This window comes from Pseudomonas brassicacearum subsp. brassicacearum (genome assembly GCF_008801605.1).
Taxonomy (GTDB): Bacteria; Pseudomonadota; Gammaproteobacteria; order Pseudomonadales; family Pseudomonadaceae; genus Aquipseudomonas; species Aquipseudomonas brassicacearum.
Window position 1 is genome coordinate 288358 of record NZ_VZPJ01000006.1, and the last position, 57671, is coordinate 346028.

A 57671-nucleotide genomic window follows, 5' to 3' on the forward strand; every position below is an offset into this window, starting at 1 on the left:
TGCCAGTTCGGTGCAAGTGGCCGTGGACCTCGCCAGTCGCGAAATGCTGCTGGCCTCGCCCCGGGTCTTTGTCGAAGCCGTGGAAAGGAAACTGCCATGAAGCGCCTGTCAGCCTGGCTGTTGCTGTGCTGCCTGGCACCCGTGGCCCAGGCGTTCGACTTGCAACAGTTGAGCGACCAACTGGCCCGCCCGGAAGTGATCCACGGGCAGTTCATCCAGGAAAAACACCTGCGCGCCCTGCCCCAGCCCCTCACCAGCAAGGGACGCTTCGTGCTGGCGAAAAACCACGGGCTGCTGTGGCTGCTGCAAACCCCGCTGCAACAGGACTACCGCATCACCGCCCAGGGCATCGCCCGGCGAGACGGTAACGCCTGGCAGATGCTGCCGAACAAGAGCGCCGGCGCCGAGCAGAACCGCTTGTTCCTGGCGGTATTGCAAGGAGACAGCACAGGCCTGCAACGGGATTTCGAACTGAGCCTGTCGGGCGAGCCGCAACAATGGAAGCTCACCCTGACCCCGCGGTCGGTGCTGCTCAAACAGGTTTTCAACCAGATCAACATCGACGGCGGCGAACTGGTGCAGCGCATCGAACTGCTGGAAACCCAAGGCGACAGTACCGTGCTGCGCATGCAGGACAGCAACAGCGCACAACCCTTGAGCGAAGCGGAGCAACATGATTTTGCCGAGTGAACGGATGCTGCCCCGGCTGTTTCTGATCCTGCTGCTGGCAGTGCTCGCGCTCGCCGGTTGGCAATGGCGTAACGGCGCGCCGCTGTCGGCCAATCTCATGGAGCTGGTGCCGGGCACGTCGCCCGATGCCCTGGAGCTCATCGCCGAACAACGCATGCAGGAGCCGCTCAACCGCGAAGTGCTGGTGCTGGTCGGTCACACCGATCGCCAGCAAGCCATCGCCCTGGCGCAAACCCTCGGCGAGCAATGGCAGGCCAGCGGTCTGTTCGACAAGGTGCAATGGACGTTGCAGGCCGACTTGCCGGCGCTGCGCGCGCAATTGCTCAACGGGAGGCTGGCGATGCTCTCGGCGGCGGACCGGGAGCAATTGATCGAGCAGCCCCAGGCATTCATCCAACAACGGGTGCAGGCTCTGTTCGATCCGTTCAGCGGCTTCAGCCTGGTGCCGAACCAGGACGACTGGCTGGGCCTGACCGGGCGCATCCAGAACAGCCAGCCACAGCGCGGCGCGATAAAGTTCGACATCGGCAGCGGTGCGTTGGTCGCCGATGCCGACGGTAAAAGCTGGGTGATGCTGCGGGCCCGCGCCCAGGGCAACGCCTTCGACATGAACCTGCCGCTGCAAGTGGCCGAGCTGCTGCAACGCAGCCGCGACCAGGCGAACCAGGCCCAAGGTCAACTGCTGGCGGCCAGTGGCCTGCTGTACGCCGCCAGCGGCCAGCAACAGGCGTCCCGGGAAATCACCTGGGTCGGCGGTGGCGCGACCGTCGGCATCTTGCTGCTGCTGTTGCTGGCCTTCCGGCGCCTGCGCGTATGGCTGGCGTTCGTGCCGGTGCTGGTGGGCGTGCTGTTTGGCGCGGTGGCCTGCGTGGCCTTGTTTGGCCGCATGCATGTCATGACCCTGGTCCTGGGTTCCAGCCTGATTGGCGTAGCCGTGGACTACCCGCTGCACTACCTGTCCAAGAGCTGGAGCCTGAAGCCCTGGCGCAGCTGGCCGGCCTTGCGCCTGACCCTGCCGGGGCTGAGCCTGAGCCTTGTGACCACCTGCATCGGCTACCTGGCCCTGGCCTGGACGCCGTTCCCGGCCCTGACCCAGATCGCGATTTTTTCCGCCGCCGGGCTGGTGGGTGCCTACCTGAGCGCCGTCTGCCTGCTGCCGGCGCTGCTCAAGGGCGCAGAGTTGCGCCCCGCCCAATGGCCGCTCCAGGTCTGCCAATACCTGCTCAAGGCCCGCGAAGCCCTGCTGAAACGGGTACGCACGCCGGTCCTGCTGATGTTGTTGCTGACGTTCTGCGCGGGTGGGCTCTGGCACCTGACCACGAAAAACGACATCCGCCAGTGGATCGGCACGCCCCAGCACCTTACCGACGAAGCCCGCGACATCGCGCGCATCACCGGTTTCCAGCCCACCAGTCAGTTCTTCCTGATCCGCGCCGACGATCAATCCCAACTGCTGGAGCGCCAGACCGCCCTCAACGAGCGGCTGGATCAGTTGATCGGCCTGGAAAAGCTCCAGGGCTACCTGTCGCTGAACCAACTGGTCAGTCCGCCCGCCGAACAGCAGAAAGTGCGTGAGGCCCTGGCCCGCTTGCCAGCCTTCTGGCAACCGCTGCTGGACCTGGGCGTCCCGGTCGCTGCGCTGCAAGCAGAGCTGGAGCAATTACAGGCCCTGCCAGTGACCGACATTGACGCCGCGCTGGTCGGTCCGTTGGCCGAGCCGTATCGCACACTCTGGCTCGGACCAACAGCGCAAGGCGTTGCGGCGGTGGTCAGCTTGCAAGGTTTGAACGATGCGACGCTGCTGCGGGTACAGGCGGTGGATCTGCCAGGCGTACAACTGGTGGATCGCCTGGGCGACCTGAACCGAGTCTTCGCCGCCACGCAGGTCAGCGCCGCCGAGTTGAAACTGGCCTCCTGCGTGCTGATTGTGCTGGTGCTGATCTGGCCGTTTGGTGTCGGCGGCGCCTTGCGCATCGTGGCATTGCCGTTGCTGGCCGCACTGTGCAGCCTGGCGAGCCTCGGCTGGCTGGGACAGCCACTGACCTTGTTCAGCCTGTTCGGCCTGTTGCTGGTGACGGCCATCGGCGTCGACTACGCGATCCTGATGCGCGAGCAGATCGGCGGTGCCGCCGTGAGCCTGCTGGGCACGTTCCTGGCGGCGGTCACCACCTGGCTGTCGTTCGGCCTGCTGGCGCTGTCCAGCACACCGGCGGTGAGCAACTTCGGCCTGGCGGTGAGCCTGGGGCTGGCCTTCAGCTTCATGTTGGCGCCGTGGGCGGGACATCAAGCCCACGCGGCGACGGTCCCGGAGCCCGCCCAATGATGACCCTGCTGTTCTGGCTCATGGCCCTGGGGCTGTTCGCAGTCGCCACACGCCTGGGCGCTCGCTTCGGGTTGATCCCGATTGTCAGCCAGTTGTTGCTGGCGACCTTCGGCCTGCCGCTGCTGATGTATTTCTGGATCGAACCGGGCTGGCAACTCAGCGGCGTACAACTGGTATCGCCGGTGTGGCTAAAGAACCTCTACAGCCTCGCGTTCGCGCTGTTGCTGGGGCACATCCTCAGCGACGTGATCGACCTGCGCCTGGACCGCCAGAGCATGAAAATCGCCCTGCCAAGCTTCGTCGTTCCATTCGCCTGCGGTCTGGCGACAGCGTTCTGGCTGCTGCCGCCCCAGCCCTGGATCAGCTCCCTGGCGGTGGGACTGCTGTTTGCGATCACGGCGATCCCGGTGCTGTACCTGTACCTGCGTCACATCGACTACCCACCCGCCGCCACCCGGCGACTGGTGCAAACGGCGATCCTGATCGACCTGGCCTGCTGGAGCCTGTTCGGCCTGGCGCAGGGCAGCCTCCACCTGGGCAGCCTGCTGTTGCCGTTGGCCGGCGCCTGTGTGCCGTTGCTGTTGCGCCTGGTTGGCCTGCGCCAGCCATTGTTGTACAGCGGTGTGTTCTTTGCCCTGCTGGTGGTGGCCGAGCACTACCGGCTCAATGCACTGATCGTCGGCATTGGTTATCTGCTGTGCATGGCCGCGCTCAAAGTGCCCTTGAGGCTGCCGCTCAATATCGCCTGGATGCAGGGCTTGCAGACATACCTGGCGATCCCGCTGATCCTCACGTTCGGCATTGTGCAGATCGACGTGCACAGCGCCATGAGCAGCCTCGACTGGGTGCAATTGACGGCGTTGCTGCTGTTGCCCATTGCCAGCAAACTGCTGGGCAACTGGCTGGGCCTGGGTTGGGCCGCCGCGTCATTCGCCGGCGCCAGTCGCTGGCGCGAAAGTGTCCTGCTGAACATTCGCGGCTTGAGTGAAATCGTCTTCCTCAATCTGCTCTTGCAACAACAGCTCATCAGCCCCGCGTTGTACTTCACGCTGATGCTGATGGGACTGATCGCCACATTGCTGCCGGCCGTGACCGGTTTCCACCGTATTCCCTCGATTGCCGTCCCGGCCAGGAGCTCCAGTGCCAACAGTTGAAATGGAACGTCGACAGGTCGTCATCATCGGCGCAGGCCCTTCCGGCGCCATCGCAGCCGCGCTGCTCAAGCGCAAGGGCCACGATGTGCTGGTCATCGAGCGCCAGCATTTCCCCCGGTTCTCCATCGGTGAGAGCCTGTTGTCCCATTGCCTGGATTTCGTCGAAGAAGCCGGCATGCTCGACGCGGTGAATGCCGCCGGGTTCCAGCGCAAGAACGGCGCCGCATTTGCCTGGGGCGAGCGCTACAGCGCCTTCGATTTCGGCGATACCTTCAGCAATGGCAAACCCACGACCTTCCAGGTACAACGCGCCGACTTCGACAAGTTGCTGGCCGACCAGGCCGCCCTGCAAGGCGTGGAGATCCGCTACGGCCAAGCGATCACCAGCGCCGACTTCAGCCTCGCCAAGCCACGACTGGGCGTGCAGCGCGAAGATGGCAGCGAGTACTGCGTCGAGGCCGACTTCGTGCTCGATGCCAGCGGCTATGGCCGTGTTCTGCCGCGCCTGCTGGACCTTGAAGCACCGTCGAATTTCCCGGTGCGCCAGGCGGTGTTCACGCACATCGAGGATCGCATCGACGCCCCGGCGTTCGATCGAGAAAAGATCCTGATCACCACCCACCCGAGCAAACGCGACGTGTGGTTCTGGACCATTCCGTTCAGCGGCGGGCGCTGCTCGGTGGGCGTGGTCGCGGCGGCGGAACATTTCGCCGGCCGCACCGACGACCTCGATGCCTGCCTGCGCAGTTTCATCGATGAAACCCCAAGCCTGGCCGGCGTGCTGCAGAACGCCGTGTGGGATACCCCGGCGCGGACCATCGGCGGCTACTCGGCCAACGTCAAGACCCTGCACGGCCAAGGCTTCGCCCTGCTGGGCAACGCTGCGGAATTCCTCGACCCGGTGTTTTCCTCCGGCGTGACCATTGCCATGCGCTCGGCGAGCATGGCCGCCGCTGTGCTCCACCGGCAGTTGCAAGGTGAAAGCGTGGATTGGCAAAGCGAGTTCGCCGAGCCGCTCAAGCGCGGCGTCGACACCTTCCGCTGCTATGTCGAGGGCTGGTACGCCGGCACCTTCCAGGACGTGATTTTCTACACCGAAGGTTCGGACGACATCCGCCGCATGATCAGCTCGATCCTGGCAGGCTACGCCTGGGATCAGCGCAATCCGTTTGTCAGCGAGCCCAAGCGGCGCCTGCGCATGCTCTCGGAAATCTGCGCGAGCCCGGCGCCATGAGTCAGCAACCATGAGCTACCTGAGCGACAACTACGTCGAAGAGACCCGTTTCGGCTTCTGGTTCCTGCGCAGCCACACCTGGCAGCACCATGTGTTGCGCGTGGCGATCAACGACCTGCGCAGCCTGTTCAGCACCCCGCTGCCGAGCAACCCGGTGCTGCTCGACGCTGGCTGCGGTCAGGGCAAATCATTCCAGTACCTGCGCCAGGTGTTCGCGCCACAGCGCCTGATCGGCGTGGATGCCGACCCTCACAGCCTGGACCTGAGCCGGGAGGAAGCCGCACGCCAAGGCATGGCCGTGGAACTGATCGGCAGCGACTGCGCGACCTTGGCGGTGCCCGATGCCAGCGTCGACCTGTTGTTCTGCCACCAGACCTTCCATCACCTGGTGGAGCAGGAGAAAGCCCTCGCCGAGTTCTATCGCGTACTCAAGCCCGGCGGCTATTTGATGTTCGCCGAATCCACCGAAGCCTACATCGACACCTGGGTGATTCGCTGGCTGTTCCGCCATCCCATGCACGTACAGAAAAGTGCCGCGCAGTACCTGGAGATGATCCGCGAGCAAGGCTTCCAGTTCGAAGCCCGCAACGTCTCCTACCCGTACCTGTGGTGGAGCCGCGCCAAGGACTTCGGCTTGCTGGAGCGTTTTGGCCTGCGCCGCGCCAAACCGTTCGGCGAGCGCGAGGAAACCCTGGTCAATGTGGTGGCTCGCAAGCCCGTCGAAGGGGCCATCGGATGATTCGTGCCCTGCTTGTCGGCTGCCTGTTGCTGCTCAGTGCCTGCGCCAGCCATGCGCCGCTGCCCGAGCGCACGCCAACCCTGGCCTTGCCGATGCAACTGCACATCGAGCGGACATTGGCCGGCCAACGCCAGGACTGGCTGCTGGTGATCCAGCGCGAAGACGCCGGCATCCGTTGGTCGATGATGGACCCGCTGGGCATTCCCGTGGCCCGCCAGCGCCTGGTCGCTGGCCAGTGGCAGGCCGACGGTCTGCTGCCGCCCAATGCCGAAGCCCGGGAGTTGTTCGCCGCGCTGTTGTTCGCCCTGACCCCCGAAGCCGAACTGCCGGGCAACTACCCGACCGCCCGGCAACAAGCGTCGCAACGGACCCTCGATTCCCGCTGGCAGGTGCGCTACACGCAGCCGCTGGATTTTGAAATGAGCCTGCCCCAAGGCCCCCGCTACCGCATCACACCGTTGACCGAGAACGCCCCATGACCGCCTATTTGAATGCCCTCGGGGTGATCTGTGCCCTGGGCCGCGACAAGCACACCGTCGCGCACAACCTGTTTGCCGGCGACTGTTCGGGCGTGCGTATCAAGGACGGCTGGGTCGCCGAACGTGCATTACCGGTTGCCGCGGTGCCGGGTGAACTCGCCCCCATCCCCCCAACCCTGTTGGCGCACCGCAGCCGCAACAATCAGCTGCTGCTGGAAGCCGGGCTGCAGATTCGCGCCGAGATCGACCAGGCCATCCAGGCCTACGGTCGCGCCCGCATCGGCATCGTGTTGGGCACCAGCACTTCGGGGATCGATGAGGCCAGCCAGGGCATTGCCCATTACCTGCGCGAGCAACACTTCCCCGACGGCTACGACTACCAGCAACAGGAACTCAGCGCGCCGGCCAACTTTCTTTCCGACTGGCTCGGCCTGAGCGGTCCGTCCTACGTGATTTCCACGGCCTGCACCTCCAGCGCCCGCGCCTTGATGAGCGCCCGGCGCCTGCTGGACCTGGGCCTGTGCGATGCCGTGCTATGTGGTGGCGTGGACAGCCTGTGCAAACTGACCCTCAACGGTTTTTCCGCACTGGAAGCGGTGTCGAACGAACGCTGCAATCCGTTTTCAGTGAACCGCAGCGGCATCAACATTGGCGAAGCAGCCGTGCTGTTCCTCATGAGCAAGACGCCAGGTGACGGGACACCGATTGCCTTGCTCGGTGACGGTGCCAGTTCCGATGCCCACCATATTTCCGCACCTGAACCCAGTGGTCGCGGCGCCCGCCAGGCCATGGAAAAAGCCCTGCGTTGCGCTGGCCTCGAGGCCAGCCAGATCGACTACCTGAACCTGCATGGCACCGCCACGCAACACAATGACGCCATGGAAAGCCAGGCGGTGGCCGGGCTGTTTCCAGCGGGCGTGCCCTGCTCGTCCACCAAGCCCATGACCGGCCATACTCTCGGCGCGGCCGGGGCACTGGAAGCGGCATTCTGCTGGTTGGCCCTGAGCGCAGAAAACACCGCCCTGGCCCTGCCGCCGCATGTCTGGGACGGCCAGGCCGATCCGGCCCTGCCGGCGCTGGACTGGGTCACCGCCGGCACCCACCTGAACCCGGTCACCCCGCGCCGCCTGATGAGCAATTCATTTGCATTCGGCGGCAACAACGTCAGCCTGATTATCGGAGACGCCCCATGATTGACTGGCCGCTCGCCGAACTGCTGCCCCATGCCGGCGACATGATCCTCATCGACCGGATCCTGTCGTTCGATGACGAACAGATCCATGCCCACGCCACCGTCAAGCCCGGCGGTTTGTTCAACCGCGACGACGGCGCGCTGCCGGCCTGGGTCGGCATCGAGCTGATGGCTCAAAGCGTCGCGGCGTTTGCCGGTTGCCATGCACGCCAACGGGGTGATGCCGTGGCCCTGGGCTTTTTGCTCGGCACCCGCAAGTTCGAATGCAACGTCGAGTGTTTTCCCGCCGGCGTCGAGCTGACCATCCACGGCGTGCGCTCCCTGGAAGACGACAACGGCATGGGCGTGTTCGAATGTCACATCCACGCCCCCGGCATCCATGCCTCGGCCCGGCTCAACGTATTCCGTCCGCCCCAGGCCGCCCATTACCTTCATGAACCGTCCGCAACAGGAAACCCGTCATGACTGAATCCGTACTGGTCACCGGCTCCAGCCGTGGCATCGGCCGCGCCATCGCCCTGCGCCTGGCCCAGGCCGGGCACGACATCGTGCTGCACTGCCGCAGCGGCCGCGCCGAGGCCGAGACGGTCCAGGCGCAAATCCAGGCCCTGGGCCGCAACGCCCGGGTGCTGCAATTCGACGTGGCCGACCGGGCCGCGTGCAAGGCCATTCTCGAAGCCGATGTCGAAACCCACGGCGCCTATTACGGCGTGGTGCTCAACGCCGGCCTGACCCGCGATGGTGCCTTCCCGGCCCTGAGCGAAGACGACTGGGATGTGGTGATGCGCACCAACCTCGACGGTTTCTATAACGTGCTGCATCCGGTGATGATGCCGATGATCCGTCGTCGCGCCGCCGGGAGGATCGTCTGCATCACCTCGGTTTCCGGGCTGATCGGCAATCGCGGCCAGGTCAACTACAGCGCCTCGAAGGCCGGGTTGATCGGCGCGGCCAAGGCGTTGGCAATCGAGCTGGGCAAGCGCAAGATCACCGTCAATTGCGTCGCGCCAGGCCTGATCGACACCGCCATGCTCGATGAAAACGTACCCGTGGAAGAACTGATGAAAATGATCCCCGCCCAGCGCATGGGCACCCCGGAAGAAGTGGCGGGTGCGGTGAATTTCCTGATGTCCGCCGAAGCCGGCTACATCACCCGGCAGGTCCTGGCCGTCAACGGAGGCTTGTGCTGATGAAGCGCGTCGTCGTCACCGGCATGGCCGGTATCACCTCCATAGGCAGCGACTGGGAAACCATCGCCGCCAACTTCGCCGCCAACCGCAGCGGCATCCGGCGCATGGATGAGTGGGACCGTTTCACCGAACTTAACACCCGCCTGGCCGGGCCCATCGATGACTTCCAGGTCCCCGCCCACTGGACCCGCAAGCAACTGCGCAGCATGGGCCGGGTTTCGCGCCTGGCGGTTGCGTCGGCGGAACAGGCCCTGGCCGACGCCGGCCTGCTGGGCGACGAGTCGATCAAGGACGGGCGCATGGGCGTGTCCTGCGGTTCGTCCACCGGCAGCACCGACGAGATCAAGGCCTTTGGCAACATGCTGCTCAACAGCGTGGCCGAAGGGTTGAACGCCAACTCCTACGTGCGAATGATGCCCCACACCACGGCGGCCAACATCAGCATCTTCTTCGGCTTGACCGGGCGCCTGATCCCCACCTCCAGCGCCTGCACCAGCGGCAGCCATGGCATCGGCTATGCCTACGAGGCCATCAAATTCGGGCGCCTGCCGTTGATGCTTGCCGGTGGCGCCGAAGAGCTGTGCCCGACCGAAGCGATGGTGTTCGATGCGCTCTACGCCACCAGCCTGAAAAACGAAGCACCGCAAACCAGCCCGCGCCCCTACGACAAGGACCGCGACGGCCTGGTGATCGGTGAAGGCGCCGGCATGCTCGTGCTTGAAGAACTGGAACATGCGTTGGCACGCGGCGCGCGGATCCATGCCGAGATCGTCGGCTTTGGCAGCAACGCCGACGGCCAGCACGCCACCCGCCCCGAACTGCTCACCATGCGCCGGGCCATGGAACTGGCCCTGGAAGATGCCGGCCTCGAACCCTCGGCCATCGGCTACGTCAACGGCCACGGCACCGCCACCGAACAAGGTGACATCGCCGAAACCCTGGCCACCAGCAGCCTGTTTGGCGAACACATGCCCATCAGCTCGCAGAAGAGTTTCCTCGGTCACACCCTGGGCGCCTGCGGCGCGCTGGAGTCCTGGTTCAGCATCGAAATGATGAACCGCGACCTCTACGTGCACACCTTCAACCTCGATGAGGTTGATCCCCAATGCGGCAAGCTCGATTACCTGCGTAACGAGTTCAGGTCGATGAGCAACGAATACGTGATGAACAACAACTTCGCCTTTGGTGGGGTCAACACCTCGCTGATTTTCCGCCGCTGGCACTGAATCGGATTCAAAACCCTGTTACCCCTCGTCAAGGAGACCATGATGTCGTTGAAGAAAATCGCCGTGACCGCCGCCCTGTTGCTCAGCACCCTGCCAAGCCTCAGCCAGGCCCGTGATACCGCGCTGTTCCTGCCGTTCGACAAAGTCGTCGCCGAAGCCATCCGCACCGGCAAGATCGACGGCAGCGTGAAGTTCTACCTGGCCGGCAACAAACCGGCCGGCAACGTCACCGTGGTCAGCCCAGGGGCGGTGACCAACAAGAAAACCAACGCCTTCAACAAATCCGATGAAGTAGCCTGCGAATGGGTCCTGCAATCGGCCCTGATCAGCCTGCACCAAGCCGCCAAGAACGCCGGCGCCAATGCCGTCACCAACATCGTCAGCTTCTACAAGAGCAACGAACGCAAGGACCCCACCACCTACGAATGCCACGCCGGCGCGATCATGGCGGGTGTTGCGTTGAAAGGGGATTTGGCGAAGGTGCAATAAAAAAGCACCTTTTGAAGTCCCCGCTGGGGTATAGGAACTGTGTAGGAGCTGTCGAGTGCAACGAGGCTGCGATCTTTCCCCAGACACTTGAGTCCCAAGCGAAAGATCAAAAGATCGTCCGAACGCGGCCCGAGCCTTCGGCAGCTCCTGCAGGGTTCGATAGCGGTGGGTCAGTACCGGTGATGTTGGCTGTGCCGCCGTCATCGCGAGCAGGCTCGCTCCCACAGGTCATTAAGCCAGTTGAGCGACTCGGCTGGCTTGCGGTGCGGGGTCTGCATTTTTGTAGGTGACCCAGAATACCGAGGGGATCAGTCGTGCTTTGCAGGGGCAGGTACTGTGGCTATCCAGGGTGCCGGCCATATGCCTGCCATGGCTGACCATGTGCCCGATACCGCCCCTGATCTGATAGGTGTTCCCGTCCTTTCCACAAGAGACGCGGTCACCTTCGCGGGCATGCTGCAGGCCAAACATGTTCACCTTGCCATCGCCATCCAGCATTTTCCCACCGCAAGTGGTCTTGTCACCCTGGCCGATGAAGTAACCCCTGTTCATTGGATGTTCTCCTTCATCGCATTCGAGTGCAGGTGATGAACATCCGCCAGCCTGAGAGCAGGCAAAAAATCCTCTGCCATCGGCACACCTTCACGCACGATGATCAGGAAACGTCTCTGAAGTGTATTGATGATCTCGTCGCCATTGCTCAGGCGGCTGCCGACCAGTGCGATGTTGCTGTTGGCTTCCCCGGCGGCGGTTATGATCCGTGCCGTGGTGCCATCGGCATACACAACCTGATCGCCTTTCTGCGCGGCTCGTACTTTCCAGCCATTATCCAGGGTGAACGTCAACGACGATGACACTTGCTGGATCGTTCCGCCGTTACGCGTCTGGCTGCCCTCGGTGGCCACTCGGTAAATAGCGATGGGAGGATGAGCCTGGACGTGCGCCTTTTGTCGATTAATCCATGCCACGACTTCTTTGCTGTAACCGTCGAGTTGCCGTTGCTCCAAGTACAAGTCGTCCAAATGGCGGAGGTATTCAGCAGAGACTTCGTTGGTGTATGGGGACAGCAAGAGTTCATTCATTACTAAGGCTCCTGTTCAAGGGACGTTATCCGTTGGCCTTTGGAACGCTAAGCCGGACGAATTTCGGAGCAATGAATAAGACGTTGCAGCGCTAGCAAGTCGCAATCCCGGCAGCACGGCATTAGGAGCAAACAGGAAATTTCGGAAAAGAAAATGCGCACTTTCCTACAGCCAAGAGGAATCTGACAGTCCAATCCTGTTTTTGCCGTTTGTCGGAACTGTCATCTTCGACAGTATCGGTGGGGTTCCGGATCCCATCAGGCTTTAACCACTTGAAAAATTGCTTTTCTATTTTCAGATGTTTAAACCCGGTTTCAAAAATGGATAAAAAATTGATGAATACGATCGCCTGGTCAGGCGTCACAGCCGTGTCTTCTCAACGCCACGCCACATCGCCCTCCTTGGAACAAGGCGGCATTGTTGTGGACGGTGTGCTATTTACCCGCGCCTATGCGCAGGTGAATGGCATTCGCCTTCACTATCTTATGAGCGGTAATGGCGAACACCCGGTTTTGCTGGTGCATGGGTTTCCGGGAAGTTGGCGCAGCTGGGAGACGTTGATGGGGCCATTGGTGCGTGCTGGTTTTACCCCGATCGTTCCTGATTATCGCGGTGCTGGCGAAACTGATATTTCAACAGGTGGCTATGACAAAAAAAGCATGGCGCATGACCTACACCAACTGGTATCCCTCCTGAACATCAAGCAGGTCGATATTATTGGTCACGACATGGGTTTAATCATTGCCTATGCCTACGGCGCGCTTTACCCCGATGAAACCAAACATATCATCTTGATGGATGGATTCATTCCTGGCATCCCTGGATGGGAAACCGCTTACAACGGAAATATTGAAGCGGGCGTGGCAAGTAAATGGCACTTTCGCTTTTTTGGTAAAACGGCCCTGTCCATGATCCAGAGGCAGGAGAAAACCTACCTGGACATGTTTTTTGATAATTTTGTCTTCGCGGGCAACGGTACGGTACGTGAAGAGGTGCGCCAGGCGCTGGTGGAGGACTACTCCCGACCTGGGCGCATGGAGGCGGCATTCAAGCTTTATTCGGCCTGGGTAGAGCATGATGTGAATGACAACCTGGCTTTTGCCCAGAATAAGTTGACGGTTCCGCTGCTCACCATCGGCGGCGACAATTCGAGAGGTAAAACCTTGGCCGAGCAGGCCTTGCACATTGCTACGCAACCGCACTCATTAATACTGGTCAATACCGGACATTGGGTATTGGAAGAACAACCGCAGGCTACCCGCGACGCTATCCTGACCTTTCTTGCACAATAAACAATCAGTCAAATTCGCTTTGTCACAGGCGCTCGTACAGCACCTTCCTTTGTATGTGCGGTATCTATCTACCACCCTATCGTCGCCTGCCTTCAATAGGTTGCCCTTCCGAAAAACTCTCAGGAAGAGCACATGCAGGAAGATACCGCCCCCATACCGTCTTTCAACCTTCCGCAGGCCGATAGCGTCACTGACGCCAGCGCCCTACTGACAAGCCGGCTCACGACCTCGCAGCAGCACATGATCCGCTTGAACTGTGCCGTTCCCTGGCCCTCGACGGCCACGAGACAGCATCTGGACTACTGGTTCAAAAGAACCTTCCCCGCCTTGGCGGGCACCATGGCCGTCGAAACGTTGTCGGTGTGCACGCTGCAAGAGGAGCCTATCCCGCCATCGAAACGAGTCCCCGACGGACCGATGTCCCGGCGGACAGTGAAAGATATCGTTTTCCTCGAGACCCTTTTCTGGCGCGCCGTTGCCGGGCAGATGAATACCCGTGAGTTTTTCCTCGAAATCGACAACCTCGAGGTTGTCGTGACGAAAGACAACCTCACCCAAGTGCCCAGCGCCCTGAACAGTCGTGAAGCAAAGGAGGAAATCAAACGCCTGCTGAACACCACGCCAGCGTCTTATGAACGGCTGCTGGCGCGGGTCCTGGACGACTTCTGGAGTAAACCGGCCGATTTCACCCGAGGCCGCAACGTCGGTGACTGGCTGGCGGAAGAACTGGGCACGCAACTGCAGGTACAAGCGGATCTTCATTTGCTGGATACAACGCTGAGCCAGGCAATGCACAAGGCAGTGACAGACCATCTGGCGGCGCAGGCCACCAGACCCGGGGTTTTCAACCTGAGCCTCACTCTCCAAGGTTGGGGATTCAGCCTGCCGGTGCCGGGTGCCGTCGTGCTGACACGGCCCGACCATACCGATCATTCGGCGGACGCCGTGCTGTACCGTCCGGGTCATCCGCTGGAGGTGCATGGCAGCCTGACGGAACTGAAGGCCAGCCTGATGGAGGACGATAACGTTGAGGACCGGTTGGACACCGCACCAATAGCAGGGAATTTCCTTGTTCATTTGGTCAGCGATTTGCGGGCGGTGCAGAAAGCAGCCGTGAGCAATACCTTGTTGAACGGCCCGACCGAGGAAGAGGAAATCGCCGCCTGGGTGAGCAGGCTGGATGCCGCGGCGGACATCGGCGATAAGCTGGACCTGGCGGGCGCCATGGACGAGCGCGAGCTGCGGCTGAACCTGAAAAACTTGAATGACTGGCTGCACGACCTCCCCCACATCACCGGTGACGACCGCCTGGCATGGTGGCGGGCGGCGCAGGCCCTGCACAGCAGCCTGGTCGATACACCGCCCCCAGCGGACCCGGTGACGCTGGCCACCGCGCAGGCGCTTCGGGAGCGGACCCGTCGCCTGCTCGCCGGCTTCATCGGGGAGAAATACCCGCCAGCCGACCCTGAGGATGTGTCGCTGAGTATCAGAAAACAACTGACTGACCCGCATGCACCAACGGGCGCCTCACCGTTCGGGTCCGGGGTTTCGCAAGGTGGCGTGAGGGGGGTCATGGATGACCGCCGTTCCATGACCGAGTGGGCGATGTCCAACCTGACCCAGGACGAACGCAACGCCGCTCAGCCTAGCGTCGTCGGGCCGCTGAGCTTTGCGCAGATTATAGAGACCATCGAGCGGGCAGACATCGGCACCCGGCTGGCGACCGATGTGCAACTCGCCGCCCGCCAATCACAAGCGCAATGGATGACCCTGAAAGCGCAACAGATCCGGGCGCAGGCGTGGACCGCCCATATCTCGGGCGACCTGAGGCACGACAAGGACAGTATCGGACTGAACCTGGTGCTGGCAGCGTTGGACAGTCCGACACCGGATCGGCGCGCCAAGGTCAACGGGCACGACGTGGTGGTCCGTCAACTGCAGTGGGGCAACAGCGTGCTCAGGTCGATACTGGCGTTTGGGGTGAAAACCGTGTCGAGCCGCCCGTCGCTGACGCTGTACACGCCGGGAGCACCGGACGGCAAGGTGTTCAGGGACGTGGATGCGGCCAGCGGTCGAACGTTGGAAAGCACCTTGGCGCAGACGCTCACTGCCACGCCACAAATGACCCGCTGGCTCATTTCGCAACTGCCGCTGCTGGAGCAGGCCGTACAGCTTGCCAGCATGGTGCCGGCCTCGGAAAAGCTGACGTTCGAGGAGAAGATAAGAAAAGTCACACAGTCGGCTTTCGTCTGGGCGAGGACCAGGGCACAGAACGACTTTGCGACGAAAATCTCCTCGCCCGTGGTTGGAGGGAACTTGCTCCAAGCACTGTATGAAACGCAAATAACCCACGCGATGAAAACCGCGGACATGTTGACGGTGACCAACGCCGAACGCGACAGCGCAGCCGCGCGGGAGGGGCGCAGAAACGGCGTCATGTTGTTGACCGGGGCGATGTCGATGGCACCTGCGGGCCGGCTGGGCGGAATACTGGGACGTGCGATCCTGCCAACGATGGCCGGAGGGACGGCGGTGGCGGCAATCGATGTCGAAGACGGTCACTTCAGCCAGTGGACACGTGATTTTATCAGCGGACTGGGCGAGGTCATCGCCGAAGCCGGGCAGGATCTGATCATGGCGCGTGCAAGGCGTCATCAGGCACGCCCGGCGCTGTCCTCCCTGCCCCGCATGCCAGATCCGGAGTTGGAGCCTTTTCACCTCAGGGGCTTTGACAGCAAGGGGTTGATCCCCGAAGGCCGCAATCGGTACAGGGACACCAGCGGGCAGGGTTACCTGACCATAGGAAAGTACTTCTACAAATCGGCGATTCAGGGAGGCGAACGGATTATCTACGCGCCTAACAACCGTACAAACCAGCGGACGGTGACCTGGAGAAATGGCGGATGGCAGGTTGAAGCGCAAAACCGGTTGTTGGGTGGCGGGGCATTACAGAGCCTGATCGGCCGGTCTCCAGAGACCCTGCAACAGAAGCGATGCAACATATTGCTGGAAGGTGCTTTGGCGGACCAACGCAGGCCCTCCGTTGAATTGGTCAACACCGTAAAGAATCTTGTTGATTCAATGCCTGATGAGCTGGCTGTACGCATACTCCATGAGAGCATGGAGGATGTTGGCATGCGAGACTTGGATTCTTATCGCGCACAAATAACCTCTCTCTATCAAACGCAGGTAATTCCCCACGCAAACTTGAAGCATAAAATCAACATATGGATGCACGTCGATACTGCGACCAAAGTCATCGAATCAAGAGGTGATGGCTTCAACCTTACAGCCGCCCAACAAATACTGATATTTGACAAGATAGAAATACTTGGTCCAAAGCTGTTCAATCACCGAGGTGAGTTCAATACGGCCATCACCATATTGCCAGATAACGTCACCGGGGCTGTATTTCTAGCGATCACCCCCGAACGAGGAAAAAAGCGAGACGCCGTCCGTAATATTGCAGATACCCATACCGAAATATTGGAAGTCGCACAAGCCAAACTCCTCGCCGAGCTGGAACCGCTATTCCCAGGGAGCGGCCCGGATGTAGAGGCCGCCAGGAGAAGATACGTTAACGCCGCCGAACGCCAAGACGAATACAAAAGAAAATTCATCAATGCCTTCAGTACGGAAATGCGCCGCAGAAACAGACTCGGGCTACTGACAGAAATCAGGCAACATGAAATCCCTTACATCATCGCCAACAAAGGCAAGTCGCAACGCAGGATGATGGTTGTTACCGAAGAGGAGATTACAAAATTCACCCGAAACTTATCCCGCTATGATGCGTTCGACATCGAGGTCGTGACACAGGCCCGGACAAACAGGGTGACCGGCACCCGACCTCCAACCACGCCACCTACTTCAGCGGTTCCGTCGCCTGCGGCCGACAAGTTCATGGTCGATACCAGCCCACTGGCGGACACGCAAATGTCCTACGATAACTTCCCTGAAACAGCCAGGGCGAAAGTAGTAGAAATCATGGATGACATTCGTGCTGGCAGGGTGACGACGAAGAAAATCAATCAGTATTACTGGTACGACATGGCTCGACTGGTTCCAGGAGGTGGCCGGGGCTTGTGGCGCGCCGCGTTCGAACGCCAGGGCGATACGTGGACACTCCAGGGTTTCTATAATTATCACGTAAACAAACCGGCGACCGTCTGGGGGGATTGAGATAGAGAGCCCAGAAGGCGTAGGCACGTCCAACATCTTTGGTGGCTGATGCACCGCTATCGCGAGCAAGCTCGCTCCCACAGGAGATTTGCGGTGATTGAAGGTTCTGCGACCACCGACGATCAAGGGTGGGAGCGAGCTTGCTCGCGATGGCGTCGGCACATCCAATATCTGCATCGCGATCAAGCTCGCTCCCACAGGCGTTTTTCCGCTTGACCCGCTACTCGGTATTACCTGTCAACAACGCCACAAACGCCTTCGCCATCGGCGAACGCTGGTCCTTGCGCTGGACCAGCCACACCGCCGACACCGCTGCCGGATCGAGTAGCGGTCGATACACCACCCCATCGATACGCATGCGTTGGTAAGACGCCGGCAATACCGAGACACCCAGCCCCGCCGCCACCAAGCCGATGATGGTCATGGCTTCGCCGGCTTCCTGGGCGAAGTGCGGGCTGAAGCCGGCGTCGCGGGCCAGGTTCAGGAGCTGGGCATAGAGGCCGCTGCCGTAGCTGCGGGGGAAGAACACGAACGGCTCCTGGGCCAAGGCCGAGAGGAACAGGCCGTCTTCATTGCCCTGGGCCAGGGGATGCTTGGCACTGAGCACGGCTACCAGCGGTTCGCGGCTGAGTTCGATTTCCACCAAGGAGTCGGGCAACGGCAAGGGTCGCATGATGCCCACCTCGATCTCTTCATCCACCAGTGCGTCGGCCACTTGGGTACTGCTCATTTCCCGCAGGTTCAGGTGCACCGCCGGGAAGCGTTGCCGGAATGAAAAAATCGCCTGGGGGATGGTGGAGTTGAAAGGCGCCGAGGAGGTGAAGCCGATTTTCAGCTCGCCCAACTCCCCCAGTTGGGCGCGGCGGGCGACGTCAGCGGCTTTATCGACCTGGACCAATACCCGTCGCGCTTCTTCAAGGAACAACCGCCCGGCCTCGCTCAATTCGACCCGACGATTGGTACGCTCGAACAACCGTGCGCCAATCTCCTGCTCCAGCGCCTGGATCTGCTGGCTCAAGGGCGGCTGGGAGATGCCCAGGGCCAGCGCGGCACGGCCGAAATGCAGTTCTTCGGCAACGGCGATGAAGTAACGCAGGTGTCGCAATTCCATGGGCAATCCAATAGGTCGTATAACGTCTTAAACAGGTCGAACAATATATTGGATAGAATCATTAGCCGGCTATATGCTTTTTTCATTGCCTGCCAGAACGTGCCCTTGCGAGGTCCACCGTGAAAACTGCTGTCGCTCCACTGACCCATGAAATCCCGCCGCGTGTGCAGGATGATGTCGTCGCCGAACTCAAGGACATCTATATCGAGAAGGGCACGCCGATGTTCATGCGCACGGTGCTGGCGCTGTTCAGCGGTGGCTTTGCGACCTTTGCCCTGCTGTATTGCGTGCAACCGATGATGCCGCTGTTGTCCAAGGAATTTTCCATCAACGCGGCGCAGAGCAGCCTGATCCTGTCGGTGGCGACCGGCCTGCTCGCCATCGGCCTGTTGATCACCGGCCCGATTTCCGACCGCATCGGGCGCAAGCCGGTGATGGTCGCGGCGCTGTTCGCCGCCTCGGCGTGTACGATTGCCAGCGCCATGATGCCGACCTGGCAGGGTGTATTGCTGCTACGTGCCTTGGTGGGGCTGTCGTTGAGCGGGTTGGCAGCGGTCGCGATGACGTATTTGAGCGAAGAAATCCATCCCAAGCACATCGGCCTGGCGATGGGGTTGTACATCGCCGGCAACGCCATCGGCGGCATGTGCGGACGCCTGATCACCGGGGTCTTGATCGACTTTGTCAGCTGGCACACCGCGATGCTGGTGATTGGCGGCCTGGCGCTGATCGCGGCAGCGGTGTTCTGGAGAATCCTGCCTGAGTCACGCAACTTCCGTCCTCGTTCGCTGCACCCGCGCAGCCTGCTGGACGGCTTCACCATGCACTTTCGCGACGCCGGCTTGCCGCTGCTGTTTCTTGAAGCTTTCGTATTGATGGGCGCGTTCGTGACGCTGTTCAACTACATCGGCTACCGCCTGCTGGCCGAGCCTTATCACTTGGACCAGGCCTTTGTCGGGTTGCTGTCGGTGGTGTACCTGTCGGGCATCTACAGCTCGGCAAAAGTCGGTGCACTGGCGGACAGGCTCGGCCGACGCAAAATGCTCTGGGCGACCATTGCACTGATGCTGGCCGGCCTCACGCTGACCATGGCCACCCCGCTGTGGCTGGTAGTGCTGGGCATGCTGGTGTTCACCTTCGGTTTCTTCGGCGCCCACTCGGTCGCCAGCAGTTGGATCGGCCGCCGCGCCCTCAAGGCCAAGGGCCAGGCTTCGTCACTTTATCTGTTCAGCTATTACGCCGGATCCAGCGTTGCGGGTACGGCGGGCGGCGTGGCCTGGCACCTGGGTGGGTGGAACGGTGTCGGCTTGTTCATCGGTGGCTTGCTGGTGGTCGCATTGTGGGTGGCGGTGAAGCTGGCGAAATTACCGTTGCTGCCGGGGAATGTGCAGGTTTAAGCCATCACGACTTCACGACCCAACCAGGGACAGCGTGGACCCTTTGTGGCGAGGGAGCTTGCTCCCGCTGGGTGGCGCAGGCGCCCGAAACATCAACGACCGGGCAATAAAAAGCCTGTCCGACACGAGGCCGGACAGGCTGGGTGACAGGGTTGCAATCAGACGTGATATTGCGCCGACAACTCATGCACCGCCCGCAGGAAGGCACCGGCGTGTTCGGGGTCGACTTCCGGGGTAATGCCATGGCCTAGGTTGAACACGTGGCCGCTGCCGCTGCCGTAGCTGGCCAGGATACGCCCGACTTCAGCACGAATGGCGTCAGGCTTGGCGTAGAGCACGGTCGGGTCCATGTTGCCTTGCAGAGCGACCTTGTGACCGACGCGCTCGCGAGCGTTGCCAATGTCGCAGGTCCAATCCAGGCCCAGAGCGTCGGCGCCGGCATCGGCGATGCTTTCCAGCCACAGGCCGCCGTTCTTGGTGAACAGGATCACCGGGACTTTGCGCCCCTCGTGCTCGCGGATCAGGCCGCTGACAATCTTGCGCATGTAGGCCAGGGAGAACTCCTGGTACGCCGCCGCCGACAGGTTGCCGCCCCAGGTATCGAAGATCTGTACCGCTTGCGCACCGGCCAGGATCTGGCCGTTGAGGTAGGACGTGACCGACTGGGCCAGTTTGTCCAGCAACAGGTGCATGGCCTGCGGGTTGTCGTAGAGCATCGCCTTGGTCTTGCGGAAGTCCTTCGACGAGCCGCCTTCGACCATGTAGGTGGCCAGGGTCCATGGGCTGCCGGAGAAGCCGATCAGTGGCACGCGACCGTTGAGTTCACGGCGAATGGTGCTGACTGCGTCCATGACGTAGCCCAGGTCTTTCTGCGGATCTGGGATCGGCAGGGCCTCGATGTCGGCCAGGGTGCTGATGACTTTCTTGAAGCGCGGACCTTCGCCGGTCTCGAAGTACAGGCCTTGGCCCATGGCATCGGGAATAGTCAGGATGTCGGAGAACAGGATGGCCGCGTCCAGCTGCGGATACCGATCCAGCGGCTGCATCGTCACTTCGCAGGCGAACTGGGGGTTCATGCACAGGCTCATGAAGTCACCGGCCTTGGCGCGGCTGGCGCGGTACTCCGGCAGGTAGCGACCAGCCTGGCGCATCATCCACACCGGGGTGACGTCTACGGGTTGCTTGAGCAGGGCGCGAAGGAAACGGTCGTTCTTCAGGGCAGTCATGTCGGCATCCGGAAAAAAAGTGCGGGCATTTTCTCAGAGCGCGAGGCAAAAGGCACGGCAAGAGCCGTGCCTTTTATCTATCGGGGCAATTTGTCGCGGTGCAATGAAGTTCAGCAGCACCACAAAACAACTGTGGGAGCTTTTTTTGTGGGAGCAAGGCTTGCCCGCGATGAAGACACCGCGGTCTCTTGAGTACCGAGGCGCCTGGATCGCGAGCAAGCTTTGCTCCCACAAAGCTCGCCCACAGGGTTTGGTGTCGCTTGATCAGACTTGCAGGTAATCCAGGATCCCTTCCGCCGCATTGCGGCCTTCGAAGATCGCCGTCACCACCAGGTCGGAACCCCGGACCATGTCGCCACCGGCGAAGATCTTCGGGTTGCTGGTCTGGTGCTTGTACTGGCCCTGCTCTGGGGCCACGACGCGGCCCTGGCTATCGGTCTGGATGCTGAACTGCTCGAACCACGGCGCCGGGCTTGGGCGGAAGCCGAAGGCGATGACCACGGCGTCGGCCGGGATGATCTCTTCGGAACCGGGAATCGGCTCGGGGCTGCGGCGGCCACGGGCGTCCGGTTCGCCGAGACGGGTCTCGACCACCTTCACCCCTTCGACCTTGTCTTCACCGACAATGGCGATCGGTTGGCGGTTGTAGAGGAACTTCACGCCTTCTTCCTTGGCGTTCTTCACCTCTTTACGCGAACCGGGCATGTTGGCTTCGTCACGACGGTAGGCACAGGTCACCGACTTGGCGCCCTGGCGAATCGAGGTGCGGTTGCAGTCCATCGCCGTGTCGCCACCGCCGAGTACCACGACCTTCTTGCCTTTCATGTCGACGAAATCTTCCGGCGACTTTTCAAAGCCCAGGTTGCGGTTGACGTTGGCGATCAGGAAGTCGAGTGCGTCGTAGACGCCTGGCAGGTCCTCACCGGCAAAGCCGCCCTTCATGTAGGTGTAGGTGCCCATGCCCATGAATACCGCATCGTATTCTTCGAGCAGTTGCTCCATGGTCACGTCCTTGCCCACCTCGGTGTTCAGGCGGAACTCGATGCCCATGCCGGTGAAGACTTCGCGACGATTGCTCAGCACAGTCTTTTCCAGCTTGAACTCGGGAATGCCAAAGGTCAGCAGACCGCCGATTTCCGGGTTCTTGTCGAACACCACCGGGGTCACGCCACCACGCACCAGCACATCGGCACAGCCCAGGCCCGCCGGGCCGGCACCGATGATCGCCACGCGCTTGCCGGTCGGCTTGACCTTGGACATGTCCGGACGCCAGCCCATGGCAAACGCGGTGTCGGTGATGTACTTCTCCACCGAACCGATGGTCACCGCGCCAAAACCGTCGTTGAGGGTGCACGCACCTTCGCACAGACGATCCTGCGGGCACACCCGGCCGCAGACTTCCGGCAGGGTGTTGGTCTGGTGGGACAGCTCGGCGGCCTGGAGGATGTTGCCCTCGGCCACCAGTTTCAGCCAGTTGGGAATGAAGTTGTGCACCGGGCACTTCCACTCGCAATACGGGTTACCGCAGCCCAGGCAGCGGTGGGCCTGGTCGGCCGACTGCTGGGGTTTGAAAGGTTCGTAGATTTCCACGAACTCTTTCTTGCGTTGACGCAACAGTTTCTTCTTCGGATCCTTGCGCCCGACATCGATGAACTGGAAGTCGTTATTCAGACGTTCAGCCATTGTTAAAACCTCATCAAACTCTTCAGGCGCATATCACTGCGGGTTGGCACGAGTGCTGGAAAGCAACGATTTCAGGTTGGCAGCCTTGGGCTTGACCAGCCAGAAACGGCGCAAGTAGTCATCGAGGTTCTCGGCGAGTTCACGACCCCACTCGCTGTCGGTTTCCGCGACGTACTCGTTCAGCACGTTTTGCAGGTGGCTGCGATAGGCTTCCATCGCCTCGCCGCTGATCCGCTGGATTTCCACCAGTTCGTGGTTGACCCGGTCAACGAAGGTGTTGTCCTGGTCGAGCACGTAGGCGAAACCGCCGGTCATGCCAGAGCCGAAGTTATAACCGGTCTTGCCCAGCACGCAGACAAAACCACCGGTCATGTACTCGCAGCAGTGATCGCCGGTGCCTTCCACCACAGTGTGGGCCCCGGAGTTACGCACGGCAAAACGCTCGCCTGCGGTGCCGGCGGCGAACAGCTTGCCGCCCGTGGCGCCGTAGAGGCAGGTGTTGCCGATGATGGCACTGTCCTGGGTCTTGTAGACGCTGCCCTTGGGCGGAACGATGACCAGCTTGCCACCGGTCATGCCCTTGCCCACGTAGTCGTTGGCATCGCCTTCCAGGTACATGTTCAGGCCACCGGCGTTCCAGACGCCGAAGCTCTGGCCTGCGGTGCCTTTGAAGCGGAAGGTGACCGGCGCCTTGGCCATGCCCTGGTTGCCGTGCTTGCGCGCGATTTCGCCGGAGATCCGTGCGCCGATGGAACGGTCGCAGTTGCAGATGTCCAGGTCGAACTCGGCACCGCTCAGGTCGTTGATCGCCGCAGCGGCCATGTCGACCATCTTCTCGGCCAGCTCCCCCTTGTCGAACGGCGGGTTGCGGTCGACCTGGCAGAACTGTGGCTTGTCTGCCGGAATGAGATCGCTGCCCAACAACGGGGTCAGGTCCAGGTGTTGCTGCTTGGCGGTCTGGCCTTCGATCACTTCCAGCAGATCGGTACGGCCGATCAGCTCTTCAAGCGAGCGCACGCCCAGCTTCGCCAACCACTCACGGGTCTCTTCGGCCACGTAGGTGAAGAAGTTCACCACCATGTCGACGGTACCGATGTAGTGGTCCTTGCGCAGCTTGTCGTTCTGGGTCGCCACGCCGGTGGCGCAGTTGTTCAGGTGGCAGATGCGCAGGTATTTGCAGCCCAGGGCGATCATCGGCGCGGTACCGAAGCCGAAGCTCTCGGCGCCGAGGATGGCGGCCTTGATCACGTCCAGGCCGGTTTTCAGGCCACCGTCGGTCTGCACCCGGACCTTGCCGCGCAAATCGTTGCCGCGCAGGGTCTGGTGGGTTTCAGCCAGGCCCAGTTCCCACGGCGCGCCAGCGTACTTGATCGAGGTCAGCGGCGATGCGCCGGTGCCGCCGTCGTAGCCGGAGATGGTGATCAGGTCGGCATAGGCCTTGGCCACGCCGGCCGCGATGGTGCCAACGCCCGCTTCCGCCACCAGTTTCACCGAGACCAGCGCCTTCGGGTTCACCTGCTTGAGGTCGAAGATCAGTTGCGACAAGTCTTCGATCGAGTAGATGTCGTGGTGCGGCGGTGGCGAGATCAGGGTCACGCCAGGTACCGCGTAGCGCAGCTTGGCGATCAGGCCGTTGACCTTGCCGCCGGGCAACTGGCCGCCTTCGCCGGGCTTGGCGCCCTGGGCAACCTTGATCTGCAGCACTTCAGCGTTGACCAGGTATTCCGGCGTCACACCGAAGCGGCCGGTTGCCACCTGCTTGATTTTCGAACTCTTGATGGTGCCGTAGCGCGCCGGGTCTTCGCCGCCTTCACCGGAGTTGGAACGCGCACCGAGGCGGTTCATGGCTTCGGCCAGGGCTTCGTGGGCTTCCGGGGACAAGGCGCCCAGGGAAATACCGGCCGAATCGAAGCGCTTGAGCACCGATTCCAGCGGCTCTATTTCACTGATGTCCAGCGGCGTGTCGAGGGTCTTGACCTTGAGCAGGTCGCGAATCATCGACACCGGACGGTTGTCCACCAGCGAGGTGTATTCCTTGAACTTGCTGTAGTCGCCCTGCTGCACGGCGGCTTGCAAGGTGCTGACCACGTCCGGGTTATAGGCGTGGTACTCGCCACCATGGACGAACTTCAACAGGCCGCCTTGCTGGATCGACTTGCGCGGGCTCCAGGCTTCGGCCGCCAGGGCTTTCTGTTCGGCTTCGATGTCGACGAAACGCGCACCTTTGATGCGGCTCGGCACGCCACGGAAGCTCAGCTCGCAGACTTCTTCCGACAGGCCGATGGCCTCGAACAGTTGCGCGCCACGGTACGAGGCGATGGTCGAGATACCCATCTTCGACAGGATCTTGAGCAGGCCCTTGGTGATGCCCTTGCGGTAGTTCTTGAACACCTCGTAGAGGTCGCCCAGCACTTCACCGGTACGGATCAGGTCGCCCAGCACTTCATAGGCCAGGAACGGATACACCGCCGAGGCACCGAAACCGATCAGCACCGCGAAGTGATGCGGATCGCGGGCGGTGGCGGTTTCCACCAGGATGTTGGAGTCGCAGCGCAGGCCTTTTTCGGTCAGGCGATGGTGCACCGCGCCGGTGGCCAGCGAGGCATGGATCGGCAGCTTGCCCGGCGCGATGTGACGGTCGCTCAGCACGATCTGGGTACGACCGGCGCGCGCGGCTTCTTCAGCCTGATCGGCAACGTTGCGGATCGCCGCTTCCAGGCCGACGCTTTCGTCATAGTTCAGGTCGATGACTTGGCGCGCAAAACCCGGGCGGTCGAGGTTGGTCAACGAGCGCCACTTGGCCGGGGAAATGACCGGCGAGCTGAGGATCACCCGCGAGGCGTGTTCCGGCGACTCCTGGAAAATGTTGCGCTCGGCACCGAGGCAGATTTCCAGGGACATCACGATCGCTTCGCGCAGTGGGTCGATCGGTGGGTTGGTCACCTGGGCGAACTGCTGGCGGAAATAGTCGTACGGCGTACGCACGCGCTGCGACAGCACGGCCATCGGCGTGTCATCACCCATGGAGCCGACCGCTTCGTAACCCTGCTCGCCGAGCGGACGCAGCACCTGGTCACGCTCTTCGAACGTCACCTGGTACATCTTCATGTACTGCTTGAGCTGGTCGACGTCGTAGAAAGCCGAGCCGTGGTCGTTGTCTTCCATGGTCGCCTGGATGCGCAGGGCATTCTTGCGCAGCCATTGTTTGTACGGATGACGGGACTTGAGGCGGTTGTCGATGGCGTCAGTGTCGAGGATCTGGCCGGTCTCGGTGTCCACGGCAAAGATCTGGCCCGGGCCTACGCGGCCCTTGGCGATGACGTCTTCAGGCTGATAGTTCCAGACGCCGATTTCCGACGCCAGGGTGATGAACCCGTTGGTGGTGGTGACCCAACGCGCCGGACGCAGGCCGTTACGGTCCAGCAGGCACACGGCGTAGCGACCGTCGGTCATGACGATACCGGCCGGGCCATCCCACGGTTCCATGTGCATGGAGTTGTATTCGTAGAACGCGCGCAGGTCCGGGTCCATGGTCTCGACGTTCTGCCATGCTGGCGGCACGAGCATGCGCACGCCACGGAACAGGTCGATACCACCGGTCACCATCAGTTCCAGCATGTTGTCCATGCTCGAGGAGTCCGAGCCCACGCGGTTGACCAGCGGGCCGAGTTCTTCAAGGTCGGGCATCAGGTCGTTGGCGAACTTGGTGCGACGGGCCACGGCCCAGTTGCGGTTGCCGGTGATGGTGTTGATCTCGCCGTTGTGGGCGAGGAAGCGGAATGGCTGGGCCAGCGGCCATTTCGGCAGGGTGTTGGTGGAGAAGCGCTGGTGGAACACGCAGATCGCGGTTTTCAGGCGCTCGTCGCTCAGGTCCGGATAGAAGGCGGTGAGGTCCGCCGGCATCATCAGGCCTTTGTAGATAATGGTCTTGTGGGAAAAGCTGCAGATGTAGTGATCGGTGTCGGCGGCATTGGCCACGGACGAACGACGACGGGAACTGAACAGCTTGATCGACATGTCCTGGTCGCTCAGACCGTCGCCGGCGATGAACACCTGTTCGATCTGCGGCAGGCGCTCGAGCGCCAGACGGCCGAGGACACTGGTGTCGATCGGCACTTTGCGCCAGCCTACCAGTTGCAGGCCGGCGGCCAGGATCTCGCGATTCATGTTCTCGCGAGCCGCTTGGGCCTTCACCGGATCCTGGTTGAAGAACACCATGCCCACGGCGTACTGCTTGGGCAGGGTCACGCCAAACGTTTCCTGGGCAATGGCACGCAGGAACTCGTCGGGTTTTTGAATCAGCAAGCCACAACCGTCGCCGGTCTTGCCGTCGGCGTTGATCCCACCACGGTGGGTCATGCAGGTCAGGGCCTCAATGGCCGTTTGCAAAAGGGTGTGGCTGGGCTCGCCCTGCATATGAGCTATCAGGCCGAAACCGCAGTTATCCTTGAATTCATCTGGTTGGTACAGACCTGCTTTCATAGACACTTTCTCACCAGGCTGCCTCTAATCGAGGCAAATTTCTTTTCAATTCAACCAGTTGCATGCCGCGCCGAACGTACGCCAGCTTTGCGGGGGCAAAAGGGAGGTCATTGTACACACCGACACAGAGGCTCACAAATTTGACGACGAACTGTCGCAAATCCATGTCGCATTTGTGAAAGGTTTAAAGCTATATGCTGTGCTAGTCAAAACTTTTTTGGGTTCGACCGCTACGACTCAAACACTACTGTGACGCAGACACCACAAGGCGCGCGGCCTGAAAGGTCGCCCGCCCCTGCGGAAATTTTGAGGTTGCCGGGAGAGGCGGCCTGGGTAAGGCCGCCGAATCTTCAGCGAGTTGCTGCCAGTTCCTGTTGGACGCTGGCGACAGTGCGAGGCCAAGGTTTACCAGCCTGAACCTTCGCTGGCAAGGCCTTGATGGCGGAAACGGCTGCATCACGGTTGGCAAAGCTGCCATAGGTGATGACATACAGCGGCTTGCCATTGAGGACTTTCTTGAAATAGCGGTACTCGCCGCCCTGCTCCTTGACGAAGTTCTGTGCCGCGGCTTCGGAACTGGTGCCGAGGATCTGCACTACGTAGTTGCCCGGTGCCTGGCCAGCGTACCAGCTACCGCCCGTGGCCTTGGCCGGAGCAGCAGGCTTGGCTGCGGGTGCGGGTGCTGGCGCCGCCGGCTTGGCAGGCGTTGGAACCGGGGCAGGCTTGGCGGTGGCCACCTGGGTGGGCGCCGGAGTCGGCTTGGCGGCCGGGGCAGGCGTCGGGGCAGGACCGGCGGGCACGCCCACAGGCGGTGCGGTGGTGGTCACGGTCGGCGGCACGTCGCTGCTGTCGTCGACCGGTGGCGCTGCGCCGTCGTCGCCTTCGGTGATGCCACCGGCCGCTTCAGCCAGCGGACCGCGCATGACCGGTTGCGACTGGCCGACCAGCGGCAGTGGCATCGGCTGAGTGTTGCCGGCGAATTCCACTGCCGGCGCACCACCGTTGGGTTGCGGCGTCCCCTGGCCGAGAGGCAGTTGCGCCTGTTCGTTGGCAGGGGCACCCGTGGTGGGTGCCTTGGTGCGACCCGGCATCAGCCAGGCGGCGGCAACCGCGACCACGACGACGGCGGAAATTGCCAATACGTGTTTCTTCGGCATGTTGAACCCCATACTTGGACGCTTCACCGCTGAGCGGCTGGCAATCATGACTTCGATCAGAGCATCGCGGGCGACCTGGTTGATGTTGCCAGGCCAACCGTCGGCGCTTTCGTGAATCTCAGAGATCTGATCGGCGGTAAAAAGTTCGATACCCCGGCCCGCACCCTCAAGACGCTGGGCCAGGTATTCACGCGTTTCTTCCTCGGTGTAGGGCGCCAGCTCGATGACGTGGAAGCGCTCTTCCTCAAGATTCAATTGGTCCAGATCAGCGATCAGCGACGACTCGCCGAACAGGAACACATGAGGGCGACCCTCCGGCGCACCGGCCGCCAAGGCCAGCAGGGCCTCGAGGGCCGACTCGTCGAGTTGCTCGGCATCGTCCACCAGCAGATAGACTTCCTGCCCGGTCAGCGCCAGTTGCACGATCTGATCGAGAATTGCACCGACTTCGGCCTGCGCGACGTTCAGCGCCTGGGCCACCTGACGCAATATACCGGCTGCATCGCCGGCGCCACGGGCCGATACCACCACGCTTTGCACGGACTGCTTGTTGGTGCTGGCCACCAGGGCCTGGCGCAGCAAGGTCTTGCCGCTGCCCTGGGGACCGGTGACCACCAGCAGCAACTGGCTGTAGCGCGCCAGGTGATGCAACTGGCCCAGTACCGGTTTGCGCTGAGCAGGGAAGAACTTGAAGCCCGGGACCCGCGGTGCAAAAGGGTCATGACTCAATTGGAAATGGCCGAGGAAAGCCTCGTCGGCATGCAAACTAGTCATCGGATCTTATTAACCTTTAAGCTGAGCCAGGGCGCGGTAGTCCGCTCCCAGCGTGGCCTGTAGAACTTCTTTCGGATAATCGTCGGTCACCACCGCTTCGCCCATGTGGCGCAGCAGCACCAGACGCAGACGACCGTCGATCACTTTTTTGTCGATTGCCATGTGTTCAAGAAAATCCGCCTCGCTCATTTCCTCGGGCGGAACCACCGGCAACCCGGCGCGCTGGAACAGACGAATACCGCGATCACGCTCCTGTTCGCTGATCCAGCCCAGGCGCGCAGACATCTCCAGGGCCATGACCGTACCGGCCGCAACCGCTTCACCGTGCAGCCAGACACCATAGCCCATGTGGGTTTCGATGGCATGGCCGAAGGTGTGCCCCAAGTTGAGGGTGGCGCGCACCCCCGACTCACGCTCATCGGCCCCCACCACGGCAGCCTTGGCGGCGCAGGAGCGTTCGATGGCGTAGGTCAGGGCCACTTGATCCAGTGCCCGCAGGCGGTCGACGTTCTCCTCGAGCCAGCCCAGGAACGGCTCGTCGCAGATCAGCCCGTACTTGATGACTTCTGCCAGCCCCGCAGACAGTTCGCGAGCCGGCAAGGTATTGAGGGTGGCGGTGTCGATCAGCACCACGTTGGGCTGATAGAAAGCACCGACCATGTTCTTGCCCAGCGGATGGTTGATCCCGGTCTTGCCGCCCACCGACGAGTCGACCTGCGACAGCAGCGTGGTGGGGATCTGGATGAAATCGACGCCGCGCTGATAGCAGGCGGCTGCAAAACCGGCCATGTCGCCGATCACACCGCCACCCAAGGCAACCACCGTGGTGCGGCGATCGTGGCGCGCAGTCAGCAGGCCATCGAAAATAAGTTGCAGGGTTTCCCAGTTCTTGAAGGCTTCGCCGTCGGGCAATACCACGGAAATGACCGAGAAGGCCGACAGGCTGCGGGTCAGACGTTCCAGATACAGGGGCGCGACGGTTTCATTGGAAATGATCGCCACTTGCCGCCCGGCGATATGCGGCGCCAGCAGTTCGGGCTGGTCCAGCAAGCCTTCGCCAATATGAATCGGGTAGCTGCGCTCGCCCAGGTCGACCTTAAGTGTCTGCATGTGTCCCCACAGTGAAGATGGAATCAGGCGTCCTGCCTGCAATTAACGAAAGTCCACGGTGCTTGTTCTGACGCCAGTTAATGGCCATCCGCCACGCCCCAGGCGGGCCATGACGGGACGTCGAGGATAGCGCATTTCGCCAGGCGCATTAACGGGGAGGCAGTTGCTGAAGGCGATCGAGAATGTCCAGCACCACCATCCGCGGCGGCCGCTCGTCGGTTTCCACCACCAGGTCGGCGATCTCCCGATACAGCGGATCACGCAGCTCCAGGAGGTCGCGCAGGGTCTTGGCCGGGTCGGCGGTGCGCAACAACGGGCGGTTGCGATCCCGAGCGGTGCGACCCACCTGCTGCTCGACAGAAGCATGCAGATAGACCACTCGTCCGCCGGCATGCAGCGCCCGACGATTGGCTTCGCGCATCACCGCGCCGCCACCGGTGGCGAGCACCACGCCATCGAACGCGCACAGCTCGGCGATCATCGCCTGCTCACGGTCACGAAAGCCCGGTTCGCCTTCCTTGTCGAAAATCCATGGGATATTGGCACCCGTGCGCAATTCAATTTCCTTGTCGGAATCTTTGAACGGCAGGCGCAGCTCTTTGGCCAGCAAACGGCCGATGGTGCTTTTTCCAGCGCCCATCGGCCCAACAAGAATCAAATTTCGCACAGAATCAACGACTCACAGCAATCGCCTGGTTATTCATGATACGCGGAGTGAGGAACACCAGCAGCTCGGATTTGCTATCCGAAACCACATCACGCCGGAAAAGGCGGCCAAGATACGGCACATCGCCAAGAAATGGCACCTTATCTACAACCTTGCTCTGAGTATTTGAGAAAACCCCGCCAATCACAATGGTCTCGCCATCATTGACCAGGACCTTGGCATTGACCTCGTTTTTCTTGATCGGCGGTACATCATTCACCTTGTTCAGGTAGTCCGGCTCATCCTTGGTGACCTTGACCTCCATGATGATCCGGTTGTCTGGAGTGATCTGCGGGGTCACCTCCAGCGACAGCGAAGCCTCCTTGAACGACACCGACGTAGCGCCGCTGGAACTGGCTTCCTGATAAGGAATTTCCGTGCCCTTGAGGATCTTTGCCGTCTCCTTGTCGGACGTCACCACCTTGGGCTGGGAGACGATCTCCCCGTTGCCGGTTTTCTCCATGGCCGTCAGCTCAAGGTCCAGCAATACGTTGTCGGTGATGAAGGCAATGCCGATGCCCGAGGTATTGCCCGAGGCGCCCAGGTCGACGAACGGCTGGTTGGTGCTGGTGCTACCCGGCGTGCCAACGGTGGTGGAATCGCCCGTGGTAACCCCCGAGGAGCTCCAGTTGCCCTTGTTTTGAACCGAACCGCCCCAGCGCACGCCCAGGCTTTTGTCGTAGTCGACATTGGCTTCGACAATCCGCGCCTCGATCATCACCTGGCGCACCGGAATATCCAGTTGCGCCACGATCCGGCGCAGTTCGTCGAGGCGGTCCTGGGTCTGGTAGGCAATGATGTTGTTGGTTCGCTCATCGACCGTGATCGTGCCGCGCTCATCGGCTTTGGCCTCGGCACTGGTCACCGACTGGAACAGCTTGGCGATGTCGGCCGCCTTCGCATAGTTGACCTGCAACAGTTCACGCCGCAGCGGTGCCAGGTCGGCAATCTGCTTCTGCGACTCCAGTTCCTGGCGCTCACGAGCGGCAATTTCATCGGCCGGAGCCACCAACAGCACGTTGCCGACCTTGCGCTTGTCCAACCCCTTGGTCTTGAGCACCAGGTCGAGCGCCTGGTCCCAGGGCACATTCTGCAACCGCAGGGTGATGCCACCCTGCACCGTGTCGCTGGCCACGAGGTTCAGGTTGGTAAAATCGGCAATCAGTTGCAGGACCGAACGCACCTCGATGTCCTGGAAGTTGAGCGAGAGCTTCTCGCCACTGTAGGCCGCGCGGTCGGCGTTGCGTTTTTGCAGGTCGTCGACGGTCATGGGCCGGACGCTGACGGTGAGCTTGTTGTCGGTCTGGTAGGTCGAGTAGTCGAAAGTCCCGCTGGGTTCGATGCTGATGGTCGCCCGGTCGCTGCCGGCGCTGGCATTGACGAATTGCACCGGGGTGGCGAAGTCCTTGACGTCCAGGCGCACCCGCAGCGGCTCGGGCAACTGGGTCCTGGCGAAATTGAGGATGATCTTGCCTTCGCGCTCCTGGATGTCCGGGGCGATGGACGGATCAGACAGGTCGATCACCACGTTGCCTTCGCCCTGGGTCCCGCGCTGGAAGTCCACCCCACGGATCGCCTTGCCCACCGGCGCACTGGCCCTCGCAGGCGCAGCGCTGGCAACCGCCGGGCGCGGGGCCTGGGTGGTGGAGTTCTTCGGGGCAGTGCTCTTCGGGGCGGCGCCCTTGCCAACCACCACGAACAGGTTGTTACCTTCGATCCGGGTGTCATACGGCGCCAGCTGGGTAAGGCCGATGATCAACCGAGTACGATCCCCAGCCTCGACCACAGTGGCGCTGCGTGCATTGCCCCCGCCCAGGTCGCGGCGCTTGCTGGAAAGTTGATTGGTCACGCCCGGCAGGTCCAGCGCAATCCGCGCCGGTTGTTCGGTGGTGTAGCCCCGGGGTGACGGCGGCGGCCCGTCGAAGGAGAGCTTCAACTCGACACGGTCCCCCGGCAACGCCGCCACATCCAACGTCTTCAGGCTGGCCCCGAGAACCATCGGCGACAACAGCGCTATCCATAGCGAAATACCGAGGGCTGAAAAAAACCTGTTCATTGTTCGAGTTCCACTATGAATGCTCTTTCAAAGGAATGGTCCGTGGTCGCTCCAGCCAGGCACCCTCGCCATCGGGAACGATTTCGACCACATCGACCTGGGTGGCACTGATGTTGACGATCCGCCCGTCGTTGCGTCCCAGATAGTCACCGACCTTGAGCCGGTGCACCCCGCCCGCGCCCCGCAGGAGCGCGAAGGAGCCACTGACGTTGGAGATCGTACCGACCATTTCAAACTGCTCGATGTTGAAGCCTTCCAGATACTGTTTGACCCGGTTCGGGTCGGGCCGGACGTTGCGCGAGCCCCGCTGCCGTTCGGCCTGGTCCACCCGGACCTGCCGGGAAAACGGGCTGCGCAGGTTGGCGGCACTGTAGGTAAAGGTTTCGTAGGGTCTGAACGTCGGCGTCGGCTCGATCTTGCCGGGTGGCCGCAGGCGCACTTCGTTCATGTAGGCGTCCAAATCACTGAAACCGTTGTCGTTACCGCAGCCCGCCAGCGCGACCAGGCCTGCCAGCAGGCAGATGCGACACACCGGCCTCATGGTTGCGCCTCCTGCTCGTTGTACCGGTAGGTCTTGGCCTGGATGCTCATGCGCAGCTTCGCGCCGGCCTCGGGCTCCATCGGCGCGATCTCGAAGTCGTGCAGCGTGACAATCCGCGGCAGCCCCGCCACCCCACTGACGAACGTCGCCAGGTCGTGGTAGCCGCCGGTCACGGTGATCTGGATCGGCAACTCGATGTAGAACGGCTGGGTGACCTCCGGCAGCAGCTTGATTTCCTCGAACTCCAGGCCGCTGCCCAGGCCGGTGCGAGTAATGTCCTCCAGCAGGCCCGGCACTTCGGTATCGCTGGGCAATTGCCGCAACAGCACACCAAAAGACGTTTCCATCTGCTTCATCTGCTCGGTGTAGCGCTCCAGGTTCGCGGCCATGTGGGCCTTGCCCGCGAATTGCGCCTTGAGGGTGTTTTCTTCCTCGCGCACCTGCTGCAACTGGTTCTCCAGGTCACTCAAGGCAAAGTTATAGCCCAGCCCCAGCACCAGGACCACCAGCAGGACACCCGCCAGCCATTTGATCGGCGCGGGCCAGGAACCGATGTTGTTGGTGTCCAGGTCACTGAGATCGATCTTGCGCAGTGCGTCGAACCACTCCCCCGGTTTCATTGGGCGTCCTCCGCATCGGCCGGGCGAGTCTGGCGTACCGTCAGCTGGAAGACATTGGCCTGGTCGAGCTGCCCAGCGGTGGTGGCCTTGACCTCCGTCAGGCTGGGCGTGTCGAACAGGTCCGACGAGTCCAGGTTGCGCATCAGGTCCGAGACCCGGTTGTTCGATTCCGCGGCCCCCTTGATCGAGAGCGTCCGGTCTTCCATCTTCACTTCGGTGAAATACACCCCGTCCGGCAAGGTCCGCACCAATTGGTCGAAGATGCGCCCACTGACCGGCCGGTTACCTTGCAAGTCCTGGATGATGCGCATGCGCTCCAGCAATTGCTGGCGACGAGCCTTCAATTCGCTGATCTGCTTGATGCGCTCGTCCAGCACGGCGATCTGCTCGGAAAGATGGCTATTGCGAGCGACCTGGCGGTCGATGGCGCTGTCAATGTAGCGGACCGCGACCAGGACCACGCCGACCGCGCCGATCAGCGCCCCCACCAAGGCCAGCAAAAAGCGTTTACGCCGTTCTTCACGCAGCTCTTCGCGCCAGGGAAGCAGGTTGATCCGTGCCATCAGTCAAAACTCCTGAGGGCCAGCCCACAGGCAATCATCAGTGCCGGCGCATCACCGGCCAGGGCGCCGGCATTGACCTTGCTGCTCAGGGCCATGTTGGTAAACGGGTTGGCCACCTGGGTCGGCGTGCCCAGGCGCTGCTCGATCAGCCGATCCAGGCCGGCGACCGAAGCCGTGCCCCCGGCCAGCAGAATGTGGTCCACCGCACTGTACTGGCCCGAGGCGAAGAAGAACTGCAAGGACCGCGAGACCTGCTGTACCAGAGCCTCGCGAAAAGGTTGCAGCACTTCGCTGAGATAGTCGTCCGGCAGGCCACCCTGCTTCTTTGCCTGGCCAGCCTGCTCGGGTGTCAGGCCATAGCGGCGCTGGATCTCCTCGGTCAGTTGGCGGCCGCCGAACAATTGTTCGCGGGTATAGATGATGCGCCCGTTGTGCAGCACGCTGAGGGTGGTCATGGTGGCGCCGATATCGACGACCGCCACAGTCAGCCGTTCCTGGGAGGCAGCCAGTTGCGTGGCGAGCAGGCCAAAAGCACGCTCCAGCGCATAAGCCTCCACATCGACCACCCGGGCCGTCAGCCCGGCGAGCGCCAATGCGGCCTCGCGGACCTCGACGTTTTCCTTGCGGCACGCCGCCAGCAGCACTTCGACGCGCTCGGCACTGCGTGGCGAAACACCCATCACTTCGAAATCGATGGCCACCTCATCCAGGGGATAGGGGATGTATTGATCGGCCTCGATCTTGAGCTGGTTTTCCATGTCATCGTCGGACAGGCCGGCGTCCATCTCGATGGTCTTGGTGATCACCGCTGAACCCGCCACCGCCACCGCCACGCTACGCAAGGGCGTCTTGGCCTTGGCCAACAGGCGCGACAACGCCTGCCCCACCCCTTCGAGCTCGGCGATGTTCTTCTCGACCACAGCGTTGGCTGGCAACGGTTCGACCGCGTAGGACTCGACGCGGTATCGATCGCCCTGGCGGCTCAACTCCAGCAGCTTCACCGACGTCGAACTGATGTCGATCCCCAGAAGCGCATGGGCTTTTTTATTGAAGAGTCGTAGCACTACCAATTCCCTATGACTATCCGTGAGTTACGGACTCTCTAATATGCATTGCGTTCAATCACACCGGTCCGACGGACGTCCGGATGGCATTCCCGACGAAAAAAAATGCTTATAATGCCCAGCGTTTTTTTTCGCTTTGTTGCAAGCACGGGTCCATCCCTGCACCTGGCGCCTTTTTCATTCTTTGCCTGGATATCCAAAAGCCTTGATTCGTCTGCTGAAATTTTTCGGATGGTCCATCGTCGCCGTTTTCTGCGGACTGCTCTTGGGCCTGAGCGGTGCCTTTCTTTACCTTAGTCCGGGATTGCCGTCCGTGGAGGCGCTGAGAAGTATTCAGTTGCAGATTCCTTTGCGGGTGTACAGCAGCGACAACAAGTTGATCGCCGAATTTGGCGAAATGCGCCGCACGCCGATCCGTTTCGCCGACATTCCCCCCAATTTCATCAATGCGTTACTAAGTGCTGAAGACGATAACTTCGCCAATCACTACGGCGTCGACCCGGGCAGCCTGATGCGCGCCGCCAGCCAGCTGGTCAAGAGCGGGCATATCCAGTCCGGCGGCAGCACCATCACCATGCAGGTGGCCAAGAACTTCTTCCTGACCAGCGAGCGCAGCTTCTCGCGCAAGACCACCGAGATCCTCCTGGCCCTGCAAATCGAGCGGCAGCTGACCAAGGATGAAATCCTCGAGCTGTACGTGAACAAGATTTACCTGGGCAACCGCGCCTACGGCATCGAGGCGGCGGCACAGGTGTATTACGGCAAGTCGATCCGCGACGTGAGCCTGGCACAGATGGCGATGATCGCCGGACTGCCCAAGGCACCCTCGCGCTTCAACCCGCTGGCCAACCCGGCGCGCAGCAAGGAGCGTCGCGACTGGATCCTGGGGCGCATGTACAAGCTCGGCAAGATCAGCGAGGCCGACTACACCGCCGCGATCAATGAGCCGCTGAACGCCAGCTATCACGTACCGACCCCGGAAGTGAACGCCCCGTATATCGCCGAGATGGCCCGTGCCGAGATGGTCGGGCGCTATGGCAGCGACGCTTACACCGAAGGTTTCCGGGTGACCACCACGGTGCCGAGCAACTTGCAGGAAATGGCCAACACCGCGCTGCACGAGGGCCTGATGACCTACGACCAGCGCCACGGCTACCGTGGCCCTGAATCACGCCTGCCGGGCAAGACCAAGGAAGCCTGGGCCCTGGAGCTGACCAAGCAGCGCACCATCAGCAGCCTGGAGCCGGCGATTGTCACGTCGGCGGACAAGGACGGCATCAAGGTGCTGACCCGTAACGGCGAGCAGGAAGAACATGTGGCCTGGGACACCATGAAATGGGCCCGGCCGTTCCTCAATACCAACAGCATGGGCGCCAACCCACGGCAACCGTCCGACGTTGCCCAGGTCGGCGACCTGGTCCGTGTCCAGCGCCAGGCGGACAACACTCTCAAGTTCAGCCAGATCCCGGCCGCCCAGGGCGCCCTGGTGTCCCTCGACCCGCAGGACGGTGCCATCCGTTCGTTGGTGGGTGGCTTCGCCTTCGAGCAAAGCAATTACAACCGCGCGTTGCAGGCCAAGCGCCAACCGGGCTCGAGCTTCAAGCCGTTCGTCTACAGCGCCGCCCTGGATAACGGCTACACCGCCGCCAGCCTGGTGAACGACGCACCGATCGTGTTCGTCGATGAATACCTGGACAAGGTCTGGCGACCGAAGAACGACACCAATACGTTCCTCGGCCCGATTCGCTTGCGTGAGGCGCTGTACAAATCCCGCAACCTGGTCTCGATCCGCCTGCTGCAGGCATTGGGCGTGGACCGCACCATCGACTACATCAGCAAGTTCGGCTTCAACAAGCAGGACCTGCCGCGCAACCTGTCCCTGGCCCTGGGCACCGCGACCTTGACGCCGATGGAGATCGCCACCGGCTGGAGTACGTTCGCCAACGGCGGGTACAAGATCACCCCGTACATCATCGACAAGATCGAAAGCCGCAACGGCGAGACGCTGTTCGTCGCCAACCCGCCACGCGTCCCCACGGGTGAGCAGGCCGGCGATGGCGTCGCCGCACCATCCACTGAGACGTTTACGGTCAATGCGACACCGGGCGAAGCCACCACGGCCCCGGGCCTGCCCCAGGCGCCCGCCATCGCGGAACGCATTGTCGATGGCCGCACCACTTACATCCTCAACAGCATGCTGCAGGACGTGATCAAGCTCGGCACCGGCCGTCGCGCCCTGGCCCTGGGCCGCACGGACCTGGCGGGCAAGACCGGTACCACCAACGAATCCAAGGACGCCTGGTTCTCCGGCTACAACGCCGACTACGTGACCACCGTCTGGACCGGTTTCGACCAACCCGAAAGCCTGGGTCGCCGCGAGTTCGGCGGCACCGTGGCGTTGCCGATCTGGATGAGCTACATGGGCGCCGCCCTCAAGGACAAACCGCCTCACACCCAGCCGGAACCGGAAGGCATCCTCAGCCTGCGGGTCGACCCGGTCAGTGGCCGCGCCGCTACACCGGGCACCCCGGGTGCGTACTTCGAACTGTTCAAGAGCGAAGACACGCCACCGTCGGCCAACGAGCTGGGCAACGGCGTCGCACCGGGTAGCCCGCTGCCGGCGGACGAGGCGGCGCCGATCGATCTGTTCTGACCGGGCCCCACCCCAAAAGCCCCGCCTTCGGAAGAAGTGCGGGGCTTTTTTTGTGTTGATCGTTCCCACGCTCCGCGTGGGAATGCCTCTACGGACGCTCCGCGTTCGGCTCTTGATGGAACGCGGAGCGTCCCAGGCTACATTCCCACGCGGAGCGTGGGAACGATCAACATACATCCCTGTGGGAGCAGAGCTTGCTCGCGATGGCGGCAGCTCAGCTTGCATCGATGTTGAATGCCCGACCGTAATCGCGAACAAGCTCGCTCCCACAGGGATTCTGCAGTGGTCACACAAAACCGGCTGGCACAAAAAAGCCCCGACTCACAGGAGCCGGGGCTTTTTTTGAAGCGCTACAACGGCTTAGCCGTTGAACACATCATCCACGCTCTTGAGCGGGTAGTTCTTCGGATACGGCAGGGTGGCCACGCCAGTCTCGATGGCGGCCTTGGCCACGGCGTCGGAGATCAGGGTGATCAGACGGGCGTCCATTGGTTTCGGGATGATGTACTCACGACCGAATTCCAGCTTGATGCCGCCGTAGGCGTCGCACACTTCCTGAGGCACCGGCAGCTTGGCCAGTTCGCGCAGGGCGTTGGCGGCCGCGACTTTCATTTCTTCGTTGATGCGCTTGGCGCGAACGTCCAGGGCACCGCGGAAGATGAACGGGAAGCCCAGTACGTTGTTGACCTGGTTCGGGTAGTCCGAACGGCCGGTGGCCATGATCACGTCGTTACGAGTTGCGTGAGCCAGTTCCGGGGCGATTTCCGGATCCGGGTTCGAGCAAGCGAACACGATTGGGTTCGGCGCCATGCGCAGCAGGTTTTCCGCGCTCAGCAGGTTCGGACCCGACAGGCCAACAAACACGTCGGCACCGTCCAGCGCGTCCGCCAGGGAGCGCTTCTCGGTCGTGTGGGCAAACACGGCCTTGTACTGGTTCAGGTCGTCACGGCCGGAGTGGATCACGCCGGTACGGTCGACCATAAAGATGTTTTCGATCTTGGCACCCATGCTCACCAGCAACTTCATGCAGGAGATGGCCGCAGCGCCAGCGCCGAGGCAGACGATCTTGGCTTCCGGCAGGGTCTTGCCGGCGATTTCCAGGGCGTTGATCATGCCGGCCGCGGTGACGATCGCGGTGCCGTGCTGGTCATCGTGGAATACCGGAATGTCGCACTGTTCGATCAGGGCGCGCTCGATCTCGAAGCACTCTGGTGCCTTGATGTCTTCCAGGTTGATGCCGCCGAAAGTGATGGAGATGCGCTTGACGGTGTCGATGAAGGCTTGCGGGCTCTCGGAATCGACTTCGATGTCGAATACGTCGATACCGGCGAAGCGCTTGAACAGCACGCCCTTGCCTTCCATGACTGGCTTGGAAGCCAATGGGCCGAGGTTACCCAGGCCGAGAATCGCGGTGCCATCGGAAATGACTGCAACCAGGTTGCCTTTACCGGTGTATTTGTAGGCCAGTTCAGGGTCGCGAGCGATTTCGCGGACTGGTTCGGCTACGCCGGGGCTGTAGGCCAGCGACAAGTCGCGAGCAGTAGCGGTGGCCTTGGTGAGCTCGACACTCAGCTTCCCTGGACGAGGATTAGCGTGATACTCGAGAGCGGCAGTTTTCAGATCAGACATGTGGGCATTCCGCTTTTTACTGTGTTGGACAGACGGACCGCCGAGGATACGCGCCTCGCAAAGTCCCCACAAGACTGACCAGTCACTGCTGTCAAGCGCCCTGCCCTACGACTTTGGGCCAAGAGCCGCGAAACACAAGGGCAACATGCATACAATTCACTGATAAAATGTCTACAATTTTTTCTTACAAGACCGTTTGCAGCATGGCTGGATCGGTCAGCGGCAACATCCATCGCGCCTGCCCGGCCTTGTGGCCACCACGCCGGGCGCGGTCGACGACCCAGCCACGGGCCTCGATTTTTCGGCCCTTTAACCGCTTCAGGGCCGAGGCGTCGAAGCGCCTCTGCACACCAGGTGCAATGTGCAAGACAACCGACCCCTGCAATTCAATCCAGATGCCACCGCGATTGCGCTGCACGTTTTCGACACGTGCGCTCATCAGCACGAAACCGGGCGCATTGATTTGCTCCGCTCGCACGACGGGCGATTTTTTCCAGAGACCGGATCCAGCTTGCCGCGCATGACGTTCGGCCACTTGCTGACAACTGACCAGGTCGACGTTCGGCGCGACCGCCACCAGAAACCCCAGCCCCTCGGCAATCAAACGCTCCTCGAGGTTCTCGCCCTGGGCGTTGTAGACATGGGCCAGCGTGCGACCGTAATCATCCCGATCATCCTTGCCAGGCAACACGCCCACTCGGCCATCGCTGGCGGCTACCAAGGCCTCGAGTCGCTGACGCGCCGCCACGGCGAATGGTTCGTCGGCGCGGCCTCGCTTGCCCAGTTCCGGACTATTGAGCCCAATCATCCGAATGCGCCGGCCATCCTCCAAGTACAAGGTATCGCCATCCACCACCCGTTGCACCGCCACCTGGGGCAGGTTACCCGGCGAAGGACAGGACGCCTGGGCGCCACAGAGCCAAATCGCAGACACAAAAAAGGCGCCCACAAGGGGCGCCTTTTTCATCAGTCTGGAGCGGTCGAGACGACCATCCAAAATGATCAGCCTCAGGCTTTTGGAGTAACTTTGCCGAAAGCACCGAAACGATCGGCGAACTTCTGAACACGGCCGCCGGTATCCAGAGTCTTTTGCTTGCCGGTGTAGAACGGGTGGCATTCGTTGCAAACGTCGATCGCCAGGGCTTTGCCGTAGGTCGAACGCGTTTCGAACTTGTTGCCGCAGCTGCAGGTTACGGCAATTACTGGGTATTCCGGATGGATATCGGTTTTCATGCTGTTTTCCTCAGGCTAGCGTGCCGCCACCCAACACTATTGTTGAATACCGCACGTAATTAGGCCGCGGATTCTACCAGACAACATCAATCACGCAAGCTATGACTTGTACCAACCGTCTGCTAGGCTCCCGGCCTCAAGCACAATCCCTGTGGGAGCGAGCTTGCTCGCGATTGCGACAGCACAGTCGACATCACCGTCACTGAACCACCGCCATCGCGAGCAAGCTCGCTCCCACATTGAATCGTGCTCAGCCTTGCGAATTTGTCCGCCTATCGAGATCCCCCGCGTGCCCGACGCCATCCTGCGCCTCGCCTTGCCTTCGCCCCTGCGCCGCCTGTTCGACTACCGCGCCCCGGCCGGGGTCCTGCGCGCCCAGTTGCACCCGGGCATGCGCCTGCGGGTGCCGTTCGGCCGGCGGGAGATGATTGGCATCCTGGTGGAGGTCACCGACCACAGCGAGGTCCCGGTCGACAAGCTCAAACCGGCCCTGGCCCTGCTCGATGCCACGCCACCACTGCCCGCCGCGCTGTTCAAGTTGTGCCTGTGGACGTCCCAGTATTACCAGCACAGCCTCGGCGACACCCTGAGTTGGGCGCTGCCCGTGCTGCTGCGCCAGGGCGAACCGGCCGAGGCGCGCCAGGAGCGGTTCTGGTCGGTGGCGCCCGGCGCCTCGCTGGACGATCCACGCATCGCCCGCGCCCCGCGCCAGCGCGAGGCCTTGGCGACCCTGGCCCAACATCCCCACGGCGTGGCGCATCAATTGTTGAGCAAACTGATGCTCAGCAAGGACAGCCTCGACCTGTTGCTGGCCAAGGACCTGGTTCAGGTGGAAGTGCGCAGGCACGCCCCCGGCGCCCGCCATGAACATTGGCTGGCCCAGCCGGAACTGCCGCTCAACGCCGAACAGCGGGCCGCTTGCGAAGCGATTCGCGCAGGTTTCGACAGTTATCACGCCTTTCTGCTGGCAGGTGTCACCGGCAGCGGCAAGACCGAGGTCTACCTGCAACTGATCCGCCAGACCCTGGAGGCCGGCAAGCAGGCGCTGGTACTGATTCCGGAAATCAACCTCGGCCCACAAACCCTGGCGCGCTTCGAACAGCGCTTCAACGCCCGGATCGCCCTGGTGCACTCGGCGGTCAACGACCGCGAACGCCTGGAAGCCTGGCTCGCCGCCCGTGACGGCGAGGCCGACATCATCATCGGCACCCGGTCGGCCCTGTTCACTCCGATGAAGAACCCTGGCCTTATCATCATCGACGAAGAACACGACGGTTCTTATAAACAGCAAGAAGGCCTGCGCTATCACGCCCGCGACCTGGCATTGGTGCGCGCCCGCCAGGAAAACATCCCGATCGTCCTCGGCTCGGCCACGCCATCGCTGGAAAGCCTGCACAACGCCTATACCGGCCGCTACGGCCTGCTGCGCCTCAATGAGCGGGCCGGCGGCGCCAAGCAACCGCGTTTCCTGCGCCTGGACGTGAAAAGTCGCCCGCTGGACAGCGGTATTTCGGGACCGATGCAGCAAGCCATCGGCCAGACCCTGGCTGCCGGGCAACAGGTCCTGGTGTTCCTCAATCGCCGCGGTTTCGCTCCGACGCTGTTGTGCCACGACTGCGGCTGGATGTCCGGCTGCGAACGCTGCGATGCGCGGATGACCGTGCATCAACGCCATGGCGAGCTGCGTTGCCACCATTGTGGCCACGTCGAGCGCGTGCCAAGGCACTGCCCGCAGTGCGGCAAAGTGGACTTGCGCCCGGTCGGCGCCGGCACCGAACGCGCAGAAGAACGGCTGGGCATCCTGTTCCCCGATTACCCGGTACTGCGGGTGGATCGCGACAGCACTTCGCGCAAGGACGCGATGAACCAGTTGTTCGCCACGATCCAGAAGGGCCAGCCGTGCATCCTGGTGGGCACGCAGATGCTCGCCAAGGGACACCACTTCCCACGGGTCACGCTGGTGTCGATCCTCGACGCCGATGGCGGACTGTTTTCCGGTGACTTCCGCGCCAGCGAGCGCATGGCGCAGTTGATCGTCCAGGTCGCAGGCCGGGCCGGGCGGGCCGAGGAGCCGGGTAAAGTGATCATCCAGACCCACCTGGCCGATCACCCGTTGCTGATCCAACTGACCGAACAAGGTTATTTCGCCTTCGCCGAGCAGGCCTTGAGCGAACGCCGCAGCGCCGGCCTCCCACCTTTTGCCCACCTGGCGCTGTTGCGGGCCGAAGCCCACAAGCCGGGGCAAGCCGAAGGCTTTCTCGATGAGGCCTGCAGCGAGGCAGAGCGCTTGCTGGCGGAGCAGAACCTCACCGGCATCGAACTCTTGGGCCCGGTGCCGGCGCCGATGGAACGGCGGGCCGGGCGCTATCGCGCGCAGCTTTTATTGCAGGCCAATGCCCGGGCGCCGCTGCATCGACTGCTGAGCGCCTGGCTGCTGGTACTGGAACAGATGCCCAGCGGGCGGGCGGTGCGCTGGTCGCTGGATGTGGATCCGGTGGATTTGTATTGATTCAGACATCGTCATCGCGAGCAGGCTCGCTCCCACAGGGAATCGCATTCCAATGTGGGAGCGAGCCTGCTCGCGATGACGCTCGAATAGTCACCACACATCCCCAACCGACCCGCTACAGTTGGCAAGCCCGTCTTCGCCACGGATAATGCCCAGTTTTTCCACCAGCGCATCGAAGCGCCGCCGCGCCTGCGGTTGAAAGAGAAGACCATGAAAGACACCATTCGCCAGCTCATCCAGCAAGCCATCGCCCAACTCGTCACTGAAGGTGTGCTGCCAGAAGGCCTGTCGCCGGCGATTCAGGTCGAAAACACCCGCGACAAGACCCACGGCGACTTCGCCAGCAACATCGCGATGATGCTCGCCAAGCCGGCCGGCATGAAGCCCCGGGACCTGGCGGAGAAAATCATCGCCGCCCTGCCGACCGACGAGAACGTCAGCAAGGCCGACATTGCCGGCCCCGGGTTCATCAACTTCTTCCAGAACACACAGGCCCTGGCTTCGCGCCTGGACGCGGCCCTGGCTGACGAGCGCATTGGCGTACGCAAGGCCGGTCCGTTGCAGCGCACCGTGGTCGACCTCTCGGCCCCCAACCTGGCCAAGGAAATGCACGTCGGCCACCTGCGCTCGACCATCATCGGCGACGGCGTGGCCCGGGTCCTGGAGTTTCTCGGCGACACGGTGATCCGCCAGAACCACGTGGGCGACTGGGGCACCCAGTTCGGCATGCTGATGGCCTACCTGCAGGAAAACCCCATTACCAGCGACGAACTGTCGGACCTGGAGAACTTCTACCGCGCCGCCAAGCAACGCTTCGACGAGTCGCCCGAGTTCGCCGACCGTGCCCGGGGCCTGGTGGTCAAGCTGCAGGCCGGCGATGCCGAGTGCCTGGCGCTGTGGAGCAAGTTCAAGGACATCTCCCTGTCCCACTGCCAGAAAATCTACGAGTTGCTGAACGTCAAATTGACCATGGCCGACGTGATGGGCGAAAGCGCCTACAACGACGACCTGATCAACGTGGTCAACGACCTCAAGGCCAAGGGCATGCTGGTGGAAAGCAACGGCGCCCAGTGCGTGTTCCTCGACCAGTTCAAGACCGCCGATGGCGAGCCGCTGCCGGTGATCATCGTCAAGGCCGACGGTGGCTACCTCTACGCCACCACCGACCTGGCAGCCGTGCGCTACCGTAACAGCGTGCTCAAGGCCGATCGGGTGCTGTACTTCGTCGACCAGCGCCAGGCCCTGCACTTCCAGCAAGTGTTCGAAGTCGCGCGCCTGGCCGGTTTCGTGACCCGTCCAATGGAGATGGAGCACATGGGCTTCGGCACCATGAACGGCGCCGACGGCCGCCCGTTCAAGACCCGCGATGGCGGCACGGTGAAGCTGATAGACCTGCTGACCGAAGCCCAGGACCGCGCCTACACCCTGGTCAAGGGCAAGAACCCCGAGCTGGCCGAGGACGAACTGCGCAAGATCGCCAAGGTCGTGGGCATCGACGCGGTGAAATACGCCGACCTGTCCAAGCACCGCACCAGCGACTACAGCTTCAACTTCGACCTGATGCTCAACTTCGAAGGCAACACCGCGCCGTACCTGCTGTACGCCTACACCCGCGTGGCGGGGGTGTTCCGCAAGCTCGGCAAGAGCTTCAATGAAGTGGACGGCCAGATTGTGCTTGAGGCCCCTCACGAACAGGAGCTGGCGGCGAAGCTGGCGCAGTTCGGTGAAGTGTTGAACAACGTCGCCGACAAGGGCACGCCGCACACCCTGTGCGCCTACCTGTACGATGTCGCCGGCCTGTTCTCCAGCTTCTACGAGAACTGCCCGATCCTCAACGCGCAAACCCCAGAGCAAATGCAGAGCCGCCTGCGCCTCGCCGCGCTGACCGGGCGTACGCTCAAGCAAGGCCTGGAACTGCTGGGCCTGGAAACCCTGGAGCGCATGTAAGTTGGCCGCCAAGAAAAAACCTGCACCCAAACGCGGCGCCAGTCGTTACCAGCCTCCAGCCAAAAAACCGATTCCGGGCTGGTTGTGGATGGCCATCGGCCTGACCGTCGGCGCTTTCATTGTGTTTCTGATGAAGCTGGAGCCGGGCCAGGGCGATGACGTCAAGCGCGTCCGGCAAGAGCAGCAGAAAGCCACGCGGATCGCCGAGGCCAACAAGACCCCGCCGAGCCCGACGCAACCGGTGAAGCCGAAGTACGACTTCTACACCTTGCTGCCGGAATCGGAAGTCATCGTGCCGCCCGATGCCGTGCCGGAGAAAACCCTGCCGACGCCGCAAGTGCCCACCACGCCGGTGACCCCGGCCGAAGCGGCGAAGATCGACACCGCTCGCGCCCAGGCGGCCCTGGCCGGCATCACGCCACCGCCGGCCCCTCCGGTGCAGAAAGCCGCGCCGGTGACGAAGTTCTTCCTGCAGGCCGGTTCGTTCCGCAAGGAAGCCGACGCCGACAAGGTCCGGGCGCAGATCATTCTGCTGGGCCAGTCCGTGTCGGTGGAGTCCGGCACCGTGAAGGACGAAACCTGGTACCGGGTACTGGTCGGGCCGTTCAGCAACCGCGAGGAACTGACCAAGGCCCAGAAGCAACTGGCTGGCAGCGGTTTCAGCAATCTGTTGTTACAACAACGCCAGAGCCGCTAGGCACACCGATCGTTCCCATGCTCTGCGTGGAAATGCAGCCCGTGACGCTCCGCGTCACTGGACGCGGAGCGTCCCTTGAGGCGTTCCCACGCGGAGCATGGGAACGATCATCGGGGGGCCGCTCGTCCCCTCTGCACCCCCGCAGTTGAAAAACCCCGCGCCACCCCCATATGAGTTCCATCCGGGCATTTTCGCCCCGCTGCGTGGAGACTCTCCCTTGACCACCATCGTTTCAGTCCGCCGTCATGGCAAAGTCGTCATGGGCGGCGACGGCCAGGTTTCACTGGGCAACACCGTGATGAAAGGCAACGCGAAGAAAGTCCGCCGCCTGTATCACGGCGAAGTCATCGCCGGTTTCGCCGGGGCCACTGCCGACGCCTTCACCTTGTTCGAACGTTTCGAAGGCCAGCTTGAGAAGCACCAGGGTCATCTGGTCCGCGCCGCCGTGGAACTGGCCAAGGAATGGCGTACCGACCGCTCCCTGAGCCGCCTCGAAGCCATGCTCGCGGTCGCCAACAAGGACGCCTCCCTGATTATCACCGGCAACGGCGACGTCGTTGAGCCCGAGGATGGCCTGATCGCCATGGGTTCCGGCGGAGCCTACGCCCAGGCTGCGGCCAGCGCCCTGCTGAAAAAAACCGACCTGTCGGCCCGTGAGATCGTCGAGACAGCCCTGGGCATTGCCGGCGACATCTGCGTCTTCACCAACCACACCCAGACCATTGAGGAGCAGGACCTCGCGGAATAAGCCTGTCCAGGCGAACCACGCCACGGCCCATTCTTGCTTGAGGACCACCCATTATTATGTCCATGACTCCCCGCGAAATCGTCCACGAACTCAACCGCCATATCATCGGCCAGGACGATGCCAAGCGCGCCGTCGCCATCGCCCTGCGTAACCGCTGGCGCCGGATGCAACTGCCCGAAGAACTGCGCGTCGAAGTGACCCCCAAAAACATCCTGATGATCGGCCCGACCGGTGTCGGTAAAACCGAGATCGCCCGTCGCCTGGCCAAACTCGCCAACGCGCCGTTCATCAAGGTCGAAGCCACCAAGTTCACCGAAGTCGGCTATGTCGGCCGCGACGTCGAGTCGATCATCCGTGACCTGGCCGATGCCGCCATCAAGCTGCTGCGCGAACAGGAAATCACCAAGGTCCGCCATCGCGCCGAAGACGCCGCCGAAGAGCGCATCCTCGACGCCCTGCTGCCACCGGCGCGCATGGGCTTCAACGCCGACGCCGCCGCGACCCAGGACTCCAACACCCGTCAACTGTTCCGCAAGCGCCTGCGCGAAGGCCAGCTGGACGACAAGGAAATCGAGATCGAAGTGGCCGAAATGGCCGGCGTCGATATTTCCGCGCCGCCAGGCATGGAAGAGATGACCAACCAGCTGCAGAGCCTGTTCGCCAACATGGGCAAGGGCAAGAAGAAAAACCGCAAGCTCAAGGTCAAGGAAGCGCTGAAACTGGTGCGCGATGAGGAAGCCGGTCGCCTGGTCAACGAAGAAGAGTTGAAGGCCAAGGCGCTGGAGGCAGTCGAGCAGCATGGCATCGTGTTCATCGACGAAATCGACAAGGTCGCCAAGCGCGGCAATGTCGGCGGTGCCGATGTGTCCCGCGAAGGTGTACAACGCGACCTGCTGCCGCTGATCGAAGGCTGCACGGTCAACACCAAGCTGGGCATGGTCAAGACCGACCACATCCTGTTCATCGCCTCCGGGGCGTTCCACCTGAGCAAGCCGAGCGACCTGGTGCCGGAGCTGCAGGGTCGCCTGCCGATCCGTGTCGAGCTCAAGGCGCTGACGCCGGAAGACTTCGAGCGCATCCTCAGCGAGCCCCACGCGTCGCTGACCGAACAGTATTGCGCGCTGCTCAAGACCGAAGGCCTGAACATCGAGTTCACCCCCGAAGGCATCAAGCGTCTGGCCCAGATCGCCTGGCAGGTCAACGAGAAGACCGAGAACATCGGTGCCCGTCGCCTGCACACGCTGCTCGAACGCTTGCTCGAGGAAGTCTCGTTCAGCGCCGGCGACCTGGCCAGCGCCCACAACGAAGCGCCGATCCTCATCGACGCCGAGTACGTCAACAGTCACCTGGGCGAGCTGGCGCAGAACGAAGACCTGTCGCGGTATATCCTGTAACCCACAATTACAGGAAAACGCGGACCTGTGGGAGCGGGCTATGTGGGAGCAAAGCTTGCTCGCGATCCAGGCGCTGCGGTCCTCAAGAGACCGCGGCGTTTTCATCGCGGGCAAGCCTTGCTCCCACACAGCCCGCTCCCACATTTGACGGTGTCGTTTTATAGATCAAGATGTCCTTCCGAGACGGATCACAGGCCATGACCAAACTCCCCACCGCCATCAACCTGCACAAAGCCTCCAAGACCCTGACGCTCAAATACGCGCCGGACGAGGAGTATCACCTGCCCGCCGAGTTCCTGCGGGTGCACTCGCCTTCCGCCGAGGTCCAGGGCCACGGCAAACCCATCCTGCAATATGGCAAGCTCAACGTTGCCCTGACAAAGGTCGAACCGGCCGGCCAGTACGCACTGAAACTGACCTTCGACGACGGCCACGACAGCGGGCTGTTCACCTGGGACTATCTCTACCAGCTGGCGGTGCGTCAGGAAGACTTGTGGAACGATTATCTTGGCGAACTCAAGGCCGCCGGAAAAACCCGCGATCCGAACGAGTCCGTCGTCAAGCTGATGCTCTAGCTCAAGGGCTGGCGCTTTAGGGCGAATTTTCTAGACTCATCTGCTTGAATGCCCGCGCGGCAACGTCAATGACTGGCCTGCTTGCGAAAAAAATTAAACTCGGGTAACCAATGGAGCTGGCAAGTTCCCTGCAAAGGAACCGACAAGTTCCTGGCATACGTTTCCTCATTGGCCCTCGATGCGGAATTAACGGTCACCCGAGCAGCGTACCTGGTATTGGCTGTGTGGCTTGCGGCACACGATCCGGGTACTCGTCTGAAGGACAATGGAGCGTCGTAGATGAGCAACAAGAACAACGATGACCTGAAGTATCAAGCCTCGGAAAATACCCTGGGGTTGAATCCCGTCGTCGGCTTGCGCAGAAAAGATCTGCTGGCCTCTGCCCGCATGGTGCTGACCCAGGCCATCAAGCAACCGCTGCACAGCGTCAAGCACGTCGCCCATTTCGGCGTCGAACTCAAGAATGTCCTGTTCGGTAAATCCGAACTGCAACCGGCCGGCGACGACCGTCGCTTCGCTGACCCGGCGTGGAGCCAGAACCCCCTCTACAAACGTTACCTGCAAACCTACCTGGCGTGGCGCAAGGAGCTGCACGCCTGGATCGATGACAGCAACCTCTCGCCCGCGGACATCAGCCGCGGGCATTTCGTGATCAACCTGATGACCGAAGCCATGGCCCCGACCAACTCGGCGGCCAACCCCGCGGCAGTCAAGCGCTTCTTCGAAACCGGCGGCAAGAGCCTGTTGGATGGCCTGTCCCACCTGGCCAAGGACCTGGTGCACAACGGCGGGATGCCGAGCCAGGTCAACATGGGTGCGTTCGAGGTCGGCAAGAGCCTGGGCGTGACCGAAGGCGCCGTGGTGTTTCGCAACGACGTGCTGGAGCTGATCCACTACCGGCCCATCACCGAGCAGGTCCACGAGCGACCGCTGCTGGTGGTGCCGCCACAAATCAACAAGTTCTACGTATTCGACCTGAGCCCGGACAAGAGCCTGGCGCGCTTCTGCCTGCGCAGCAACGTGCAGACCTTCGTCATCAGTTGGCGCAACCCCACCAAGGAGCAGCGCGAGTGGGGCCTGTCGACCTACATCGAGGCGCTCAAGGAGGCGGTGGACGTGGTCACGGCCATCACCGGCAGCAAGGACATAAACATGCTCGGCGCCTGCTCGGGCGGCATCACCTGCACCGCGCTGCTGGGCCATTACGCCGCCCTCGGCGAGAAAAAGGTCAATGCGCTGACCCTGCTGGTCAGCGTGCTCGACACCACCCTGGACACCGACGTGGCGCTGTTCGTCGACGAGCAGACCCTGGAAGCGGCCAAGCGCCACTCCTACCAGGCCGGTGTACTCGAAGGTCGCGACATGGCCAAGGTGTTCGCCTGGATGCGCCCCAACGACCTGATCTGGAACTACTGGGTCAACAATTACCTGCTGGGCAACGAGCCGCCCGTGTTCGACATCCTGTTCTGGAACAACGACACCACGCGGCTGCCGGCGGCGTTCCACGGCGACCTCATCGAAATGTTCAAGAACAATCCACTGATCCGTCCCAATGCACTGGAAGTGTGCGGCACGCCCATCGATCTCAAGCAGGTCACCGCCGACATCTACTCCCTGGCCGGCACCAACGACCACATCACGCCATGGAAGTCCTGCTACAAGTCGGCGCAGCTGTTTGGCGGCAAGGTGGAGTTCGTGCTGTCGAGCAGCGGGCATATCCAGAGCATCCTCAACCCACCAGGCAACCCCAAGTCGCGCTACATGACCAGTGATGACATGCCGGCCAAGGCCGAGGACTGGCAGGAGAATTCAACCAAGCACACCGACTCCTGGTGGTTGCATTGGCAGGCCTGGCAGGCCGAGCGCTCGGGCAAACTGAAAAAAGCCCCGACCGTGCTGGGCAACAAGGCCTACCCGGCCGGTGAAGCGGCGCCCGGCACTTATGTGCATGAGCGGTAATGGATGCAACTCGTCTGGCGCGGGAGTGGGCTTGCTCACGAATACATCCCGCCAGCCGACACTGAATGCAAGGCCCACAGCGCTGGCGAACATAAAACTCATGTTCACAGCAGATCCCATGTGGGAGCGAGCTTGCTCGCGATGACGGCGGCACATTCAACACCTGTATGTGCTGACACATCGCAATCGCGAGCAAGCTCGCTCCCACAGGGGATCGGGGAAAATGAAAGACAGCGACCCAACCCACAGGGCTTGAAGCATGCCGCAACCGTACATCTTCCGTACCGTCGATCTGGATGGCCAGACCTTGCGCACCGCGGTACGTCCCGGCAAGCCTCACTTGACGCCGCTGCTGATTTTCAACGGCATCGGCGCCAACCTCGAGCTGGTGTTCCCGTTCATCCAGGCCCTGGACCCGGATCTGGAAGTCATCGCCTTTGACGTACCCGGTGTCGGCGGTTCATCGACGCCCAACCGGCCGTATCGCTTTCCTGGCCTGGCCAAACTCACCGCGCGAATGCTCGATTACCTGGACTACGGACAGGTCAATGTGATCGGCGTGTCCTGGGGGGGCGCCCTGGCCCAGCAGTTTGCCTATGACTACCCCGAGCGCTGCAAGAAGCTGGTGCTGGCGGCCACGGCGGCCGGGGCGGTGATGGTGCCGGGCAAACCAAAGGTGCTGTGGATGATGGCCAGCCCCCGGCGCTACATTCAACCGTCCCATGTGATGCGTATCGCACCGCTGATCTACGGCGGTTCGTTCCGTCGCGACCCGAGCCTGGCGGCCAGCCATGCGGCCAAGGTTCGTTCGGCGGGCAAGCTCGGTTATTACTGGCAACTGTTCGCCGGGCTGGGCTGGACCAGCATCCACTGGCTGCACAAGATCCACCAGCCGACCCTGGTGCTGGCCGGCGACGACGACCCGCTGATCCCGCTGATCAACATGCGCATGCTGGCCTGGCGCATTCCCAACGCCCAATTGCACATCATCGATGACGGCCATCTGTTCCTGATCACTCGGGCCGAGGCGGTGGCGCCGATCATCATGAAATTCCTGGAGGAAGAACGTCAGCGTGCGGTGATGCATCCGCACCCCTCACCACTGGGCGGCTGAAACCGCCCATTAGCGCCTGGCAGGACGCCGGACCGCGCAGCGACCCGAAACAGCGACTATGTTGTCTGGTTCGGTGTGTTTGTTTTTAGCCTGATGACGAAGGAGTTGACTCATGCGCGACAAACCGGCGAAGGGTTCCATGCCCGCCCCTGCCAGCTTCATCAACGCACAAAGTGCGGTCACCGGCCTGCGTGGCAGGGACCTGCTGTCCACCTTGCGCAGCGTTGCCGTACACGGCTTGCGCAACCCGGTGCACAGTGCCCGGCACGCGTTGAAGCTGGGCGGTCAACTGGGCCGAGTGCTGCTGGGCGAGACCCTGCACCCCACCAACCCCAACGACCAGCGTTTCGCCGACCCCACCTGGCAGCTCAATCCGTTCTACCGCCGCAGCCTGCAGGCCTACCTGAGCTGGCAGAAGCAGGTGACGAGCTGGATCGATGAAAGCACCATGAGCCAGGATGACCGCGCCCGCGCCCACTTCGCCTTCGCCCTGCTCAACGACGCCGTTTCGCCGTCCAACACCTTGCTCAACCCGCTGGCGGTCAAGGAGCTGTTCAACTCCGGCGGCACCAGCCTGGTTCGAGGCCTCAGCCATCTGGTGGACGATCTGCTGCACAACGATGGGTTGCCGCGACAAGTCACCCCCCATGCCTTTGAAGTCGGCAAGACCCTGGCGACCACTCCCGGCGCGGTGGTGTTTCGCAACGAATTGCTCGAGCTGATCCAGTACCGGTCCATGAGTGAAAAGCAATACGCCAAGCCGTTGCTGATCGTGCCGCCGCAGATCAACAAGTTCTACATTTTCGACCTGAGCCCTTCCAACAGCTTCGTCCAGTACGCCCTGAAAAACGGTTTGCAGGTCTTCATCATCAGTTGGCGCAACCCCGACGTACGCCACCGAGAGTGGGGCCTGTCCAGCTATGTCGAGGCCGTGGAAGAAGCCATGAACGTCTGCCGGGCGATCACCGGCGCCCGCGAGGTCAACCTGATGGGTGCCTGTGCCGGGGGCATGACCATCGCCGCCCTGCAAGGCCACCTGCAAGCCAAGCGCCAGTTGCGTCGGGTCGCCAGTGCCACGTACCTGGTGAGCCTGCTGGACAGCCAGATCGACAGCCAGGCCTCGCTGTTCATCGACGAGCAGACCCTCGAAGCCGCCAAGCGCCGCTCCTATCAGAAAGGCATCCTCGATGGCCGCGACCTGGCCCGGGTGTTCGCCTGGATGCGCCCCAACGATCTGATCTGGACTTACTTCATCAACAACTACCTGCTGGGCAAGGAGCCGCCGGCCTTCGACATCCTCTACTGGAACAACGACTGCACCCGCCTGCCGGCGGCTTACCACGGCGACCTGCTGGACTTCTTCAAGCACAACCCGCTGACCCATCCCGGCGGCCTGGAAGTGTGCGGCACGCCCATCGACCTGCAGAAAGTGACGGTGGACAGCTTCAGTGTGGGCGGCATCAATGACCACATCACGCCGTGGGACGCGGTGTATCGCTCGACCCTGTTGCTGGGTGGCGAAAAACGCTTCGTGCTTTCCAACAGCGGCCATGTCCAGAGCATCCTCAACCCGCCGGGCAACCCCAAGGCCAACTTCATCGAAAGCGCAAAATTGAGCAGCGACCCACGGGCCTGGTACTACGACGCCAAGCACGTCGAAGGCAGTTGGTGGACCCCATGGCTGGGCTGGATCCAGGAGCGTTCCGGCGCCCAGCACGAAACCCAGATGACCTTGGGCAATGCGAACTACCCGCCTCTGGACGCAGCTCCCGGCACCTATGTTCGCGTGCGCTGAAGGCCTTACCCCACGGCCAGGCGATTGGCCGTGGCATGACTTGATCATTAAGAAGACCGGATGAAAACCCGCGACCGCATCCTTGAATGTGCCCTGCAATTGTTCAACGAAAAGGGCGAACCGAACGTCTCCACCATGGAAATTGCCAACGAAATGGGCATCAGCCCGGGCAACCTCTATTACCACTTTCATGGCAAGGAACCGCTGATCCTCGGGCTGTTCGAGCGATTCCAGGGCGAACTGGCGCCGCTGCTGGACCCTCCGGCGGACGTGCAGTTGGCGCCGGAAGACTACTGGCTGTTCCTGCACTTGATCGTCGAGCGCCTGGCGCAGTACCGCTTTCTGTTCCAGGACCTGTCGAACCTGGCTGGGCGCCTGCCGAAGCTGGCCAAGGGCATCCGTCAGTTACTCAATGCCCTGAAGCGCACCCTCGCCTCACTGCTGGCACAGCTCAAGGCCCAGGGATTGCTGGTCAGCGATACCCAGGCCCTGGGGCAACTGGTGGAGCAGATCACCATGACCTTGCTGTTCTCCCTGGACTACCAGCGGATCCTGGACCGCGAGGGCGAGGTTCGGCTGGTGGTCTACCAGATCATGATGCTGGTGGCCCCACACCTGCCGCCCGCGACCAAGGTCGCGACTGAGCAACTGGCGTTGCGCTACCTGGAAGAACACGAGTAACCCAGTGTGACGCTCGTCCCCACGCTCCGCGTGGGGATGCAACCCGGGACGCTCCGCGCCCCAAACAGCGGAACGCAGAGCGTCCCCGGAGGCATTCCCACGCGGGAGCGTGGGAACGAGCGCCCGACCTTCAGAGGCCGGGCGTTTTTGCATGTCCCGCAGAATCAGGACTGGGTGGTAGGCGTCGATGGAGCCGGCGCTGGAGTTGGCGTGGCGACCGGGGTCGGAGCGGCGGCGGAGTTCGCCGGGCTCGTCGGGGTCGCCGGTTTGGCGGCTGCGGTCGGCGCCTTCGGTGCAGCGGCTTTCGGCGCGGCCGGTTTTTTCACGGCCGGTTTTTTCGCCGCAGCAGGTTTGGCCGCCGCTTTTGCCGCAGGCTTGGCGGCGGGTTTCGCTGCCGGTTTGGCAGCTGCCGTTTTAGCCGCGGGTTTAGCCGCAGGTTTGGCCGCAGGCTTGGCTGCCGCTTTGGCCGCAGGTTTGGCCGCTACCGGTTTGGCCGCCGCCTTGGCAGCAGGCTTGGCCGCAGCAGTTTTAGCCGCGGGCTTGGCCGCTGCTTTCGCCGCAGGTTTGGCAGCGGGTTTCGCCGCAGCCTTGACCAGTGGCTTGGCCGCCGTTTTAGCAGCCGGCTTGGCCGCTGCAGTCTTGGTCGCCACCGGTGCGACCTTGGCGCCGGTGAGTTTTTCGATCTGCTTGGTCAGGGTGTCGACCTTGCTGTGCAGTGCCTTGACTTCATTACGGCTCGGCACACCCAGGCGCGAGATCGCACTGTTCAGGCGCTTGTCGAAAGCCCCTTCCAGTTCGTCCCATTTGCCCAGTGCACGATCCTTCACGCCGCCGATTCGCGACTTGGCGGACTCGGCAGAGTCCTTGGCTGCATCGACTTGTTTGCCGACTGCCGTCTTGGTGAGTTTTTCGGCCTTTTCGCCGTCCTTAACCAGGGACTCGAAGAGCTTGCTGCCGTCAGTGTCGATCTTCGAGTACACGCCTAAACCAGCAAGCCAGATTTTGCGGGAATACTTTTCAATCTTCCCGGCCCACGAGCTGCCCTCTTTTTCTGTGATTTTTTTGCCAGCCATCCCGTTCTCCTTAATGTTTACGCGCGACACGTTCGAGCAATGCTGTCAGCTCATCGAGCTTAGCAGAGAGTGTCTCAACGTCATGTTTAGACGGAATGCCGATACGATTCAAGGCACTTGCAACACGGGCATCGAATACCTTCTCGACTTTATCGAGTTGTACTTCAACCCGGGCCTTGAAAGTATTGACGTCGCTCTTGGCTTCAATCAATTCGCTGTTGGCCGCTTCAAGTTTTCCGGCAATTTTCTTTTTGCCTTTGGTTTCAATAACTTCGCCAGCCTTTACCAACTCCTGAAAGTACTCGCTGCCTTCCTGGCCGACCTTCGTGTAGGCGCCCAGGCCCGCCAGCCAGATCTTGCGCGCGTACGTTTTCACGTCGCTGAGCGTGGAAGATTCAACGTCGGTTTTTTTCTTCAGAATAACTTTGGCCATGGTGCACCTCACTCGAAAAAAGGTTTGAGGAACTGCCCGCACATGGACGGGCTCAGGCACAAAGTAGTGAGAATAATTAGAAAGGGCACCCTAACAACTGACACAAAACCTGAGGGCGATGACTTCCCATGTGGGAGCGAGCTTGCTCGCGATTGCGGTGGACCAGCAACATTGATGTTGAATGACTCGCCGCTATCGCGAGCAAGCTCGCTCCCACAGGTGGACAGGTGGTGAACTTGAGTCATGCATTCCACCCACCCTTTCAATCAATCAAGCCAACGCCTTATCCAACGCCTTTTCGATTTCCGTCTTGATCGTGCCGCTCATGGCCGACATCAACATGCCCAGCTCCACGTCGACGCGGATCGAGTCGTCGCCCACATGCACTTCGCCCTTTACCCCGGAACGCTTGAGTTTCAGGGTGTCGCCCTCCCACTGCGGCTCCAGGCCATAGCTGTCGGACAACTTCTGCGCCAGCTTGTCGGCTTTCTCTCGCGCCACTTCCTTGCCCAGGCCATGGGCACGCTCAACAGTTATACGGGCCATCGGGTGACTCCTGTTTTATCGGGACTTGCCTGAACGTTTCAGACCCTGGCTGCGTCAAAACGTCCCGGCGGTAGCCCATCTTACCTTCAGCCTTGCCAAGACAAAGCCCTCCACCGGGATTAGAATGTCCCGCATTCTTTTTTGGTGACCGCGATATGACTGATCAGCGCAAAGGCAGCGATGCCGAACCCACCACTCACTTCGGCTTCAAGAACGTGCCGGAAAGCCAGAAAGCGGAAAAAGTCGCTGAGGTTTTCCACTCCGTAGCCGCCAAGTATGACTTGATGAACGACTTGCTCTCGGGCGGCATGCACCGCCTGTGGAAGCGTTTCGCGATAGAACTGTCGGGCGTGCGCAGCGGCAATCGCGTGCTGGACATCGCTGGCGGCACGGGCGACCTGACGAAGAAGTTTTCCCACATCGTCGGGCCGACCGGCCAGGTGGTCCTGGCCGACATCAACGAATCCATGCTCAAGGTCGGTCGCGACCGCCTGCTGGACCTGGGTGTGGCCGGCAACGTCGAGTTCGTCCAGGCCGACGCTGAAAAGCTGCCGTTCCCCGACAACCATTTCGACTGCGTGACCATCGCCTTCGGCCTGCGCAACGTCACCCACAAGGAAGATGCCCTGCGCTCGATGCTGCGGGTGCTCAAGCCCGGTGGTCGCCTGCTGGTGCTGGAGTTCTCCAAGCCGACCAACGCGCTGATGTCCAAGGCCTATGACGCCTACTCGTTCGCCTTCATGCCGCTGATGGGCAAGCTGATCACCAACGACTCGGAAAGCTATCGCTACCTGGCCGAATCGATCCGCATGCACCCGAACCAGGAAACCCTGAAGTCGATGATGGTCGAGGCCGGTTTCGACCGCGTGACCTACCACAACATGACCGCAGGCATCGTCGCCCTGCACCGCGGTATCAAACCC

47 protein-coding genes (2 of these 47 only partly in view) are annotated in these 57671 nt (G+C 61.9%); 27 read left to right on the plus strand and 20 right to left on the minus strand.

What is annotated here, in order from left to right; all coding sequences use genetic code 11:
- The 12 genes in view from F7R20_RS16465 to F7R20_RS16520 are tightly spaced (at most 42 nt apart) and all read left to right on the plus strand, a layout consistent with a single transcriptional unit that may run on beyond the window.
- A protein-coding gene (locus tag F7R20_RS16465) for an acyl-CoA thioesterase (protein WP_003197029.1) crosses the window boundary here: on the plus strand, positions 1 to 100 show its 3' end. It extends 326 nt beyond the left edge of the window; 100 of the gene's 426 nt are visible here — the last part of the coding sequence; the start codon falls outside the window, past its left edge; it ends in the stop codon at positions 98 to 100.
- The gene (locus F7R20_RS16470; RefSeq protein WP_003197028.1) at positions 97 to 690 is read left to right on the plus strand and encodes an outer membrane lipoprotein carrier protein LolA; all 594 of its coding nucleotides are present in this window, start codon (positions 97 to 99) and stop codon (positions 688 to 690) included. Before F7R20_RS16465 ends, F7R20_RS16470 begins: the two co-directional genes overlap by 4 nt.
- Complete coding sequence (locus tag F7R20_RS16475; RefSeq protein WP_003197026.1) at positions 674 to 3013, plus strand: MMPL family transporter; 2340 nt, start codon at positions 674 to 676, stop codon at positions 3011 to 3013. The genes F7R20_RS16470 and F7R20_RS16475 overlap by 17 nt, the downstream gene beginning before the upstream one ends.
- A complete protein-coding gene (locus tag F7R20_RS16480; protein WP_003197023.1) occupies positions 3010 to 4167 on the plus strand; it encodes a hypothetical protein in 1158 nt (385 codons plus the stop codon). Before F7R20_RS16475 ends, F7R20_RS16480 begins: the two co-directional genes overlap by 4 nt.
- A complete protein-coding gene (locus tag F7R20_RS16485; RefSeq protein WP_003197022.1) occupies positions 4154 to 5401 on the plus strand; it encodes an NAD(P)/FAD-dependent oxidoreductase in 1248 nt (415 codons plus the stop codon). The genes F7R20_RS16480 and F7R20_RS16485 overlap by 14 nt, the downstream gene beginning before the upstream one ends.
- A 10-nt stretch (positions 5402 to 5411) precedes the next feature.
- Complete coding sequence (locus F7R20_RS16490; RefSeq protein WP_003197020.1) at positions 5412 to 6140, plus strand: class I SAM-dependent methyltransferase; 729 nt, start codon at positions 5412 to 5414, stop codon at positions 6138 to 6140.
- Positions 6137 to 6619, plus strand: coding sequence for a DUF3261 domain-containing protein (locus tag F7R20_RS16495; RefSeq protein ID WP_003197018.1), 483 nt, complete (start codon positions 6137 to 6139; stop codon positions 6617 to 6619). The genes F7R20_RS16490 and F7R20_RS16495 overlap by 4 nt, the downstream gene beginning before the upstream one ends.
- The gene (locus tag F7R20_RS16500; protein ID WP_003197015.1) at positions 6616 to 7812 is read left to right on the plus strand and encodes a beta-ketoacyl-[acyl-carrier-protein] synthase family protein; all 1197 of its coding nucleotides are present in this window, start codon (positions 6616 to 6618) and stop codon (positions 7810 to 7812) included. The genes F7R20_RS16495 and F7R20_RS16500 overlap by 4 nt, the downstream gene beginning before the upstream one ends.
- On the plus strand, positions 7809 to 8276 hold the full coding sequence (locus F7R20_RS16505) for an ApeP family dehydratase (protein ID WP_003197012.1): 468 nt from the start codon (positions 7809 to 7811) through the stop codon (positions 8274 to 8276). The genes F7R20_RS16500 and F7R20_RS16505 overlap by 4 nt, the downstream gene beginning before the upstream one ends.
- Entirely contained in the window at positions 8273 to 9001 is a 729-nt protein-coding gene (gene fabG / locus F7R20_RS16510; protein WP_003197011.1) for a 3-oxoacyl-ACP reductase FabG, read from the plus strand. The genes F7R20_RS16505 and fabG overlap by 4 nt, the downstream gene beginning before the upstream one ends.
- A complete protein-coding gene (locus F7R20_RS16515) occupies positions 9001 to 10227 on the plus strand; it encodes a beta-ketoacyl-ACP synthase (RefSeq protein WP_003197009.1) in 1227 nt (408 codons plus the stop codon). Before fabG ends, F7R20_RS16515 begins: the two co-directional genes overlap by 1 nt.
- 42 nt (positions 10228 to 10269) lie before the next feature.
- Positions 10270 to 10716 (plus strand): hypothetical protein, encoded by a 447-nt coding sequence (locus F7R20_RS16520; RefSeq protein ID WP_003197008.1) that lies wholly within the window; start codon positions 10270 to 10272, stop codon positions 10714 to 10716.
- Between the two features lie 231 nt (positions 10717 to 10947).
- Here F7R20_RS16520 and F7R20_RS16525 read toward each other — a convergent pair whose 3' ends face one another.
- Together F7R20_RS16525 and F7R20_RS16530 are read right to left on the minus strand one after the other, a co-directional pair.
- A complete protein-coding gene (locus F7R20_RS16525) occupies positions 10948 to 11268 on the minus strand; it encodes a PAAR domain-containing protein (protein WP_003197006.1) in 321 nt (106 codons plus the stop codon).
- Positions 11265 to 11798: a PAAR domain-containing protein gene (locus F7R20_RS16530; protein WP_003197002.1), complete on the minus strand. Its 534-nt coding sequence runs from the start codon at positions 11796 to 11798 to the stop codon at positions 11265 to 11267. Before F7R20_RS16530 ends, F7R20_RS16525 begins: the two co-directional genes overlap by 4 nt.
- 335 nt (positions 11799 to 12133) lie before the next feature.
- Here F7R20_RS16530 and F7R20_RS16535 point away from each other — a divergent pair, with 335 nt between their 5' ends.
- Together F7R20_RS16535 and F7R20_RS16540 are read left to right on the plus strand one after the other, a co-directional pair.
- Positions 12134 to 13090 carry an alpha/beta fold hydrolase gene (locus F7R20_RS16535; RefSeq protein WP_003197000.1) on the plus strand — a complete coding sequence of 319 codons (957 nt, stop codon included), beginning with the start codon at positions 12134 to 12136 and terminating at the stop codon, positions 13088 to 13090.
- A gap of 132 nt (positions 13091 to 13222) precedes the next feature.
- Positions 13223 to 17272: a dermonecrotic toxin domain-containing protein gene (locus F7R20_RS16540; protein WP_003196999.1), complete on the plus strand. Its 4050-nt coding sequence runs from the start codon at positions 13223 to 13225 to the stop codon at positions 17270 to 17272.
- 220 nt (positions 17273 to 17492) lie between these two features.
- Here F7R20_RS16540 and F7R20_RS16545 read toward each other — a convergent pair whose 3' ends face one another.
- Entirely contained in the window at positions 17493 to 18383 is an 891-nt protein-coding gene (locus F7R20_RS16545) for a LysR family transcriptional regulator (RefSeq protein ID WP_003196997.1), read from the minus strand.
- Between the two features lie 140 nt (positions 18384 to 18523).
- Between F7R20_RS16545 and F7R20_RS16550 the strand changes: the two genes are divergently transcribed.
- Positions 18524 to 19780, plus strand: coding sequence for an MFS transporter (locus F7R20_RS16550; protein ID WP_411740619.1), 1257 nt, complete (start codon positions 18524 to 18526; stop codon positions 19778 to 19780).
- Between the two features lie 158 nt (positions 19781 to 19938).
- On the opposite strand, the gene hemE is transcribed toward F7R20_RS16550, so the two are convergent.
- The 11 genes from hemE to F7R20_RS16615 form a co-directional block, all read right to left on the minus strand.
- On the minus strand, positions 19939 to 21006 hold the full coding sequence (hemE, locus tag F7R20_RS16555; protein WP_003196993.1) for a uroporphyrinogen decarboxylase: 1068 nt from the start codon (positions 21004 to 21006) through the stop codon (positions 19939 to 19941).
- Between the two features lie 264 nt (positions 21007 to 21270).
- Positions 21271 to 22689 (minus strand): FAD-dependent oxidoreductase, encoded by a 1419-nt coding sequence (locus tag F7R20_RS16565; RefSeq protein ID WP_003196992.1) that lies wholly within the window; start codon positions 22687 to 22689, stop codon positions 21271 to 21273.
- A gap of 33 nt (positions 22690 to 22722) precedes the next feature.
- Positions 22723 to 27171 (minus strand): glutamate synthase large subunit, encoded by a 4449-nt coding sequence (gene gltB, locus F7R20_RS16570; RefSeq protein WP_003196989.1) that lies wholly within the window; start codon positions 27169 to 27171, stop codon positions 22723 to 22725.
- 350 nt (positions 27172 to 27521) lie between these two features.
- The gene (locus tag F7R20_RS16580) at positions 27522 to 29102 is read right to left on the minus strand and encodes an AAA family ATPase (protein ID WP_003196987.1); all 1581 of its coding nucleotides are present in this window, start codon (positions 29100 to 29102) and stop codon (positions 27522 to 27524) included.
- A gap of 9 nt (positions 29103 to 29111) precedes the next feature.
- Positions 29112 to 30212: a 3-dehydroquinate synthase gene (gene aroB / locus F7R20_RS16585; protein WP_003196985.1), complete on the minus strand. Its 1101-nt coding sequence runs from the start codon at positions 30210 to 30212 to the stop codon at positions 29112 to 29114.
- 148 nt (positions 30213 to 30360) lie between these two features.
- A complete protein-coding gene (gene aroK / locus F7R20_RS16590; RefSeq protein ID WP_003196983.1) occupies positions 30361 to 30879 on the minus strand; it encodes a shikimate kinase AroK in 519 nt (172 codons plus the stop codon).
- A 4-nt stretch (positions 30880 to 30883) separates the two neighbouring features.
- Entirely contained in the window at positions 30884 to 32974 is a 2091-nt protein-coding gene (pilQ, locus tag F7R20_RS16595; RefSeq protein WP_003196981.1) for a type IV pilus secretin PilQ, read from the minus strand.
- Positions 32975 to 32987: 13 nt separating this feature from the next.
- Entirely contained in the window at positions 32988 to 33515 is a 528-nt protein-coding gene (locus tag F7R20_RS16600) for a pilus assembly protein PilP (RefSeq protein ID WP_003196979.1), read from the minus strand.
- A complete protein-coding gene (gene pilO / locus F7R20_RS16605; protein ID WP_003196977.1) occupies positions 33512 to 34135 on the minus strand; it encodes a type 4a pilus biogenesis protein PilO in 624 nt (207 codons plus the stop codon). Before pilO ends, F7R20_RS16600 begins: the two co-directional genes overlap by 4 nt.
- Entirely contained in the window at positions 34132 to 34698 is a 567-nt protein-coding gene (locus F7R20_RS16610; RefSeq protein ID WP_003196975.1) for a PilN domain-containing protein, read from the minus strand. Before F7R20_RS16610 ends, pilO begins: the two co-directional genes overlap by 4 nt.
- Complete coding sequence (locus F7R20_RS16615) at positions 34698 to 35762, minus strand: pilus assembly protein PilM (RefSeq protein ID WP_003196973.1); 1065 nt, start codon at positions 35760 to 35762, stop codon at positions 34698 to 34700. The genes F7R20_RS16610 and F7R20_RS16615 overlap by 1 nt, the downstream gene beginning before the upstream one ends.
- A 208-nt stretch (positions 35763 to 35970) precedes the next feature.
- Between F7R20_RS16615 and F7R20_RS16620 the strand changes: the two genes are divergently transcribed.
- Entirely contained in the window at positions 35971 to 38415 is a 2445-nt protein-coding gene (locus F7R20_RS16620) for a penicillin-binding protein 1A (RefSeq protein WP_377589109.1), read from the plus strand.
- Positions 38416 to 38775: 360 nt separating this feature from the next.
- Here the strand turns inward: F7R20_RS16620 and F7R20_RS16630 are convergent, their stop codons facing one another.
- From F7R20_RS16630 to rpmE, 3 genes are all read right to left on the minus strand, one after another.
- Positions 38776 to 40044, minus strand: coding sequence for a malic enzyme-like NAD(P)-binding protein (locus F7R20_RS16630; RefSeq protein ID WP_003196970.1), 1269 nt, complete (start codon positions 40042 to 40044; stop codon positions 38776 to 38778).
- Positions 40045 to 40228: 184 nt separating this feature from the next.
- Positions 40229 to 41011, minus strand: coding sequence for a thermonuclease family protein (locus F7R20_RS16635; protein WP_032833087.1), 783 nt, complete (start codon positions 41009 to 41011; stop codon positions 40229 to 40231).
- A 41-nt stretch (positions 41012 to 41052) separates the two neighbouring features.
- The gene (gene rpmE / locus F7R20_RS16640) at positions 41053 to 41277 is read right to left on the minus strand and encodes a 50S ribosomal protein L31 (RefSeq protein WP_003196965.1); all 225 of its coding nucleotides are present in this window, start codon (positions 41275 to 41277) and stop codon (positions 41053 to 41055) included.
- A 289-nt stretch (positions 41278 to 41566) separates the two neighbouring features.
- Here rpmE and F7R20_RS16645 point away from each other — a divergent pair, with 289 nt between their 5' ends.
- From F7R20_RS16645 to F7R20_RS16695, 10 genes are all read left to right on the plus strand, one after another.
- Positions 41567 to 43786: a primosomal protein N' gene (locus F7R20_RS16645; RefSeq protein ID WP_003196963.1), complete on the plus strand. Its 2220-nt coding sequence runs from the start codon at positions 41567 to 41569 to the stop codon at positions 43784 to 43786.
- Between the two features lie 210 nt (positions 43787 to 43996).
- Positions 43997 to 45733 carry an arginine--tRNA ligase gene (gene argS / locus F7R20_RS16650; RefSeq protein WP_003196962.1) on the plus strand — a complete coding sequence of 579 codons (1737 nt, stop codon included), beginning with the start codon at positions 43997 to 43999 and terminating at the stop codon, positions 45731 to 45733.
- 1 nt (position 45734) lies between these two features.
- On the plus strand, positions 45735 to 46430 hold the full coding sequence (locus F7R20_RS16655) for an SPOR domain-containing protein (RefSeq protein WP_003196959.1): 696 nt from the start codon (positions 45735 to 45737) through the stop codon (positions 46428 to 46430).
- A 217-nt stretch (positions 46431 to 46647) separates the two neighbouring features.
- Complete coding sequence (gene hslV / locus F7R20_RS16660; protein WP_003196958.1) at positions 46648 to 47178, plus strand: ATP-dependent protease subunit HslV; 531 nt, start codon at positions 46648 to 46650, stop codon at positions 47176 to 47178.
- 56 nt (positions 47179 to 47234) lie between these two features.
- Entirely contained in the window at positions 47235 to 48572 is a 1338-nt protein-coding gene (gene hslU / locus F7R20_RS16665) for an ATP-dependent protease ATPase subunit HslU (protein WP_003196955.1), read from the plus strand.
- A gap of 197 nt (positions 48573 to 48769) precedes the next feature.
- Entirely contained in the window at positions 48770 to 49147 is a 378-nt protein-coding gene (locus tag F7R20_RS16675; protein ID WP_003196952.1) for a gamma-butyrobetaine hydroxylase-like domain-containing protein, read from the plus strand.
- Positions 49148 to 49426: 279 nt separating this feature from the next.
- Positions 49427 to 51106, plus strand: coding sequence for a class II poly(R)-hydroxyalkanoic acid synthase (gene phaC, locus F7R20_RS16680; protein WP_003196950.1), 1680 nt, complete (start codon positions 49427 to 49429; stop codon positions 51104 to 51106).
- Positions 51107 to 51365: 259 nt separating this feature from the next.
- On the plus strand, positions 51366 to 52220 hold the full coding sequence (phaZ, locus tag F7R20_RS16685; RefSeq protein ID WP_003196948.1) for a poly(3-hydroxyalkanoate) depolymerase: 855 nt from the start codon (positions 51366 to 51368) through the stop codon (positions 52218 to 52220).
- A 112-nt stretch (positions 52221 to 52332) separates the two neighbouring features.
- Entirely contained in the window at positions 52333 to 54015 is a 1683-nt protein-coding gene (gene phaC / locus F7R20_RS16690) for a class II poly(R)-hydroxyalkanoic acid synthase (protein ID WP_003196946.1), read from the plus strand.
- A gap of 60 nt (positions 54016 to 54075) precedes the next feature.
- Positions 54076 to 54696: a TetR/AcrR family transcriptional regulator gene (locus F7R20_RS16695; protein ID WP_003196944.1), complete on the plus strand. Its 621-nt coding sequence runs from the start codon at positions 54076 to 54078 to the stop codon at positions 54694 to 54696.
- A 164-nt stretch (positions 54697 to 54860) separates the two neighbouring features.
- On the opposite strand, the gene F7R20_RS16700 is transcribed toward F7R20_RS16695, so the two are convergent.
- The 3 genes from F7R20_RS16700 to F7R20_RS16710 all read right to left on the minus strand — a co-directional run bounded on the left by F7R20_RS16700 (position 54861) and on the right by F7R20_RS16710 (position 56748).
- Positions 54861 to 55769 (minus strand): phasin family protein, encoded by a 909-nt coding sequence (locus F7R20_RS16700; RefSeq protein WP_003196942.1) that lies wholly within the window; start codon positions 55767 to 55769, stop codon positions 54861 to 54863.
- A 10-nt stretch (positions 55770 to 55779) separates the two neighbouring features.
- A complete protein-coding gene (locus tag F7R20_RS16705) occupies positions 55780 to 56202 on the minus strand; it encodes a phasin family protein (RefSeq protein WP_003196940.1) in 423 nt (140 codons plus the stop codon).
- 270 nt (positions 56203 to 56472) lie between these two features.
- Positions 56473 to 56748 (minus strand): polyhydroxyalkanoic acid system family protein, encoded by a 276-nt coding sequence (locus F7R20_RS16710; RefSeq protein WP_003196939.1) that lies wholly within the window; start codon positions 56746 to 56748, stop codon positions 56473 to 56475.
- 155 nt (positions 56749 to 56903) lie between these two features.
- Between F7R20_RS16710 and ubiE the strand changes: the two genes are divergently transcribed.
- Positions 56904 to 57671, plus strand: the 5' portion of a protein-coding gene (gene ubiE, locus F7R20_RS16715; RefSeq protein ID WP_003196937.1) for a bifunctional demethylmenaquinone methyltransferase/2-methoxy-6-polyprenyl-1,4-benzoquinol methylase UbiE. Its footprint extends 3 nt past the window's final position; only the first 768 of its 771 coding nucleotides appear in the window; it begins with the start codon at positions 56904 to 56906; the stop codon falls past the right edge of the window.

Bases quoted from the DNA above. Each gene is read 5' to 3' on its own strand.
- F7R20_RS16710 (WP_003196939.1), bottom strand. From the start codon at position 56,748: ATGGCCCGTATAACTGTTGAGCGTGCCCATGGCCTGGGCAAGGAAGTG.
- argS (WP_003196962.1), top strand. From the start codon at position 43,997: ATGAAAGACACCATTCGCCAGCTCATCCAGCAAGCCATCGCCCAACTC.
- F7R20_RS16500 (WP_003197015.1), top strand. From the start codon at position 6,616: ATGACCGCCTATTTGAATGCCCTCGGGGTGATCTGTGCCCTGGGCCGC.
- hslU (WP_003196955.1), top strand. From the start codon at position 47,235: ATGTCCATGACTCCCCGCGAAATCGTCCACGAACTCAACCGCCATATC.
- F7R20_RS16600 (WP_003196979.1), bottom strand. From the start codon at position 33,515: ATGAGGCCGGTGTGTCGCATCTGCCTGCTGGCAGGCCTGGTCGCGCTG.
- F7R20_RS16540 (WP_003196999.1), top strand. From the start codon at position 13,223: ATGCAGGAAGATACCGCCCCCATACCGTCTTTCAACCTTCCGCAGGCC.
- phaZ (WP_003196948.1), top strand. From the start codon at position 51,366: ATGCCGCAACCGTACATCTTCCGTACCGTCGATCTGGATGGCCAGACC.
- F7R20_RS16630 (WP_003196970.1), bottom strand. From the start codon at position 40,044: ATGTCTGATCTGAAAACTGCCGCTCTCGAGTATCACGCTAATCCTCGT.
- pilO (WP_003196977.1), bottom strand. From the start codon at position 34,135: ATGAAACCGGGGGAGTGGTTCGACGCACTGCGCAAGATCGATCTCAGT.
- F7R20_RS16515 (WP_003197009.1), top strand. From the start codon at position 9,001: ATGAAGCGCGTCGTCGTCACCGGCATGGCCGGTATCACCTCCATAGGC.
- F7R20_RS16525 (WP_003197006.1), bottom strand. From the start codon at position 11,268: ATGAACAGGGGTTACTTCATCGGCCAGGGTGACAAGACCACTTGCGGT.
- F7R20_RS16490 (WP_003197020.1), top strand. From the start codon at position 5,412: ATGAGCTACCTGAGCGACAACTACGTCGAAGAGACCCGTTTCGGCTTC.
- hemE (WP_003196993.1), bottom strand. From the start codon at position 21,006: ATGACTGCCCTGAAGAACGACCGTTTCCTTCGCGCCCTGCTCAAGCAA.
- aroB (WP_003196985.1), bottom strand. From the start codon at position 30,212: ATGCAGACACTTAAGGTCGACCTGGGCGAGCGCAGCTACCCGATTCAT.
- F7R20_RS16530 (WP_003197002.1), bottom strand. From the start codon at position 11,798: ATGAATGAACTCTTGCTGTCCCCATACACCAACGAAGTCTCTGCTGAA.
- F7R20_RS16610 (WP_003196975.1), bottom strand. From the start codon at position 34,698: ATGGCACGGATCAACCTGCTTCCCTGGCGCGAAGAGCTGCGTGAAGAA.
- fabG (WP_003197011.1), top strand. From the start codon at position 8,273: ATGACTGAATCCGTACTGGTCACCGGCTCCAGCCGTGGCATCGGCCGC.
- F7R20_RS16695 (WP_003196944.1), top strand. From the start codon at position 54,076: ATGAAAACCCGCGACCGCATCCTTGAATGTGCCCTGCAATTGTTCAAC.
- F7R20_RS16565 (WP_003196992.1), bottom strand. From the start codon at position 22,689: ATGGCTGAACGTCTGAATAACGACTTCCAGTTCATCGATGTCGGGCGC.
- F7R20_RS16495 (WP_003197018.1), top strand. From the start codon at position 6,137: ATGATTCGTGCCCTGCTTGTCGGCTGCCTGTTGCTGCTCAGTGCCTGC.
- F7R20_RS16505 (WP_003197012.1), top strand. From the start codon at position 7,809: ATGATTGACTGGCCGCTCGCCGAACTGCTGCCCCATGCCGGCGACATG.
- F7R20_RS16535 (WP_003197000.1), top strand. From the start codon at position 12,134: ATGAATACGATCGCCTGGTCAGGCGTCACAGCCGTGTCTTCTCAACGC.
- F7R20_RS16675 (WP_003196952.1), top strand. From the start codon at position 48,770: ATGACCAAACTCCCCACCGCCATCAACCTGCACAAAGCCTCCAAGACC.
- phaC (WP_003196950.1), top strand. From the start codon at position 49,427: ATGAGCAACAAGAACAACGATGACCTGAAGTATCAAGCCTCGGAAAAT.
- gltB (WP_003196989.1), bottom strand. From the start codon at position 27,171: ATGAAAGCAGGTCTGTACCAACCAGATGAATTCAAGGATAACTGCGGT.
- F7R20_RS16545 (WP_003196997.1), bottom strand. From the start codon at position 18,383: ATGGAATTGCGACACCTGCGTTACTTCATCGCCGTTGCCGAAGAACTG.
- pilQ (WP_003196981.1), bottom strand. From the start codon at position 32,974: ATGAACAGGTTTTTTTCAGCCCTCGGTATTTCGCTATGGATAGCGCTG.
- F7R20_RS16580 (WP_003196987.1), bottom strand. From the start codon at position 29,102: ATGACTAGTTTGCATGCCGACGAGGCTTTCCTCGGCCATTTCCAATTG.
- rpmE (WP_003196965.1), bottom strand. From the start codon at position 41,277: ATGAAAACCGATATCCATCCGGAATACCCAGTAATTGCCGTAACCTGC.
- F7R20_RS16520 (WP_003197008.1), top strand. From the start codon at position 10,270: ATGTCGTTGAAGAAAATCGCCGTGACCGCCGCCCTGTTGCTCAGCACC.
- F7R20_RS16480 (WP_003197023.1), top strand. From the start codon at position 3,010: ATGATGACCCTGCTGTTCTGGCTCATGGCCCTGGGGCTGTTCGCAGTC.
- F7R20_RS16705 (WP_003196940.1), bottom strand. From the start codon at position 56,202: ATGGCCAAAGTTATTCTGAAGAAAAAAACCGACGTTGAATCTTCCACG.
- F7R20_RS16700 (WP_003196942.1), bottom strand. From the start codon at position 55,769: ATGGCTGGCAAAAAAATCACAGAAAAAGAGGGCAGCTCGTGGGCCGGG.
- F7R20_RS16475 (WP_003197026.1), top strand. From the start codon at position 674: ATGATTTTGCCGAGTGAACGGATGCTGCCCCGGCTGTTTCTGATCCTG.
- phaC (WP_003196946.1), top strand. From the start codon at position 52,333: ATGCGCGACAAACCGGCGAAGGGTTCCATGCCCGCCCCTGCCAGCTTC.
- F7R20_RS16470 (WP_003197028.1), top strand. From the start codon at position 97: ATGAAGCGCCTGTCAGCCTGGCTGTTGCTGTGCTGCCTGGCACCCGTG.
- F7R20_RS16635 (WP_032833087.1), bottom strand. From the start codon at position 41,011: ATGAAAAAGGCGCCCCTTGTGGGCGCCTTTTTTGTGTCTGCGATTTGG.